42 protein-coding genes and 1 tRNA gene are annotated in these 40466 nt (G+C 64.6%); 24 read left to right on the forward strand and 19 right to left on the reverse strand.

The features are described 5' to 3' along the window. On the reverse strand, positions 1-1194 hold the full coding sequence (locus tag A1351_RS15865; RefSeq protein WP_064033432.1) for a deoxyguanosinetriphosphate triphosphohydrolase: 1194 nt from the start codon (positions 1192-1194) through the stop codon (positions 1-3). A gap of 129 nt (positions 1195-1323) precedes the next feature. Between A1351_RS15865 and erpA the strand changes: the two genes are divergently transcribed. The 4 genes from erpA to A1351_RS15885 all read left to right on the forward strand — a co-directional run bounded on the left by erpA (position 1324) and on the right by A1351_RS15885 (position 3162). Next, positions 1324-1668 (forward strand): iron-sulfur cluster insertion protein ErpA, encoded by a 345-nt coding sequence (gene erpA, locus A1351_RS15870; protein ID WP_064033433.1) that lies wholly within the window; start codon positions 1324-1326, stop codon positions 1666-1668. A 39-nt stretch (positions 1669-1707) separates the two neighbouring features. Next, a complete protein-coding gene (locus tag A1351_RS15875) occupies positions 1708-2604 on the forward strand; it encodes a sugar kinase (protein WP_024879870.1) in 897 nt (298 codons plus the stop codon). Positions 2605-2694: 90 nt separating this feature from the next. After that, positions 2695-2770 (forward strand) — tRNA-Asn (locus A1351_RS15880). 65 nt (positions 2771-2835) lie between these two features. Further along, a complete protein-coding gene (locus A1351_RS15885; protein WP_064033434.1) occupies positions 2836-3162 on the forward strand; it encodes a polyhydroxyalkanoic acid system family protein in 327 nt (108 codons plus the stop codon). Between the two features lie 4 nt (positions 3163-3166). Here A1351_RS15885 and A1351_RS15890 read toward each other — a convergent pair whose 3' ends face one another. Continuing rightward, on the reverse strand, positions 3167-3469 hold the full coding sequence (locus A1351_RS15890) for a DUF1153 domain-containing protein (RefSeq protein ID WP_064033449.1): 303 nt from the start codon (positions 3467-3469) through the stop codon (positions 3167-3169). A 214-nt stretch (positions 3470-3683) separates the two neighbouring features. Here A1351_RS15890 and A1351_RS15895 point away from each other — a divergent pair, with 214 nt between their 5' ends. Continuing rightward, positions 3684-4046 carry a hypothetical protein gene (locus A1351_RS15895; RefSeq protein ID WP_024879867.1) on the forward strand — a complete coding sequence of 121 codons (363 nt, stop codon included), beginning with the start codon at positions 3684-3686 and terminating at the stop codon, positions 4044-4046. Here A1351_RS15895 and A1351_RS15900 read toward each other — a convergent pair. Beyond that, a complete protein-coding gene (locus A1351_RS15900; protein WP_018265133.1) occupies positions 4040-4501 on the reverse strand; it encodes a response regulator in 462 nt (153 codons plus the stop codon). The two genes, A1351_RS15895 and A1351_RS15900, sit on opposite strands and share 7 nt — an antisense overlap. A 120-nt stretch (positions 4502-4621) precedes the next feature. On the opposite strand from A1351_RS15900, the gene A1351_RS15905 reads away from it, so the two are divergent. Then, positions 4622-5737, forward strand: a complete 1116-nt coding sequence (locus A1351_RS15905) for a PAS domain S-box protein (RefSeq protein WP_064033435.1) — start codon at positions 4622-4624, stop codon at positions 5735-5737. A 29-nt stretch (positions 5738-5766) separates the two neighbouring features. Beyond that, positions 5767-6474 (forward strand): glutathione binding-like protein, encoded by a 708-nt coding sequence (locus A1351_RS15910; RefSeq protein ID WP_026598556.1) that lies wholly within the window; start codon positions 5767-5769, stop codon positions 6472-6474. 6 nt (positions 6475-6480) lie between these two features. On the opposite strand, the gene A1351_RS26010 is transcribed toward A1351_RS15910, so the two are convergent. From A1351_RS26010 to A1351_RS15920, 3 genes are all read right to left on the reverse strand, one after another. After that, on the reverse strand, positions 6481-6615 hold the full coding sequence (locus tag A1351_RS26010) for a hypothetical protein (RefSeq protein ID WP_256388647.1): 135 nt from the start codon (positions 6613-6615) through the stop codon (positions 6481-6483). Between the two features lie 111 nt (positions 6616-6726). Continuing rightward, on the reverse strand, positions 6727-8829 hold the full coding sequence (recG, locus tag A1351_RS15915; RefSeq protein ID WP_024879864.1) for an ATP-dependent DNA helicase RecG: 2103 nt from the start codon (positions 8827-8829) through the stop codon (positions 6727-6729). 65 nt (positions 8830-8894) lie between these two features. Next, positions 8895-9668 (reverse strand): SDR family oxidoreductase, encoded by a 774-nt coding sequence (locus tag A1351_RS15920; protein WP_024879863.1) that lies wholly within the window; start codon positions 9666-9668, stop codon positions 8895-8897. Positions 9669-10058: 390 nt separating this feature from the next. Between A1351_RS15920 and A1351_RS15925 the strand changes: the two genes are divergently transcribed. Continuing rightward, positions 10059-10742 carry an outer membrane protein gene (locus A1351_RS15925; RefSeq protein ID WP_245267298.1) on the forward strand — a complete coding sequence of 228 codons (684 nt, stop codon included), beginning with the start codon at positions 10059-10061 and terminating at the stop codon, positions 10740-10742. Between the two features lie 59 nt (positions 10743-10801). Here the strand turns inward: A1351_RS15925 and A1351_RS25455 are convergent, their stop codons facing one another. Next, on the reverse strand, positions 10802-10945 hold the full coding sequence (locus A1351_RS25455) for a hypothetical protein (RefSeq protein ID WP_198022764.1): 144 nt from the start codon (positions 10943-10945) through the stop codon (positions 10802-10804). Positions 10946-11222: 277 nt separating this feature from the next. On the opposite strand from A1351_RS25455, the gene A1351_RS15930 reads away from it, so the two are divergent. Continuing rightward, positions 11223-11585: a hypothetical protein gene (locus tag A1351_RS15930; RefSeq protein WP_064033436.1), complete on the forward strand. Its 363-nt coding sequence runs from the start codon at positions 11223-11225 to the stop codon at positions 11583-11585. Positions 11586-11702: 117 nt separating this feature from the next. Beyond that, on the forward strand, positions 11703-12086 hold the full coding sequence (locus tag A1351_RS15935; protein ID WP_024879859.1) for a hypothetical protein: 384 nt from the start codon (positions 11703-11705) through the stop codon (positions 12084-12086). A gap of 16 nt (positions 12087-12102) precedes the next feature. Here the strand turns inward: A1351_RS15935 and A1351_RS15940 are convergent, their stop codons facing one another. The 3 genes from A1351_RS15940 to A1351_RS15950 are packed head-to-tail and all read right to left on the reverse strand — an operon-like array spanning position 12103 to position 16623. Further along, positions 12103-13917 (reverse strand): serine/threonine-protein kinase, encoded by a 1815-nt coding sequence (locus A1351_RS15940; RefSeq protein ID WP_064033437.1) that lies wholly within the window; start codon positions 13915-13917, stop codon positions 12103-12105. A 12-nt stretch (positions 13918-13929) separates the two neighbouring features. After that, positions 13930-14799, reverse strand: coding sequence for a protein phosphatase 2C domain-containing protein (locus A1351_RS15945; protein WP_024879857.1), 870 nt, complete (start codon positions 14797-14799; stop codon positions 13930-13932). Positions 14800-14814: 15 nt separating this feature from the next. Next, positions 14815-16623 carry a trypsin-like peptidase domain-containing protein gene (locus tag A1351_RS15950; protein ID WP_024879856.1) on the reverse strand — a complete coding sequence of 603 codons (1809 nt, stop codon included), beginning with the start codon at positions 16621-16623 and terminating at the stop codon, positions 14815-14817. 205 nt (positions 16624-16828) lie between these two features. Here A1351_RS15950 and A1351_RS15955 point away from each other — a divergent pair, with 205 nt between their 5' ends. After that, positions 16829-17059 carry a hypothetical protein gene (locus tag A1351_RS15955; RefSeq protein WP_024879855.1) on the forward strand — a complete coding sequence of 77 codons (231 nt, stop codon included), beginning with the start codon at positions 16829-16831 and terminating at the stop codon, positions 17057-17059. Between the two features lie 54 nt (positions 17060-17113). Continuing rightward, positions 17114-18694 (forward strand): glucan biosynthesis protein, encoded by a 1581-nt coding sequence (locus A1351_RS15960; protein WP_024879854.1) that lies wholly within the window; start codon positions 17114-17116, stop codon positions 18692-18694. 5 nt (positions 18695-18699) lie between these two features. Here A1351_RS15960 and A1351_RS15965 read toward each other — a convergent pair whose 3' ends face one another. The 3 genes from A1351_RS15965 to A1351_RS15975 form a co-directional block, all read right to left on the reverse strand. Further along, positions 18700-20082 carry a glycosyltransferase family 1 protein gene (locus A1351_RS15965; protein WP_064033438.1) on the reverse strand — a complete coding sequence of 461 codons (1383 nt, stop codon included), beginning with the start codon at positions 20080-20082 and terminating at the stop codon, positions 18700-18702. Between the two features lie 415 nt (positions 20083-20497). After that, positions 20498-21109, reverse strand: a complete 612-nt coding sequence (locus tag A1351_RS15970; RefSeq protein ID WP_064033450.1) for a copper chaperone PCu(A)C — start codon at positions 21107-21109, stop codon at positions 20498-20500. 68 nt (positions 21110-21177) lie between these two features. After that, positions 21178-21741 carry a hypothetical protein gene (locus A1351_RS15975; RefSeq protein ID WP_024879851.1) on the reverse strand — a complete coding sequence of 188 codons (564 nt, stop codon included), beginning with the start codon at positions 21739-21741 and terminating at the stop codon, positions 21178-21180. 245 nt (positions 21742-21986) lie between these two features. On the opposite strand from A1351_RS15975, the gene A1351_RS15980 reads away from it, so the two are divergent. Further along, positions 21987-22463 carry a MarR family winged helix-turn-helix transcriptional regulator gene (locus tag A1351_RS15980; RefSeq protein WP_064033439.1) on the forward strand — a complete coding sequence of 159 codons (477 nt, stop codon included), beginning with the start codon at positions 21987-21989 and terminating at the stop codon, positions 22461-22463. Positions 22464-22538: 75 nt separating this feature from the next. On the opposite strand, the gene A1351_RS15985 is transcribed toward A1351_RS15980, so the two are convergent. Next, positions 22539-23237 (reverse strand): hypothetical protein, encoded by a 699-nt coding sequence (locus A1351_RS15985; protein ID WP_064033440.1) that lies wholly within the window; start codon positions 23235-23237, stop codon positions 22539-22541. Positions 23238-23454: 217 nt separating this feature from the next. Between A1351_RS15985 and A1351_RS15995 the strand changes: the two genes are divergently transcribed. Next, entirely contained in the window at positions 23455-23901 is a 447-nt protein-coding gene (locus tag A1351_RS15995) for a hypothetical protein (protein ID WP_245267295.1), read from the forward strand. A gap of 27 nt (positions 23902-23928) precedes the next feature. On the opposite strand, the gene A1351_RS16000 is transcribed toward A1351_RS15995, so the two are convergent. Then, the gene (locus A1351_RS16000; RefSeq protein WP_026598547.1) at positions 23929-24966 is read right to left on the reverse strand and encodes a polysaccharide deacetylase family protein; all 1038 of its coding nucleotides are present in this window, start codon (positions 24964-24966) and stop codon (positions 23929-23931) included. A gap of 173 nt (positions 24967-25139) precedes the next feature. Here A1351_RS16000 and A1351_RS16005 point away from each other — a divergent pair, with 173 nt between their 5' ends. Beyond that, positions 25140-26264 (forward strand): GNAT family N-acetyltransferase, encoded by a 1125-nt coding sequence (locus A1351_RS16005; RefSeq protein WP_024879845.1) that lies wholly within the window; start codon positions 25140-25142, stop codon positions 26262-26264. Between the two features lie 2 nt (positions 26265-26266). Here the strand turns inward: A1351_RS16005 and A1351_RS16010 are convergent, their stop codons facing one another. Next, positions 26267-28474 carry an exopolysaccharide transport family protein gene (locus A1351_RS16010; RefSeq protein WP_024879844.1) on the reverse strand — a complete coding sequence of 736 codons (2208 nt, stop codon included), beginning with the start codon at positions 28472-28474 and terminating at the stop codon, positions 26267-26269. Between the two features lie 249 nt (positions 28475-28723). On the opposite strand from A1351_RS16010, the gene A1351_RS16015 reads away from it, so the two are divergent. The 8 genes from A1351_RS16015 (at position 28724) to A1351_RS16050 (ending at position 36272) form a co-directional block, all read left to right on the forward strand. Next, the gene (locus A1351_RS16015) at positions 28724-29293 is read left to right on the forward strand and encodes a polysaccharide biosynthesis/export family protein (protein WP_024879843.1); all 570 of its coding nucleotides are present in this window, start codon (positions 28724-28726) and stop codon (positions 29291-29293) included. Positions 29294-29301: 8 nt separating this feature from the next. Then, positions 29302-30531, forward strand: a complete 1230-nt coding sequence (locus A1351_RS16020; RefSeq protein ID WP_064033443.1) for a glycosyltransferase family 4 protein — start codon at positions 29302-29304, stop codon at positions 30529-30531. A gap of 16 nt (positions 30532-30547) precedes the next feature. Next, positions 30548-32065, forward strand: coding sequence for an undecaprenyl-phosphate glucose phosphotransferase (locus tag A1351_RS16025; RefSeq protein WP_064033444.1), 1518 nt, complete (start codon positions 30548-30550; stop codon positions 32063-32065). A gap of 219 nt (positions 32066-32284) precedes the next feature. After that, positions 32285-32659, forward strand: coding sequence for a DUF423 domain-containing protein (locus A1351_RS16030; RefSeq protein ID WP_024879840.1), 375 nt, complete (start codon positions 32285-32287; stop codon positions 32657-32659). Positions 32660-32727: 68 nt separating this feature from the next. After that, the gene (locus A1351_RS16035; RefSeq protein WP_064033445.1) at positions 32728-33129 is read left to right on the forward strand and encodes a response regulator; all 402 of its coding nucleotides are present in this window, start codon (positions 32728-32730) and stop codon (positions 33127-33129) included. A 171-nt stretch (positions 33130-33300) separates the two neighbouring features. Continuing rightward, on the forward strand, positions 33301-34134 hold the full coding sequence (locus A1351_RS16040; protein ID WP_245291665.1) for a DUF2865 domain-containing protein: 834 nt from the start codon (positions 33301-33303) through the stop codon (positions 34132-34134). 208 nt (positions 34135-34342) lie between these two features. Further along, positions 34343-35389 carry a GSCFA domain-containing protein gene (locus A1351_RS16045; RefSeq protein ID WP_064033447.1) on the forward strand — a complete coding sequence of 349 codons (1047 nt, stop codon included), beginning with the start codon at positions 34343-34345 and terminating at the stop codon, positions 35387-35389. Between the two features lies 1 nt (position 35390). Continuing rightward, on the forward strand, positions 35391-36272 hold the full coding sequence (locus A1351_RS16050) for a WcbI family polysaccharide biosynthesis putative acetyltransferase (protein WP_024879836.1): 882 nt from the start codon (positions 35391-35393) through the stop codon (positions 36270-36272). 1 nt (position 36273) lies between these two features. Here the strand turns inward: A1351_RS16050 and A1351_RS16055 are convergent, their stop codons facing one another. Next, the gene (locus A1351_RS16055; protein WP_371441500.1) at positions 36274-37356 is read right to left on the reverse strand and encodes a ComEC/Rec2 family competence protein; all 1083 of its coding nucleotides are present in this window, start codon (positions 37354-37356) and stop codon (positions 36274-36276) included. A gap of 104 nt (positions 37357-37460) precedes the next feature. Here A1351_RS16055 and A1351_RS16060 point away from each other — a divergent pair, with 104 nt between their 5' ends. Continuing rightward, positions 37461-39053, forward strand: a complete 1593-nt coding sequence (locus tag A1351_RS16060) for a DUF6538 domain-containing protein (protein WP_083967371.1) — start codon at positions 37461-37463, stop codon at positions 39051-39053. Positions 39054-39081: 28 nt separating this feature from the next. On the opposite strand, the gene A1351_RS24840 is transcribed toward A1351_RS16060, so the two are convergent. Together A1351_RS24840 and A1351_RS24845 are read right to left on the reverse strand one after the other, a co-directional pair. Then, positions 39082-39834, reverse strand: a complete 753-nt coding sequence (locus tag A1351_RS24840) for a hypothetical protein (RefSeq protein WP_157096334.1) — start codon at positions 39832-39834, stop codon at positions 39082-39084. 199 nt (positions 39835-40033) lie between these two features. Next, positions 40034-40240: a hypothetical protein gene (locus A1351_RS24845; RefSeq protein WP_157096335.1), complete on the reverse strand. Its 207-nt coding sequence runs from the start codon at positions 40238-40240 to the stop codon at positions 40034-40036. Positions 40241-40466: the final 226 nt, after the last annotated feature.

A 40466-nucleotide genomic window follows, 5' to 3' on the forward strand; every position in this document is an offset into this window, starting at 1 on the left:
TCAGCCCAAGGACATTTTCTCCCCGAACAGCTTGCGATATTCGCCGAGCGCGTAGCGGTCGGTCATTCCGGCGATGTAATCGGCGACATGGCGGGCGCGGGCGGCGCTCTCCTCGACGCGGGCGAGCTCGGCCCATTCCGGCGGCATTTGCGCCGGATCGTCGAAATAGACGGGGAAAAGCCGCGAGATGACCTGCTCGGCGCGGTCCCAGACGCCCACGACTTTCTCATGCCGATACATTTTGGGGAAGAGAAAGGCCTTGATCGAGCGATCGGCCTCGGCCATGGGCGGCGAGAAGGCGATCGTCGCCACGCCGGCGCGGCGCACATCCTCGACGCTTTTCGCCCCGACGAGGCGCAGGCGCTTCTCCGATTGGATGATGGCGTCCTCGACAAAGCGGGTGATGACGCGCCGGCCCAGCTCGTGAATGACCCGCGTGCGCTCCAGCGCGCCATAGACGGCGCGTATCTCGTCCAGCATCACGCCGATGAAGGGCACGGCGGCGATATCCTCGAGCGAGAACAGGCCGGCGCGCAGCCCATCGTCTATGTCATGGGCGTCATAGGCGATATCGTCGGCGAGAGCGGCCGCCTGCGCCTCTGCGCCTGCGAAACTGTCCAGCTCCAGCGGAAACAGCGCGTCGAACTCCGCCACATAAGGAGCGAGCGCGCGATTCGAGCGCGGGCCGCGCAAAGGTCCATTGTGCTTGACGAGGCCTTCCAGCGTCTCGAAGGTGAGGTCCAGCCCGTCATAGCGCGCGTAGCGGCGCTCGAGCAAAGTGACGACGCGTAGAGCCTGGGCGTTGTGATCGAAGCCGCCATAGGCCTCCATGCAGCGCTGAAGCGCATGCTCGCCGGCATGGCCGAAGGGCGTATGGCCGAGATCATGGGCCAGCGCCACCGCCTCGGCGAGGTCCTCGTCCAGCGCCAGCGCGCGGGCCAGCGCGCGGGCGATCTGCCCCACCTCGATCGTATGGGTCAGCCGCGTGCGGAAATGATCGCCATCCAGCGGCACGAAGACCTGCGTCTTATGCGCGAGGCGGCGAAAGGCCGTCGAATGGATGATACGGTCACGGTCGCGCTGGAACTCGCTGCGCGTCGGCGAGGCCGATTCGGGAAACAAGCGCCCGCGCGAGGCCGCAGGATCGCTGGCGTAGGGGGCGCGGACGCGGACGGCGGGATCTTCGATCGCCAATCGTCTGCTCCTGTCATTGCAAGGTTACGCGGGCGGCCATATTTTCGCTTCGCATATCCCGCCCGACCCAGGGAGCGCAAGCGAGCTGGCCGGCGCGGAAAAAACCAAGAAAGAGGAAGGCGCCCCAAGATGAGCGACACCGCGACGATTGCGAAGATCGAAATGAGCGAGCGTGCGGCCGAGCGCATTCACGCCATTCTCGCCGGCGAGGCCGATGCGACGGCGCTGCGGCTTTCGGTCGACGGCGGCGGCTGCTCCGGCCTTCAATACGCCTATACGGTCGAGACAGAGCCCAAGCTGGACGATATCGTCGTCGAGCGCGATGGGGCGAAGCTCGTCATCGATTCGATTTCTGCTGCCTATATAGCCGGCGCGCGCGTCGATTATGTCGAGGATCTGATGGGCCAATCCTTCCGCGTCGAGAATCCCAACGCCACCGCCTCCTGCGGCTGCGGCTCCAGCTTCTCGGTCTGACGGCGCCCCCTCCTCCGCTCCTCCTTTCGGAGTCCTCGATTGCAGTCTCTGTTCATCGGCCATTCCTATATCGACGTGACCATGCGCACGCAGGTCATGCCCAAGGGCGACGAGAAGGATGTGGCGGAGGATTACGCCGTCTCCTTCGGCGGCAACGCCGTGACCGCCGCCTTCGCCTGCTCCAAGCTGGTCGGCGACGGCGTCGATCTGCTGACGCAGCTCGCGCCCGACTGGCTCGGCCATATGTTCATGGATATGGCCGCGACCTATGGGCTGCGCGTGCATCCGCGCCGGGTGCGCCGCTCGTCCCTGTCCTTCGTGCTGCCCAAGGACGGCAAGCGCGCGATTCTGCGCGCCCGCGACAATAATTTCCTCGAGGACTTCCCGCGTCTCGATCTGACCGGAGTCCGCGCCCTGCACAGCGACGGGCATATCGCCGACGCGGCTCTCCATTACGCGCGCGCCTGCCGCGAATCGGGCGCGTTGACCTCGCTTGACGGCGGCGCGCTGCGGTCGGGAATCACCGATCTGCTGGAATTCATCGACGTCGCCATCGTCGCCGAGCGGCTCTGCGAGCAGATGACGCTCTCGGAGGCCGACATGCTGGCCTTTTTGAAGAGCAAGGGCTGCCGCATCGGCGGCGTCACCAATGGCGAGCGCGGCATGCTCTGGTACGACGAGAATGGCGAGGTGCAGCGCCTGCCCTCGCTCCCCGTGCCGGCGGAGCGCATCGTCGACACATCCGGCGCGGGCGATGTGTTCCACGGCGCCTATATGGCGTCCTATCTCCAGCGGCCGGAAGCGCCCTGGCGCGAGCACTTCCACTTCGCCCGCGCGGCCTCGGGATATAAGATTCAGCACCTGGGCAATGAGGCGGGCCTGCCGTCGCAGAATGACATAGTAGCGACACTCGCGCTTTTTCCCCCTGCCGATTGAATGGCTTGTGGGAAGCCCGAAAGAAATCGAGAAAGGCGGAGAACAGGGCTTGGCAAGAGTGCTTAGAGCTTGCTATATGCCCGGCACCGTTCCCCGATAGCTCAGCCGGTAGAGCAAGCGACTGTTAATCGCTGGGTCGCAGGTTCGAGTCCTGCTCGGGGAGCCAGTAATCATCCCGCCCCTGTGAAATCCGCCCCGCGGTGCCTAGATTGGCGGCACGGGAGCCTCGCTATGCAAAAATCCATCGTCATCAGCGTTAGCCATGATCTCGGCGTCGAGACCGCGCGGGCGCGCGTCGCCGCTGGGCTCGAGCAGCTGCGGCGGGACTATGTGGACAAGCTCGCGCATTCCGAGGTCGTCTGGACCGGGAACGCCGCCGATCTGAAGGTCGGCGCCTTCGGCCACAATATGCAGGCGCGCATAGAGGTGCTCGCCGATTCGCTGCGCATAGAGATCTGGCTGCCCTGGCTGCTGGCGGCGCTGGCGGGACCGATTCAGACCGCGCTCGCCCATCATGCCGGCGAGGCCCTGCGGATCGAGCACAAGCCGCAGGGCTGACAGGTCAACGCTTGCCGGCGGCGAGCCGCGCCGCGCGGCGGCGATAATATTGCAGACGAGTCGTGCGCAAGCTATCGACGCCATGGCGGTCGATGAAGCTCGCCCAGGCATTGAACTCGTCCGGCGTCAACGAATAGCGCCGACAGACCTCGTCGAGCGAGACGACGCCGCTACGCACCGCCGCCACCACCTCGGCCTTGCGGCGCACCACCCAACGCGTCGTCGGCGGCGGCAGACAGGCGCAGGCGATTCGATTCGCGGCGTTGTCGCCGGCGGGATCGAACGTCGTCGGATCAAGCGTCATCATGGCGCCGCTCCACAAAAGGAATTTTCGCATCACATCGCGAAAAACAAGCCGCCGCCTCGGGCGGCGAGATCTGTGACACTTCCAGCAAAGGCTGAAAAAAGCGTTGCGGCGCGCGCAAGCGAGAGAGAGGAGCTTAACCACATCCGTTTGCGCCGCCGGCCAGCGGCCGCGCCATGGTCTAGACTAGGCTTCCATTCGCAATCGGAGGCGTCCCATGTCGAAAGCCCTGCTCGTCGCATCGATCGTCTTCGCAGGCGTCGCAATCGCGACCTCGGCGCTCGCAGAGCCATTCGCGCGGGACCGCGAGGGCGGCGCGGGGCCTTCGCGCGCGCAGGCCGCCGAGCAGCGACGCGATCTATGGGAGGCGCGCGAGCGGGCGCGCGAGCAGCGCCGGCTTCAGCGCGAGCGGCAGAGATACGCCCCTCCCTCGGGCCAGAACGCCGGCGGCCCGGCGCCTTACGGCTATGGCGCGCCTTACGGCGGCGGTTATGGCGGCGGCGATTACGTCAATCCGCCGCCGCGCCAGGCGCCGCCGCCATCGCCGCGCGGGCTGCACGACGGCCTCTGGTATTACTGACGCGTCGCCGGCTCGCCGCGCCGCTCCAACGCCGAGCTCACGATCTCCAGCGCGATGGCGAGCAGCGCCTCAGCGTCATTGGGCTTGACGAACACCTTGTCGGCGCCGGCCCGCATCGCCTCCTCATGGATCGACGGCGCGGTGGAGGTTGTCAGCACGAAAACCGGCAGCTCCTTCAGCAGAAGCGAGCGGCGCAGCGACTTCAAGAACTTCACGCCATCGAGCCGCGGCATGTTGAGGTCCAGCACCAGCACATCCGGAAGCTTGTCCGTGATCTCCTCGCGCGACACGAGAAAGATCGCGTCCAGCCCATTGTCGACCTGCTCGCATTCGATGTCGCGCTCCAGCAAGGAGCGCACGGAATCGAGGGCTCGCTTGAACAGGAAGACGTCGTCCTGATCGTCCTCGATGATCAATACGCGGCAGGCCCGATTCTTCGTCTCGACAGCGGACATCACAATCCCCATCTTCTCGACTTGCGCTCGTTTCTCAGACGCTGTTTCCTATAAATAGGATGCGGTCGCCCCGCGCGCAGCAACGAGCGCTACCAAATGCGCGCGACGAGGGGTGCGAGGATGAGCTTCGACAGCATAGGCGACGATCATTTTCGCCTCGCGGTAGAGTCGGCGCCTGCCGCCATGATCGTCAGCAGCGCCGATGGACTCATCCAATTCGTCAACGCGGAGACCGAGCGTATGTTCGGTTATCGTAGCGACGAACTGGTTGGAAAGTCCATCGATATTCTCGTCCCCGCGCGCATGCGGGCGGCGCATTCCTCCTTGCGCCAGAGCTTTCTCGCGCATCCGAGCAAGCGGCCGATGGGCGCCGGCCGCGATCTGAAGGCGACGCGGCGCGACGGCAGCGAGTTTCCAGTCGAGATCGGGCTGACGCCGATCGAGAGCGAGAGCGGCGCGATCGTGCTGGCGACCGTGCTCGACATCACTGCGCGGCGCGAGGCGGAGAATGCGCTGTCGCAGCGCGCGGCGGAGCTAGAGCGCGCCAATGAGCGTCTGGCGCAATTCGCCTATGTCGCCTCCCATGATCTGCAGGAGCCGCTGCGCAAGATCGCCGCTTTCGCGGATATTCTCGAGCAGGCGATCTCCAGCGCCAATGAGAACGACATGAGCTACGCCAATAGCGTGATGCGCTCCTCGGCGCTGCGCGCGCGCGAGCTGGTCGACGATCTCCTCACCTATTCGCGCGCGATCAACGATGCGCAGAATGTGCAGGAGCTCGATCTGCGCGACGAAATAGACCTCGCTGTCGACGACCTCTCCGAGGCGATCGCGGAGAGCGGCGCACGCATGCGCATAGAGGCGCCGCATGTCGCCTTTCGCGCCGACCGCTCGCAATTCGCGCGGCTGACGCATAATATCGTCTCCAACGCGCTCAAATATCGCAAGCAAGATTGCGCGCCGGAGATCGTCATTCAGGCGACGCAGAACGAGCGCGAGATCGTCGTCGCCTTCGTCGATAATGGCATAGGCTTCGAGAGCAAATATGCGCAGCTCGTTTTCGAGCCGTTCAAGCGGCTGCATCCCAAGGGCAAATATCCCGGCACCGGCATAGGCCTCGCGATCTGCAGATCCATCGCCGATCGCCATGGCTGGCGGCTGTCGGTGACATCGCAGCCGGGACAAGGATCGACTTTCTATGTCACGATTCCGTTGGGACGAGCGAATAGCGAGTAGCCCGTCCTCGCACGACACGGAGACCTCATATGATCGACCTCCATTTTTGGCCCACGCCCAATGGCCACAAGATCACGATCTTTCTCGAGGAGGCGGGGCTCGCCTATAAAATCATCCCCGTCGACATATCGAAGGGCGAGCAATTTTCTCCCGCCTTTCTCGCCATCTCGCCGAATAATCGCATGCCGGCCATCGTCGACCATGCGCCGGCCGACGGCGGCGCCGCGGTCTCGCTGTTCGAATCCGGCGCGATCCTCGTCTATCTCGCCGAGAAGACGGGGCGCTTTCTGCCGAGCGATCTGCGCGGCCGCGCGCGCGTGCTCGAATGGCTGTTCTGGCAGGTCGGCGGGCTCGGCCCCATGGCGGGGCAGAACCATCATTTCCGCAATTACGCGCCGGAGAAGATTCCCTACGCAATCGATCGCTATGTGAACGAGACCAATCGCCTCTATGGCGTGCTGGACAAGCGCCTCGCTGGACGAGACTACATCGCCGATGATTACTCCATCGCCGATATGGCCGCTTATCCCTGGATCGTTCCTTATGAGCGGCAGGGACAGTCTCTCGACGACTTTCCCAATGTGCGGCGCTGGTTCGAGGCGATGCGCGCGCGGCCGGCGGTCGAGCGCGCCTATGCGAAAGGCGAAGCCCTCTCCCGCCCGCGCGACGGCTTCACGGAAGAGGAGCGCAAAATCCTCTTCGGCCAGACGGCGGCGAACCTGCGCGGCGCCGTCTGAGCGCGTTCACTCGCCCTGCTTCTGGCGGCGCTTCTTGTTCCGCCAGGACGCGAAGAAGATGACCGCGAGAAAGACGTTGATGGCGAGGACCCATTTGTCGCTCCACGACAATTGGCTCCAGATCGTGTGCAGATAGGACAATTCGCTCTCCCTTTACGGGCGCTCGCCGCCCGTTTTTTTCATTTTCGCCGCTTTAGCGGCGCAGGTTCGGAATTTACGCGCAATGGCGCTCCCGATAAAGGCCCGGCGCGCTCATCCCGCCCGCAGCAGCTTCACCGCCTCGTCGCGCTCGAAGAGATAGAGCAGAACCCTCAGCGCCTCGCCCCGCGGGCTGGAGAGGTCCGGGTCACGGCGCAGGGTCAGCTCGACGTCGTCGCGCGCTATGGCCAGCAGCCGCGCATGGGCTGTGAGATCGGCCAGGCGGAAGCCCGGCAGGCCGGATTGCCGCGCGCCGAGAATTTCCCCCTCCCCGCGCAGGCGCAAATCCTCCTCCGCTATGCGGAATCCGTCCTCGGTCTGGCGCAGCATCACCAGCCGCGCCTTGGCCGTCTCGCCGAGCGGGCCTTTGTAGAGCAGCAGGCAGGAGGATTTGCCCGAGCCGCGGCCGACGCGCCCGCGCAGCTGATGCAATTGCGCGAGGCCGAAACGCTCGGCGTGCTCGATCACCATGACCGTCGCCTCCGGCACATCGACGCCGACCTCTATGACCGTGGTGGCGACGAGAATGCGCGTTACGCCCTGCTTGAACGCTTCCATTGCGGCGTCGCGCTCCGGGGCTTTCATGCGGCCGTGAACGAGGCCGACGATCTCGCCGAAAATGCGCGTCAGATCCTCGTGACGATCCTGCGCAGCGGCGAGATCGAGGTCCTCATTCTCCTCCACCAGCGGGCACACCCAATAGACGCGCGCGCCGGAGGCGAGAGCGCGGCGCACGCCCTCCACCACATCGCCGATGCGTGACACCGGCAGCGCGCGCGTGTCGATGGGCGAGCGGCCGGGCGGCTTCTCGTCGAGGATGGAACTGTCCATATCGCCGAAATAGGTGAGCGCCAACGAGCGCGGAATGGGCGTCGCCGTCATCACCAGAACATCGACGCTCTCGCCCTTGGAGCCGAGCGCCAAACGCTGCTGCACGCCGAAACGATGCTGCTCGTCGACGACGGCGAGGCCGAGATCGGCGAAGGCGAGCTCGCTCTGCACCAGAGCATGAGTGCCGATGACGATATCGACGGCGCCCGCCGCTATGGTCTCGTAGATTCGTGCGCGCTCGGAGGGCTTGGCTCTGCCGGTGAGCAGGCAAAGGCGCAGGCCGGCGGCTTCGGCGAGCGGCAGCAGGCGCTCGTAATGTTGGCGCGCGAGAATTTCCGTCGGCGCCATCAGCGCCGCCTGGCGGCCACATTCGACGACGCTGGCCATTGCGAGCAGAGCGACAATGGTCTTGCCGGCGCCGACATCGCCTTGCAGCAGCCGCAGCATGCGCCGCGAGGAGGCGAGATCCTCGCGTATCTCGACGAGCGCGCGCTGCTGCGCGCCGGTGAGCGCATAGGGCAACGCCGCCTCTATGACGCGCGTGATGCGTCCGTCGCCGGCGTTCTCGCGGCCCGGCTCGCGCCGCATCTTCGAGCGGATGAGCCGCAGCGCCAATTGCTGCGACAGCAACTCGTCCAGTGCGAGACGCTGGCGCGCCTTGCCGGCGGGCTCGATATCGGCCGGCGACTTGGGGTTTTGGGCCGCGGCGAGCGCTGTCGCGAAATCGGGAAGTCCATTGGCCGCCAGCACGGAGGCGTCCTGCCACTCCGGCAGCTTGGGCAGCCGCTCGAGCGCTCCGGCGACGGCGCGCTGCACGAAACGCTCTTGCAGGCCTTCTGTGAGGCCATGCACCGCCTCCGCCGGCGGCAGCTTGGCGAGGCCGGCCTCGTCCAGCACGCGATCCGGATGCACGATCTGCCGGCGCCCGTCATAGAGCTCGATCTTGCCGGAGACCCAGCGCGTCGCGCCTATGGGCAGGCTGCGCTCGATCCATTCGGCGTTGGAGAGGAAGAAGACCAACTCCGCGTCGCCGGTGTCGTCCTCGACATGAACTTTGAACGGCGCCTTCGCGTAGCGCCCCTGTGGCTTACGATGCTCGGTGACGCGCACTTTCAGCACGACGACGCGATCCGTCGGCGCTTCGGCGATGGTGGGGCGCAGGCTGCGGTCGACGAGATTGATCGGCAGATGAAACAGCACGTCGATAAGACGCGTCTCCTTGCCCGGCCGGGCGAGCAGCCGGTCGAAATGCTTGGCCGTCTTGGGGCCTATGCCCGGAAGGGCGGCGGCGCGGCCGAACAGCGGATCGAGGATCGAGGGACGCATTCGCGCCTTTTCCCCTATCGCGAAGGCTTTGTCATGCCCGGTGACGCTAATTGCCCGGCGACGCGCTAATCTGGCAGCACGTCGGGCGTTTCCCAGGCGAGATGCTGGCCGCCGTCCACGGCGATCATCTGCCCGGTGACGCTGCGCGCCTCAGCGAGAAACACCACCGCGTCGACGACGCTGGATACATCCGCCGGACGGCGCAGCGGCACGCCGCGCGCCTCCGTCTCGAAACCTTTTTGCCCATGCACGGCGTTGGGAAACACCGGCCCCGGCCCCACGGCGTTGACGCGAATGCGCGGCGCGAAAGCCTGCGCCATGGTGCGCGTCGCCGTCCACAGAGCGGACTTCGCCAGCGTATAGGTGAAGTAGCGCGGCGTTAGCCGAAACACGCGCTGATCGACGATATTGACGATCGCCCCTTCCGCCTCCTCCGGCAATTGCGCGGCCATGTCCCGCGCCAGCAGCAGCGGTGCGCGCAGATCGACGGCGAATTGCCGATCGAACACTTCGACCGAGAAATCCTGCGCGGCGTCGAGCTCGAACACAGAGGCGTTGTTGACGAGCAGCGTCACCGGCCCGAAAGCGCGCGCGGCGAGCCCCATCAGCGCCTCTGTCTCGCGCGCGTCGGAGAGATCGGCGCCGACCACCGCCGCGCGGCCGCCCTTGGCGCGGATCGCCGTGGCGGCGAGCTCCGCCTCCTCTAAGGAGCGATGCGAGGCATGCAGCACCACCGGGCGCCCGCAATGTGCCAGCCGCGCGGCGATCGCCAAGCCGATCCGCCGCGCCGCGCCCGTCACCAGAACCGGCCCCGAACCGCCTGCGCCGCCAGCGCTCATCGCCCGAATCCCCATCTTGCCGCCGTGCAAGGCAATTCTCACGCCGCGCCGGCGCGGTCAATGCGCCGCCGAGACGTAACCGCGGACGATTTTACGAATTATTAGGCAATCTCAACGGCACTATGCGACGTGATGATCGAGAGAAAATGGATAATGGCCAGAATGGCTCGGTTAATTCTAAATATAACATGGTTTCGACACAATCAATACCTTACAGCGCGCTGTGGTTTTGCTTCGCCGCGAGCGCGGGCTCGGGCGAGGAAAGGTTCCGTTAACGTGAACGATTTTAATTCGACTGAGCTCTGGCTGGGCCTTGCCACTCGCCCGCGCCGAGTTTTGTGACCGCGAGCCGAAGGCCCTTAAAGGCGCGCGAATGTGGAGTCGAGTTCGATGAGACCTATGCTGCTTCCCGCGCTGCTGGCGCCCGCCCTGCTCTGCGCCGGCGCCTCCGCCCTCGCCGCCGATCTGCCGCGGCGCTCCGCCCCCGCCACTGATTATTACAGCCCGCCGCCCGCCTTCACCTGGCAGGGCTTCTACATCGGCATCAACGGCGGCTATGCGCTGGGCTCGTTCCAGAACGGAAGCAGCAATCTGCTCGGCCAGCCGAACGGGTGGGTCGTCGGCGGCACGGCCGGCTATAATCTCACCTTCGCGCCCAACTTCCTCGTCGGCGTCGAAGGCGACTTCGATTTCAACAGCTCGAAGGACGGGCGCTCGCCTTTCGCCGGCGTCTCCGGCAATGGCTCCGTCGACAACACGCTCACCATTCGCGCGCGCGCCGGCGTCACTGTCGATCGCGCACTGCTGTTCGTCACCGGCGGCTTCGCCGGCAGCAACACGACGGCGAGCGTGAACAACGCCTTCCAGGGCTTCTACGGCCAGCAGTCGAAATTCCTCGCCGGCTGGGCGCTCGGCGCCGGCATAGAATTCGGCCTCGCGCCCAATCTCTCCGCCAAGGCTGAATATCTCTTCACCTCGGTCGGCGGCGATCGCTATTTCGATTTCTCGGCCAATTCGCTGCAGACGAATATCGACACATCGACGATCCGCGGCGGCCTCAACTATCACTTCTAGTCGAAACGGCAGCGCCGATCCCGCCGAAGGGCGGGGTCGGCTCGCTCAGCTTTCGGCGCTCAATGCGCGTGCGGCCTGCTCAAGGCGCTAGCGCCGGCTTTGAACAGCAGATAGCCGACGATCGACACGGCGGCGACAGCGATCACCACGGCTTCCGCGAGCAAGGTGAAAACGATCGGATCATTGGCTCCGTAAATGGACATTGCCGATTCCTCCAGTCGCCTGTGCGATATTTCGAGACGCCAGGCTTGCATGAGACATTAGGCCTTCGGCGGCGCGCGACGAGCGCGCGCGTGGCCGCAGCGTCAATCGACCGCAATCACGAAAATCTCAGACAAAACGCTACGAATTTGATTTTCGTCAAAAGACTCATCGCTGCGTCGCATCGAAAGAAACGCACTCGCCGCTGCGGATCGGCGACATAGGTTCAACCGCGTTCGCGCACATTCGTTCCAAGCGCAGACGAAGGAGAACCGCATCATGAGCACAGTCGTCAGATTGTCGTTGATCTGCGCCTCGGCGCTCGTCATCGGCGCGCTCGGCGCCGACGCCGCCGTCGCCAAGGAGAAGCGCTGTCGGCAAGTTTGCGAGGACAGAACCGAGTACGAGCCGCAATATGAGCAGCCGACTTGCGAGCACAGGACGAGCTATGTGCGCCGCATCGTCGAGCGCCGGACGGTCTATGTGGCCCAGCCTGAGGTGGTGGCGACGCCGGTGATCGCTTATCCTGCCTACTCCTACGGCTATGGCTACCCGTACGGCTATAGCGGCTACGGAGGAGGCTACGGCGCCGGCTATGGCCTCATCGGCGCGAGCTTCGGCGGCTGGGGCTGGGGCTGGTAGATTTGGCTGAGCCGCGGCGCGACCCGAATTGTCGCGCCGCGAGCGAGGCAGAGCGCGTTTGACAATGTCGAGGCCGCACCTGATAGTTCAAGCGGGGAATTTTTCAGGCTGGCGAAGATGATCGACGAAAATAGTGGCGAACAGCATTACGAATCCTCATCGAAGGATTTGCCGAAACTCTCCCGCCGTGGGCTGCTGACGGGGCTCCTCGCGCTGCCCATCGCCGCGCTCGACGCCGGTTCCGCCAATGCGCAATATATCGGCTTCGGCCCCTTCCGGCTGCATCTCGGGCCGACAGGCGGCGGTTATGGCGGCGGAGGCGGAGGCAGCTATCGCCCGCGCAGACCCGCGCGCCATGTCGGGCACCATCAAAGCGGCGGCGGCGACGCGCGTCACGCCTCACGGCGCGGCCGTCATGGCGGCGGAGGCGGAGGCGGCGGCGATAATGGCGGCGGAACATCCACCAAAGGCGCGACCGGGCTCGGCAAGGCGGATTACTGATCTGCCAAGCGCAGCGTCAATATTTGCCAGATTTGCGGAGCGCCTCGAGCGCCTCCGCAGCGCCCGGAAAATCCTGGGTCTTGGCGAGGCGAAACAGATCGCCCGCCTTTTTCGCGTCTTTCTTCAGCACATTGGGCACGCCCTTCTCAAAGGCCTTGCCCAGCCAGAATTGGCCGCGCGGATTATTCTGGTCCGCCGCTTTCTTATACCAGCGCAGGGCCTCCTCGACATTCTCGCCGCCGTCGGCGTCGCCGTTCTGATACATATTGCCGAGCACCGCCTGCGCCTCGGGGAAGTCTTTGTCGGCGGCTTTCTTGATCCATTTGAAGGCTGTCGGAAGATGTTGCGGCCGCCCCTGCCCTTTCAGCGCAATCATGCCGATGATGAATTGCGCCTCGCGCTCGCCTGAAGCGGCGAGAGACTCGCCGATCGACGAAGCGCGGTCGAACTCTTTCTCCTTCACCGCTCTGCGTAGATCGGCGATCGTCGAAGACGTGCCCAGGGACGCCTGCTCGACGGCCGCGGTCTTCTGGCCGGGCACTGTCGAGGGCTGGCAATCGGCGATGCTGAAGCCTTCATTGCATTTGGGCTTGGCTGGCGGCGCATCATTCGTCGGCGCGGCCAGACGCTCGATCTCGTTTCGCACCGGCTTGATCTCGCCGGTCTGGCCGAAATCCAGAGTCTTTGCCGTCTGGCGACGCTCGCTCTCGAGCTCCGCGGTCGTGCGGCGCTCGCGCTCGGCCTTCTCGAACTCGCGCCTCCTGTTGAGGCCCTCGCCGCCGTCGCCGCTGAACAGCAGAGGCGCGACGGCCGCGAACGCAAGAACCGCCACGGACACGCCCTGCAGCGCCGGATGCAGCGATTTGAAGCGTCGCACCAGCGAGCTCGAACGGCTCTTGGCGACGGCCAGAGCGACGGACGGCAGAGAGGCGGCGGAGCCGGCGCTCGCGCTCGTCTGCGTCGCCCTATCGAGAAGATGAGCCGGGCTCTGCACAATGGATGTGGCGTCGACGCGCAAGACGGTCGCGCCAATGGCGTCGCTGAAGGCGCGGATCGACGGATAGCGCTGCTCCGGCCGTTTGGCGAGCGCCTTCATGAGCGCGGCTTCCAGCTCCGGCGTCACGCCAGGAATGCGCGGCACCAGCGGCGGCGGATCTCTGCCGATCTGCGCTTGCAGCAGCTCCACCTCGTCGAACCCGGCGAAGGGCGCTGCGCCGGAGAGAATCTCATAGAGAACGACGGCGAGCGCATAGAGATCGCTGCGCTCATCGCCCTCGCTGCCGCGACGCTGCTCGGGAGCCATATAGAGCGGCGTGCCGATCGCCGTGCCGGCGCGCGTCATGCGCACGCTGCCTTGCACGCGGGCGATGCCGAAATCCATGATCTTCACGCGGCCGTCATTGCCGATCATCAGATTGGACGGCTTTATGTCGCGATGGATCACGCCCATCTGATGCGCATAGGCGACGCCATCGGCCGCCTGCGAGATGATGGCGAGACATTCCTTCACGCCGAGCGGTCCGCCGCGCTCGCGCAGCACATCGTCGAGCGCGCGGCCGCGCACCAGCTCCATCACCATATAGAGCTCGCTGCCCTCGGGCAGCAGCGAATAGAGCGTGGTGATATTGGGATGGTTGAGGCGCGCGAGGCTCTGCGCCTCGGCCTTGAAGCGCCCGACGAATTCGGGATCCTGCGTCAGCTCGGGGCGCAGCGATTTGATCGCCACCTCGCGATCGATGAAAGTGTCGAAGGCGACATGCACCTTGCCCATCGCGCCGGTTCCGAGCAGCTCGACGATCCGGTAATGGCCGATCATTCTCTGGTCGCTCATGACGCTGTGCCTCTATCGAACGACGATGACGCGCGTCGGCGGCGCGCCGTCCGCGACGACGGGAATCTTCTGCGTCGCAGCCTGATCGCGCGCCCCCGGCGGCGGCGCGACGATCTGAAACACGCCGACGGAAATATTGTCGTGCCCGCCCGCCGCGAGGGCGGCCTCCACCAGCAAATGGCAGGAGTCCTGCGGCGCGCGATCGGGAACGACGGCGGCGAGCTCCGCCTCGGAAACGAGATTGGAGAGGCCGTCCGAGCACAGAATGATCGCGTCGCCGATCGCGAGCGGCAGACCCTCGGACCATATGGTCGGCGCGACCTCCTTGCGCGTTCCCACCGCCTGCAGAATGACATTGCCGCCGGGGCTGCGCTCGGCCTCCTCCTGCGTCATCACACCCTCGCGCACCAATTGCGCGTGGAGCGTCTGATCGTCGGAGAGCTGCGTCACCTCACGGCCGCGCAGCATATAGGCGCGGCTGTCGCCGACATGGGCGAGCCACAGTCTTCCGTCGCGAATGACGACAGCTGTGCAGGTCGTGCCCATGCCCTTGCATTCGGGCTCGCGCGCGCTCTGCTCGAAGATGGCGCGATTGGCGGCCTCGAAGGCCGCCTTCAACGCGCGCGGCGGCTCGACGTCGAGCGAGTAGAACACGCGCCGCACGACTTCCGTCGCGAGCGCGCTCGCCACCTCGCCGGCGGCGTGGCCGCCCATGCCGTCAGCGACGATGGCGAGATAGCCCTGTCTCGCCTCCGGCGCGCCCGGCGCGGGCGCGACAAAGGCGACGCTATCCTCATTGGAGGAGCGCACGCGGCCGACGTCCGTCCGCATCGCGCCGACGACGCGGAAAGCGCCCAATGGAGCCTCGCGCCCCGTCGCCATTTTCTCGACCTTCGATCAGTTGCGCTGCGCGCGCAGCAGGTCGCGCCCGAATTTGATCGGCACGGCGAGCGTCACGCGCGCGTCGCCGCGGCTGCGGCTGTAGGTGAACAGGCCGATGACCTTGCCATTGGCGTTGAACACCGGCCCGCCGCTATTGCCGGAGCCGGTGGCCAGCACGCTGAGCTGAATGCGCTCGCCGGCGCTGGTCAGCGTGACGCCGTCCTTCTCCTTATAGCCGGTGGAGAGCTTGGAGACGATGCCATCCGTCACCGTCGCCTCGGGAATGACCTCGTTCTGAACGCGCGTCAGGCCGTTCTCCACCGTCACCTGACGCTGGACATTCTCCACCGAAATGCCGGGATAGCCGAGCACGATGACCTTCTCGCCGATCGTCACCTGATCGTCGTCGGCGAGCTCGACCTTCTCGAGGAGCTGCGGCGAGTCGATCTTGATGAGCGCCGCGTCGGAATCCGCCGAAGCGCGCACCAGCGCGGCGTTGACGCCGAGGCGAGCGCCGGGGAAACGCACCTCGAGCTGCTCATTGCGGCCCTCGAAAGTGCGCTGCTCATTGCGCGTCATGTCGGGAATATTGTTGCGGCCGATCGGAATGGCGACGCTCGACGGGAAAATGACTCCGCCCGCTTCCGGCACCCACATGTTGAGATCGGCGTAATCCTCGGATTCGAGATCGATGACCCCGATAGGCTTCCGCAGCTTCGCGTTCTTGGCGCCCGGACCGCCGCCGAGATCGAACACATAGCCGAGGCGCGGCGAATCGTAGGTCACCTTCCAGCCAGCGGCGACATGCTTATTGGTGAGCAGATAGCCCTGCTCGCTGATGACGAAGCCGGAGCCCCGCCCGGCGCCGGCGATCTGCAGATTGGAGCGCTGATCGTCCTCGAGCGTCAGCCAGCGCACGACCTTGCCATTGGGCAAGCGCACATAGGCGGGCAGCGTGTCCTTTCCGAACCGGAAGGTCTGATGGAAGATCGGCTTGCCCGTCTGTGTGTCGAAGAGGCGCCAGCGCAGATCGACGCGCGCGGTGGCGTTGGAATATTTGTTGTAGATGTCGAGCGGCGTCATGCCGATGAGATTGGTCTTCACCTCGCCCTGCAGCGCGGCGCTACGCTGATCGGCGTGCTTGGCGTCGGCCTTCACATCGGCGAGATCGGCCTGATGGCGCTCGTCGTCCTTGATCTGCTTCCAATAGACGGCGCCGCCGCCGAGCGCGATGAAGGCGAGCAGTCCCGCCGCCACGGCGCCCCAGGTGCGGCTCACCGAGCGACGCTCCTCGACGATCAGCCGCTGCACCGTCTCCTGGCCGACGCCGGCCTTGTGCGGGTGCGCCTGGGTCGATGTCGAGCTTATCTGGGCGACGGCGGTGGAGGCCGCCGTCTGCGCCGTCTCGATCAGCCGGGTCGCGGCGGAATCATCTATGCCGATGACGCGCGTGCGCGCCGCGAAGCTGGCCGGCCGCGGCTGCAGATCGAAGGTGAATTTCGGCCCCTTGGCGCCGCCGAGCTCGATCTTGTCCTCGGGCAGCAGCTCCGCGTTCTGCGAGATGCGCTGGCCGTTGAGGAAAGTGCCATTGCTGGAATTGAGGTCGATCAGCTCGAACTTCAGATCGTCGCCTTCGCCCTCGATGCGGATGACGGCGTGCTGCCGGCTGACGACGCCGTCTATGGTGGGGTCGAAAGCGATTTTCGATGTCGGATCGCGGCCGATGGTGATCTCTTTCAGATCGCCGATCGGAAGCTGCTCGATCTGATTGGCCTTCGACCCCGACAAATGTCGAATGACGACGCGCTCGACGACTCCGCCCATAGTACCGCCCCTGAAATAACAGCGACTTTGCTTCAGCGCGCGAAAAAAACAAAAAAAGCGCCTGCGTCGCCCCCATTTACAGGATACCAGCGGCGCACGGCGCATCGCAAGGGGCGTTCGGCCGCCGCTCGAGCGCCGACTTGCGCCGGGCGGGCCGATCGTATAGCAGGTTCCGCTGGACGATGAGCCCGGAGTCCCTCGCCCGATGAGCAAGAAACCGTTGAACCTGGTGCATTTGTCGACGCTGGTCGCAGTCGCGATCCTGGTCGGCACGGAGCTGGTCGCGACCTCCTGGGCGGCCGGCTGGGCGCTCGGCGGCCTGTTTCAGCTCGATCCGGCCGTCAGCCGCATTTTCGAGATCGTCTTCGCGCTGGCCGGCTTGGTCGGCCTGTATTTCTTCATGCGCACCGCCGTCCGCCACGAGCCTATCCGCTGATTTTTCGACCCTAGGCCGACGACAAGCGCTTCCCCGCCCAGCGAGGTTCCCCGCATGATCGACGACACCGATCGCCGCTCCTTTCTCAAGGCTGCGGCGGCTACAGGCGCGCTCGGCGCATTGGGCGCCGACGAGGCCGAAGCCCAGCCCATTCCCGGCCGTCTCGATCTCGGGCCGGCGGAACCCTTCTCCTTCGAGCGTCTGAAGGAGACCGCGCGCCGCCGCGTAGCGGAGCCCTTCCGGCCGCCGAGCCAGCCCGATCCGGAGATCACCTCCAAGATCGACTACGAGGCCTGGGGCAAGATCAGCTACGACACGAATTACGCGCTCACCACGGGCGCCGGCCGCTTCCCGGTCGAATTCTTCCACCTCGGCATGTTCTTCAAAAAGGCCGTGCGCTTCTATGCGGTGGAAGGCGGCGAAGCGCGCGAGGTGCTCTACAACCCCAAATATTTCGACATGCCGGAGGATTCGATCGCCCGTCGTCTGCCGCCGGGCGCGGGCTTTGCGGGCTTTCGCATTCAAGAGCCCAAGGACGGCCCGCTCGACTGGCGCAAGAATGATTGGGTCGCTTTTCTCGGCGCGTCCTATTTCCGCGCCATCGGCGAATTGCGCCAATACGGGTTGTCGGCGCGCGGCGTCGCGCTCGACACTTGGGTCTCCGGCCGGCCGGAGGAGTTTCCCGATTTCACCAATGTCTATATCGGCACGGAGACAGAAGACGGGCTGCCGCTGCATCTCCTGCTCGAAGGCCCCTCCATCGTCGGCGCGTTTCGCATCCTGGCGAAGCGCGGCAAGGGCGTTACGATGGACGTCGATTGCTCGCTGCATTTGCGCGGCTCCTTCGAGCGTTTCGGCATAGCGCCGCTCACCTCCATGTATTGGTTCTCCGAGACCAAAAAGCCCACCGCCGTCGACTGGCGGCCGGAGGTGCATGATTCCGACGGCCTCGCAATGTGGACCGGCCGCGGCGAGCGTCTGTGGCGCCCGCTCAACAATCCCGATCGCGTGATGGCTTCGGCCTTCGGCGACGAAAATCCGAAAGGCTTCGGCCTGCTGCAGCGCGACCGCAATTTCGATCATTATCTCGACGGCGTTTTCTATGACCGCCGCCCGAGCGTGTGGATCGAGCCCAAAGGCGATTGGGGCAAGGGAACGATTCAGCTCGTCGAGATTCCGACCGACGACGAGATCCACGACAATATCGTCGCCATGTGGGTTCCTGCGAAGCCCGCCGTTCCCGGCTCGTCTTTCGACTTCTCATATCGCCTGCATTGGCTCGCCGACGAGCCCGATCCGACGCCGCTCGCGCGCTGCGTGGCGACGCGGCTCGGCAATGGCGGCCAGCCCGGCAAGCCGCGCCCCAAAGGCGTGCGCAAATTCATGGTGGAGTTTCTCGGCGGACCGCTCGCGCGCCTACCCTTCGGCGTGAAGCCGGAGCCGGTGCTCTGGTCCTCGCGCGGAAGCTTCTCCTACATCTACACGGAAGCTGTGTTCGACGGCGTGCCGGGACATTGGCGCGCGCAATTCGATCTCACCGTCGATGGACATGATCCCGTCGAGATGCGGCTCTTCCTCACGCATAAGAACGAAGTGCTATCGGAGAACTGGCTCTTCCAATATCACCCGTTCTGAGGGCCTCAGCGCGCCTCCACGGCGACGTTTTCCGCGAACCGCGCGGGATAGTCCCCCTCGCGCAGAATGCGCGCCAGCGCCTCCGCGGAGCGGCGCCAGGACAATATGTCGCAGGCAGGCGCAGCGGGCGGAGAGGTGAGCGCCTCCTTCAACCGGGCGAGCAGAGCGTCGCTGTCGCCCGGATCGAAATAGGACGCCCAGTCGCCGCCGACCTCGCGAAACACGGGAATATCGCTCGCTATGGCGCGCGCGCCGAAATGCGCCGCCTCGACGAGCGGCAGGCCGAAGCCTTCGGCGATGGAGGGAAACACGAGCGCATGCGTGCGCTCGTAGAGATAGCGCAGATCGGAGTCGCTCGCGCCGCGCAGCCAGAACAGGCGACGGCCGAATTCAGGATGCTCCAGAATACGCCGCTCGAGCGCGCGCACATTCCAGCCTTTCGAGCCGACGATGACATAGCGGACATCGGCGCCCTGCTCCCACCAGCGATCGAAGGCGCCGAGCGCGACCGCATGGCCTTTACGCGGCTCCAGCGTGCCGACGCTGAGAAAAAGCGGCTGTCCTCCCGCCGCCGCCTCGACGGCGTGCGGTGACGGCGTCTCGTCGCCGGGCGCGCGAAAATCCGCGCCGAGCGGCCACCAGCCGAGCCGCAAGCCGCGCTTGCATGGCAGCCCACGCTCCCGCGCATAGGCCTGGAAATCATCGATGACCGCCTTGGAGATGCCGACGATCGCGTCACTCTCGCGAATGAGGAGATCGAACCATTCCACAAAGGCCCGATGCGCGGAATTCGTCACCACGGAGGGATAGAGGATCGGAATGAGATCGTAGAGGCAGCCGATCGTCTCGCCGCCGGCCTGCGCGACAATTTCGATCATTCGCGAATATTCCGCCGTGAGATGCCAGCCGGCGTCGAGCAGCAGAAATTTATCGCCGGCGGCCGGCGTCACCTCGTCTGGAAGATTGTCATGTGTGAAATGGGAAAAGAGCCGCCCATCCTCCATGAAGACGGGAATTCCGGCGCCGCTCTCGACCATCGCGCGCGCGATCTCGCGAACGACACGCTGAATGCCGGTGCGGCCTATGGTGCGATGTGTCGCCGTCATATCGACGAGCAGCCGCGCCTGCATCGCAGGCGGCGGAATATCACCGACGAGCGCTGTGCGCCACGCGCTCGCCTTATCGTCGCTCGGCTTTCGCCATACGCCGTCATGCAGGCGGCCGAGGCCGAGCAGGCGCGTCACCGTCCAATAAAGCTCGCGGGCGCGTGCATAGACGAACTTGGTGACGTCGTCGACCTCGCTGCGCGCGAGCTCGTCGATCTCCGCCTTCATCTCATGCAGAAGAAAGGCCTCTATACGGCCATCGCCCGACGTTCTTTCGACCATATGCTCGCGACCTCGCCTGTGATGGTCGCGGACAATAGCGGCACGATCGAGCTAATCCAAATGCGCATTCGGCGCGCGTGGGCCGCCGAATGCGAGGACGCCGGCCGTGATCGCTGACGGATCGCGACCGGCGTAGCGCCAGCGAGAGTGTCCCGCTCAGCCCCCGTGGGAAATGATGGGGGCGAAATGAACCAAGGTGATGATCAGCGCGATCGCGCCGATGAACCACGCCAGAGACTTGACGATGTCCTTCCCAGAGGTCTGCAGAGCCATTTTCTTCTCCATTGGTACGCCGCCGCTCGTTGTTTCGAATTGGCTGCGTGCAGAGGCGTCAGGGGTCGCAGCTTGACCTATCGAATGGCGACATATTGCGTCGCGCGCAAGTTAATTTTTCGAGCAGCGTCGGGAAAAGGGCTCACTGCTGCGCCGGCTGCGGCTCGCCGACGCCCGGCTGCGCCTCACCCTGGCCCTTGGGCTCCTCATGGCCCGAACGATGGTCCTCGGCCGGCGCTTCGCCGGCCTGTGGCGTCTCATGCGCCTTCTCCCATCTCTCCATTGCTTCCGCATCATGCGCATGCGCGGCGTCCGGCGCGTCGATCGCCGCGTCGATGAGCAAATCACCGGCCTTCTCGAACACCAGAGTGAGCTCGAAGCCCCAGCCGACGGGGTTGATTTTCTTTATGCCCGAGAGATGGACGAAGGAGCCGCCGGGTGCGAGCGTCACCTTCGAACCATTGGGAAAGAAGATCGCATCTGCCGCGACCGCGAATTGCGGAGCGACATGCAGATCGAAGCCGCCGATCTCGGAAGATTTCACCCCGATGAGACGATCGGCGGCGTCGCCGCGATTATAGACGACCATGAACAGATTGGCGTCGCTCTCGCCGTCGCGTGGCGCGCGCAGCCAAGGATGCTCGACCTTGATGCCGCCTTTTTCATATTCATGCGCGCTCGCGCGAGAGAGGCCGCTCGCAGCCAGCGCAGCGCCTCCGGTCAAAAACAGAACGCGCCGTCGATCGATAGACATGCCCGCCTCCCTTTCGGCGCGCCGCAGGATCGCGGCGTCGCGCACAATGACGAAAGAAGCCGCCGCGATCACGCTCGCGGCGGCTTCGCCTTGAAAGAGTTTTTGTACCAGAGTCCGAATCCGACCAGTCCCAGCGCCGCAAAAAATGTCGCGATGGTGATGTTGCGGCTCTCGGTCTCGCCGACGGAGAAGGGAAAGCGCGAGACATATTCTTTCGTCCCGTCGTCGGTCTTCGCCTTCACCAGGCCGATGAACTTTCCCTTGTTCTTGAAGTCGTATTCGAAGTTGAGCGTGCCGGTGCGATATTTCTTCGCCGGCACATAGGTCTCTGTGTTCTTCTCGAGGTTCTCGTCGTCGCTCGCCTGACCGACGTCGCGCAGAATGCGGATCTCCAAATTCATGTCGCGCAGCTCATCCTGCACAGCGTCGAGCACGATGATGGTCGGGCCGACATCGGGAATGTCGTCGCAGAATTGCTCGCGCGATTTCAGCGGCTGATAGCCAGTGAAATTCATCTGATCGGGTCCGATCTTCATCTTGCATTGGCCTTCGTCGATGCTGACGCCGCCATGCGCCTGCGCCTGCGTCGCCATGCCGACGAAAATCGCGGCGGCAAAAAATCGAACGATCATGTCTCTCTCCCGATCGCGCGTCTTTAAAGGGGCGCGCTTTTCCCCGAGCGCCGCCGCCGCATCGGCTGCTCATCGTGACACGATGAATATAGATCGTATAGCGATATAAATGCAAGCGCGCGCGCCCGCTGCGCCGCCTGGCCGCGACGGTCCCGGGCGGAACGCCTTGACCCCGCGCGGGGCGAAGGCCATCATGGGCGCTTGGCCGACGATCGCGGGCAGCGAATCCGAGGAGAATGAGAAAAATGTCGACGGCGCTCGAGAGCCGCCCTCAGGAAGCCGATGACGACGGCCGCCCCTCCGAGGAGGAGCTTCGCGCGCTCGCCGATTTCCGCTATGCGCTGCGGCAATTTCTCGCCTTCAGCGAGCAGGCGGCCGCGGATGTCGGCCTCACCATGCAGCGCTACCAAGCGCTGCTCGCCATCAAGACGTTTCGCGAGGGGGCGCATATCAGCGTCGGCGAGCTCGCCGAGCAATTGCTGATCCGCGATCACAGCGCCGCGGAGCTGGTCTCGCGTCTCGAGCAAGCCAAGCTCGTCAAGCGTAAGAGCGATCCTCTCGATCGACGCCGCTCGCTCATCGTGCTGACGACGCTCGGCGACCGCCGGCTGGCGCAGCTCGCTTTCGTGCATTTGCGCAAGCTGCGCGCCGACAAGAACGCCTTTCTGCATCTCTTCGACACGCAGGCGGACAGCCTGTCGCAGGATCCACCGACGCGCTGACGCGGCGCGCTTCGTCACGCGCTCGACGACCCCCGGAGCCGTCTTCGTCACGGCTCCGAGAGACGAGCGGCCAGATCAGGACTGCGACGACGACCACGGACGCATGAAGCTCAGCACCGTCGCGCTCAGCGTGCTGCCGGTGAGCACGACCGTCGCGCCGAGCGCCAGCAGAGCCACGAGATTGAGCACGAGATCATTGGTGTTTCCCGCGACGGCGAGAACGCCCAGCACGATCGCGGCCAATCCGGCCAGCGCCTGAATGCCCGCCGAGCCAGAGGCCATCTCGCTCGCCAGAAACTCGCCGCCGACATTCTGCGACTGCACGGCTTCGCTCTTGGCCTGCGCATGGCGCAGCGTGTAGAGATGCCACACGGCGTTGCTGCTGAGCACGAGCGCCGTGCCGAAAGCGATCGTCGCGACAGGAGTCAGCACGCCGGAATTGATGCCGAGCAATGAGAGAACGCCGAGCACAATTCCCGCCGCTCCCACGAGGAAGACGGCCGAGAGGCTGCCGCCTCCGAAATGCTCGAAATTCGCAGTCTTCGCGCCCGCGGGGAAAATGATCTGCGCATATTCCGACAGCATAGCGCCGCCTTGAATGAGCAGAGCGACGCCGAACACGATCGTCGCTATGCCGGCCATGAGCGGCGGATTGACTCCGGCGAGCCCACACACGGCGAGAACTATCGTTGCGATGCCTCCCACCGCATCGACGAGACCGCCATAGACTGCGGCGTTTTCTTGCACTGTCGCCTCTCGGAAGGTCATGGACATGAGGATCTCCGTTCCTGCAGCCCGTCCTGCAACCCCGCGAAGCATCTAGTCGCGCGGTCCGAGCCGGCAAGAGCGACGATCGCGCCCGTCGACGCGAGCGTCGCCATATCGACGCCGACAGCGGAAAGCCGCAGGAACCAATCTTCGTCGAACGTGTTCAGTCGAGTCGGGGATTTGTTTTGTCGGGCGAAAGGCCCCATTGGCGACGGAGGGCGTGATGAAATACAGGACTCTCGAAGAAATAACGAAACTTGCGGGCGTCGAGCCTGTCGAGGCGAAGCGTGAGCAGGCGTCGCTGCGTCGCGCGCGCTTGGAGCGGCTCGCCACTCTCATCGAAGCGCATGTCGGACGCATCCGCCTCTTCTCGATGATGGAATATGTGCCCGTGAAGGAGCGCGTGAAGCTTCGCCAGGACGAGTCGCCCTTGTCGATCGCCTTTCGCGACGCCGCCTTTCGCGAGGACGGCTTGAAAGGCGACAAGCTCGGCGATGCGATCGACTTTTTCCAGCTCTCCATGCGCGAGGCGCATCACATTTTCTGCGATTGCAATTATTCCGGCGCGATCACGCCCGGCGCCGTCGCCGCTCGCGCACGTTCCGTCGCGGAGAAGAAGTCGCTGGGCGAGTTATGGCGCAGCTTCACGCAGCGTCTCGGCCTGGCCTGACGAGGGACAGCGTGAGGTAAGCGCAAATCAGGCCGCCGTCACGCGGCGGCCTGCGTTCATCAAAACGAATGGCGCGCCGGACAGGAGAATGTCCAGCGCGGCGAGCGACTGATGCCGTCCATTCACCGAGAGCCGCGGCAACGCCATGAGATGCTCGCGATGCTCCGGAAAAATCATGCCCGGACGCGTCGTCACAGCGCTGGCGAAGCCGAGCCGCGCCGCCAGCTCGAATTCTCGTCGCGCCGCCGAGGTCGGATCGCCGACCGGATAGCAGAAATGCGGGACCGGCCGTTGCAGCTCGGACTCTATCCGCAGCCGGCTCTCCGCCATCTCATAGATCGCGGCCGCGCAATCCACCTTGGCCAATCGCGCATGCGTCACCGAATGCGCGCCGATCGTCGCCAGCGCATGAGCGGACAGCGCGCGCAGCTCGTTCCATCCGAGGCACAGACGCCGCGTGAGCGCGTGAGGCTCGATCCGCGCCTCGGCGGAGAGAGCGGTGACGACGCGCAGCAGCTCCGCCTCGTCGCCGGCGCGCAGCTGCGCATAGACCTCGGCGAAGGCGAGGCGCTTCTGCGCCGCCGTCGCCGCCGCGCAACAGATACGCTTGCCGCCGGCGATGACGTCGAGACGATCGAGGCGTCGGATCGCCTCCTCCAGCTCAACCCACCACAGCCGCGCGGAAGCGTCGGCATAGCCCGCGGTGAGATAGAGCGTGAATGGCGCATTATGGCGCTCCAGCACCGGCAGCGCATGCTCGACAAAATCGCGATAGCCGTCGTCGAAGGTGAGAACGGCGAAGGGCGCTCCCGCCTCGCCGGCGCGCAGCCGCGCGAGCGCCGTCTCCAGCGAGACGATCTCGACGCCGCGCTGACGCAGCCGCGCGATCAGCGCGTTCAAAAATTCCGGCGTGATCTCCAGCGGCTGATTGGGCTCGAAAGCCTGCTCGAGCCGTGGCCGCACGCGATGGAACATCAATATCGCGCCCAGCCCGCGCGTGTAGGGCTCGGCGAGGCGGTGCGCGCCGCTCGCGCGGAAGAACTCCATGCCCGCCTCTATGGCCATTCGACGCCATTTCGTCACAGCCGCCGCGCCTCCCCGCGCATTTCTTTTTCTGCCGCACCATCTCGAGGTCTCGTTGACCTTTCCTTGCTAGTGTCGCGAAGAAGCGAAAACATCAGCAATGCGGCGACGATATGGTTAACGCAAGAACAGAGAATTTCAGAGAAGAAAGCCTCATGGAGCTGTCGCGACCGGAGACCTCCGTGGATGAAATCTCGCTCGACGTCTTCTCCTCCTTCGAGGCGGCGCGCGCGGATTGGGAGGTTCTGTTCGCCAATGCGCCGGCGAGCGCCTATCAATCTTTCGGCTTCGCGCGCGATTGGTACGCGACATTCGGACGCGCGCGCGGCCTCACGCCGATGATCATTGTCGCGCGTCATGGCGAGGGCGCACGCCCTCTCGCGCTGCTCGCGCTGGCGACGTCGCGTCTCGGCCCTTTGCGGATCGCGCAATTTCTCGGTGGCAAGGAGAGCAATTTCAATCTCGGCCTCTTCGCCGCGGATGCGCGTCTCGACGCCGCCGCGCTTCGCACGCTGCTGCGCCGCGCCGCGCGCGCCGGCGGCGTCGATCTCTATCGTCTCGCCAATCAGCCGCAGGCTTTCGAAGGCGTCGCCAATCCGCTCGCCCTGCCCGGCTCGAGCGCGAGCCCGAGCTTCGCCTATGGAACGAGCCTTCCCGCGACGGCGAGCGAGCTCGATGCGCGCTTCTCCGCCGACGCGCGCAAGAAGCTGCGCAAGAAGCAGGCGCGGCTCGAGAAGATGGGCGCGCTCGTCTTCGAGCATTGCGCGACGGGCGCGCGGGCGAGAGAAATTCTCGAGGCGCTGCTCGCGCAAAAGGCCGAACGCTTGCAAGATCCCTCCTTTGCGAGCGGCGCCATGCGCGATTTCGTGCTCGGCCTGTGTGGCGGCGCGCTCGAGGTCCATGCGCTGACGCTGGATGGACGCATCATCGCGACCTATGCGGGCTTCACCCATCGTGGACGCTTTTCGGCGATGCTCAACTCCTTTGTGGCGGAGGAAGAGATCGCGCGCTCCTCGCCCGGCGATCTGCTGCTGCATTCTCTTCTGCGCGATCTGCTCACGCGCGGCGTCGCGCGCTTCGATCTCGGCGTCGGCGAGGCGCGCTATAAGAACGCTGTCTGTGACGAGACGATCGCGCTCGTCGACACGCTCGTTCCGGCGACGCCGCTCGGCGCGCTCGCGGCGCCCGTGCTTTCCGCGCTCACGCGCGCCAAGCGCGCGGTGAAGCAGAACCCGCGTCTCCTCGCCACGCTCACCGAGCTGCGCCGCCTCGCGCGCTGATTTTACGCGGCGGAAGCGTCGGCGGGAGCCGTCTCATCCTCGAGCAGGAAGGCGTCACGCACGCCGGCCTGCGCCAGCTCGTCTATGACCGCCTCGGCCGCGCGCTCGGAGCCGCTCACCAGAACGATATCGAAGGATGGCGCGAGGAACATGGCGCGATCATAATCGCGCGTGGCGAAGACGATGAAATCATAGGTCTGCGCCAACGCTTCCAACACAGGCTCGGCGTCCTGATCATATTCCGCCGCGGCGCGGCCGCCCGGCATCACATGCAGACGCGAATCCGCGTCGCGATGAATGGCCTCGGCGAAGGTCGCGGCGCCGCTCGAGAGATCCGCGAGGCCGAGCGGCCGGGCGCGATCCACATCGGGGATCAGGCGATCATAGAGCTCGCCGCGCTCCTGCGCATCGGCAGCGACAATGATGGCGAGACCACGCCGCGCGAGCGCGCGCGACAATGTCACCGCGCTGTCGAAACTATGCTCGGCGTCGGCGCAGCCGACCATCAGAACCTTTACCGAGAGCGTCGCCATGCGCGCTGCATCGATCTTTCCGACAACGCTGGATCGATAGGCGCGCGTCGTCGATCTGCTCTCGAGCTTGGGCGTGCGCGCCGGCGACAGACGCGTCCGCGACTCGGCGGCGAGGCTCGCCATCGGCGGAGGCGGCGCCTCCTCCTCTTCGTCTTCAGGCTCCACGAAGATCGGCTCGCGCCGATTGGCGGCGGCGATGCGAGCCTTCGGCGGCGTCTCCAGCTCCTCTTCCTCGCGTTCCTCGAGGCGCGGAGCCGGAAGCGGCGCCGTGCCGCGCACGCGCGCGCGGCCGCTCAGCAGCTCGATCGCGATGATCGATCCAGCGGAAAGAACGAAAGCGGCGATCGTCGCAAAGGCGGTAATCGGAACCTTTTTCGGGAAGGAAGGAATCGGCGGCGCGACGGCGCGCTGAATGACGCGGGCGTCGGCTGGCGAGGCCTTCGGCCCGTCGCGCGCCAGCGCCTCCTGATATTTGGCCGAATCCGCCTCGAGCTGATCCTTGAGCACGCGCGCGGCGCGCTCGAGCTCGCGCAGCTGCACCTCATCCGCGCCCGCGGCGCCGGCGACGCGCTTCTGCTCATCCATCGCACGCGCGAGATTTTCGACGCGGGCGGAGGCGATATGCGCCTCATTCTCCAATGTGCGCGCCGTGCGCTCGGCGGCGCGGCGCCAATCGGCTTCGAGATCGGCGAGCTGCGCCTGCAGCTCCTTTATGCGCGGATGGCCGGGCAGCAGCGTGCGCGATTCGAGCGCGAGCTGGGCGCGCAGCGACACGCGCTGCTCGCCGATTCGGCGGATCATCTCATTATTGGCGACGTCGGGAATCTCGCCGACGCGATTTTGCCGCAGCATGTCGCGCACCAGCCTGGCCTTGGCCTCGGCATCGGCCTGCGCGGTGCGCGAGATGGAGAGCTGATTGGCGAGATCGCCGAGCTGCTGCGTGGCGATCGTCATATTATTCGTGCCGGCGAAGAGGCCGGAGCGCGAGCGGAACGCCTCCACCTTGGCCTCCGCCCTCGCGAGCCGCTCGCGCAGATCGGCGACCAACGGGCTCAGCGATTGCGCGGCGTCGCGGGCGTTCTCGCGCTTCGCCTCACGCTGAATGTCGATATAGAAGGAGGCGATGGCGTTGGCGGCGCGCGCCGCGAGATCGGGATCGCGCGCGGAGAATTCGATCTGCAGCACGCGCGTTTTCGTCGGCGAGAGCACGAGCAGCTTGTCGAAATAGGCGTCCAGCATGCGCTCTTCCGGCGCGAGCTTGGAGGGATCGCGCGTCAGCCCCAGCATCACGCCGATCTTCGTGCCGAGCCCGAGGCCATTGGCGATCGGATCGAATTCGGAATTGCCCTGCAGATCGAGCGATTTCAGCACGCGCCGCGCGAGATCGCGCGAGGTGAGCATTTGAATCTGGCTCTGCACGGCCTCGGCGTCGGGCGCTGCGGCGGGGTCGGCGCGCTCCTTATCGGCGCGCGTCAGATAGCTCTCTTGATTCTCGAGCAGCACGCGCGCCTCGGCCGTGTAGCGCGGCTTGACGATATTGACGAAAGCCAGAGCGCCGAGAAAAGCGGCGAGCGTCACGCCAATGACGATGCGTCGACGCCGCGACAAGGCGCCGGCGATCTGCCCGAGATCGATCTCGCCGGTCGAGACATCCCCATGCGAAATCTCGCGCGACATCTCACGTCCCATCTCGCCCCGTGGGCTCCCCGCGTCATCGTGAGGGTGGCCGAAACTCATCTCGCGAACTCCATTTGGCGCATGGACCTTGTACCGAGATTATGGTTTCCGCGGGGTTAACCGCGGCGAGACGGCGCCGTTGAAGAGGCGACGCCGCGACCCGCGACGATCAGGCTTTGTTAACCATGAGCCGTTAAAAATTTCCGCCGGGACACGTTCTTAAGCTGTTCCTCGAGCCCGAGATTCTAAATGCCGAGATATGGCTTTCTCCTGTTCTGGCTGATGATGTGCGCGACATTGTCGGGATGCGCCCTGCCGGGCGCCTATATTCCAGAGCTTTTGACCTCCTCGACCGAGGAGCCCTACACGCTCGCGGCCGGCGATCGGCTGCGCGTGATCGTCTTCGGCCAGGACGCGATCTCCAACAGCTACACGGTCGACGGCTCCGGCCATATTTCGATGCCGCTCATCGGCATCGTTCCGGCGGCCGGCCTCACGACCCAGGCGCTGCAACATGAAATCGCCGCACGTTTGCGCAACGGATTCGTCCGCGATCCTCGCGTCTCGGTGGAAGTCGAGGCGTATCGTCCCTTCTTCGTGCTCGGAGAAGTGATGAGCGCCGGACAATATCCGTTCGTCGAGGGTCTCACCGTGCAGAAGGCGATCGCCATAGCCGGCGGCTTCAGCCCGCGCGGCTATCAAGGCGAGGTCGATCTGACGCGCGACTACGGCGGCGGCGTTCCGGTCACCGGCCGCGTGCCTTTGCTGCAGGCGGTCCGGCCGGGAGACACGATCACCGTTCGCGAACGGATTTTCTAAGAAGAAAGATGCGCGAGAATCGGCAGAGCCAGACGAGCGACGACGAGAGCCCCGGACGGCTGCGCATCGTGCATGTGATGCGCGCGCCGATCGGCGGACTCTTTCGTCATGTCGTCGATCTCGCCTGCGCCCAGGCGGCGCGCGGACATGCTGTCGGCCTCATCGCCGATTCCTCCACCGGCGGCGAGCGCGCGGAGGCGACGCTGCGAATGCTGGAGCCTTCGCTGGAGCTCGGCGTCACGCGCTTGTGCATGCGCCGGCTGCCGAGCTGGAGCGATCCGATCGTCGCCTTTCGCATCGCCACGGCGCTGAAGCGGCTCTCGCCCGATGTCGTGCACGGCCATGGCGCCAAGGGCGGGCTCTATGCGCGCCTGCCGGCGCTGCTGCCGATGTTTCCGACGCTGTCGCATCCGCATGTTCGCGTCTACACGCCGCATGGCGGCAGCCTCCATTACGATCCGGACGCGCTCGTCAATCGTCTCTATCTCTCGGTGGAGAAAGCGCTGGAGCGCGTGACCGATTTCATCCCCTTCGAGAGCGCCTATGCGCAAGAGCGCTTCGCCAGAGCGATCGGCTTCTCCGGCTCTGTGACGCGCGTCGTGCCCAATGGGCTGCGGCCAGAGGAGTTCGAGCCGCTCACGCCGATCCCCGACGCCGCCGATTTTCTCTATGTCGGCGAATGGCGCCGCTTCAAAGGCGTGGACACGCTGATCGAAGCGCTGTCGCTCATTCGCGACGCGACCGGCGAAGCGCCGCGGCTCGCCCTCGTCGGCTCCGGGCCGGACGAGGCGGCGTTGCGCGCTTGCGCCGAAAGGCTCGGGATGAGCGAGCGTCTCTCTTTCGCGCCGCCCATGCCGGCGCGCGAGGCGCTGCGACTGGGGCGCATATTGGTGGTGCCGAGCCGGGCCGAGTCACTTCCGTATATCGTGCTCGAGGCCATCGCCGCGCGCATGCCGCTCATCGCCACCAATGTCGGCGGCATTCCAGAGATTTTCGGCGAGCACGCGAATCGTCTCGTCGAAAGCGACGATCCGGCGGCGCTCGCGCGCGCGATGATCGCCGCCAGCGGCATGGATGAGGAGGCGCGGCGCCGCGCCGCCGGCCAGCTCGCTGAACGAGTAGCAGAAAATTTCTCTTTGACTGCAATGGTCGAGGCCGTGCTGCGTGGATATCGCGATGCGCTGGAGGCCGCCGGACATCGCCGCGCCGCGGAGGCCGTTCTGCCGCAGCGAGCCTGATGAGTGGAGTAACGTCATGTGTGCTTTCGCCCTACGCGACATCAAAGCGGCCGCGCCGGCCAATGACGATAGTCGCGTCGCCTCGCGGCTGGCGGAAATCTCCGCCGATGCGCGGCCGATTCCCGCCTATTCGCCGGTCGTGCTGGCGGGCCTCGTCCGTATCCTCGAATTCGCGCTGATAACGGCGGCCGGCTTCGCTGTGCATCGGCTGCATGTCGCGCCCGGCTATGGCTATGGCGTCGAATATTTCATCGTCATACCAGGAATGGCGCTGCTCGCGGTCGTCGCCTGGCAGGCTCTCGATCTCTACACGCCCGCCGCCTTTCGCACGCCCATCGGCCATGGGCTCAAGCTGGCCGGCGGCTGGACTTTGGTCTTTCTCGCGGCGCTCGCGGCGATCTTCTTCCTGAAGCTGGACAACGCCCTGTCGCGCGTCTGGCTGCTCGGCTGGTACGCCGGCGGGCTCGGCGTGCTGGCGGCGGAGCGCTTCGCCGTCGCCGCGGTGGTGCGCTCGCTGACGCAGCAGGGCAAGCTCGACCGTCGCACTGTCGTCGTGGGCGGCGGCCCGGCGGCCGAGCCCGTGCTGCGCGCGCTCGCCGCCTCGCAGCAGGACAGCGATCTGCGCATATTGGGGGTGTTCGACGATCGCCGCGACGACCGCTCGCCGGATGTCGTCGCCGGCTATCCCAAGCTCGGCACGATCGACGATCTCGTCGAATTCGCGCGCCACACGCGGCTCGATCTGGCGATCTTCACCCTGCCGATCTCGGCCGAGACGCGCCTTCTGCAAATGCTGCGCAAGCTCTGGGTGCTGCCGATCGACATTCGGCTCGCCGCGCACACCAATAAGCTGCGCTTTCGCCCGCGCTCCTATTCCTACATCGGCAATGTTCCGGTTCTCGACGTCTTCGACAAGCCGATCGCCGATTGGGACGTGCTGATCAAATCCGCCTTCGACAAGATCGTCGGCGCGCTGTGCCTCCTTCTCTTCGCGCCCGTGATGGCGGCGGTGGCGCTGGCGATCAAGCTCGACTCGCGCGGCCCGGTGCTGTTCCGCCAGACCCGCTACGGCTTCAACAATGAGAAGATCGAGGTCTATAAATTCCGCTCCATGTATGCGGACAAGCTCGATCCCGCCGCGGCCAAGCTCGTCACCAAGGGCGATCCGCGCGTGACCCGCGTCGGCCGCTTCATCCGCAAAACCTCGCTGGACGAGCTGCCGCAGCTCTTCAATGTCGTGTTCCAGGGCAGTCTGTCTCTGGTCGGCCCCCGCCCCCACGCCATGCATGCGCGCGCCGCCGAGCATCTCTATGACGAGGTGGTCGATGGCTATTTCGCCCGCCATCGCGTCAAGCCCGGCCTCACCGGCTGGGCGCAGATCAATGGCTGGCGCGGCGAGACCGACACGCCGGAAAAGATCCAGAAGCGCGTCGAATGCGATCTCTATTACATAGAGAACTGGTCGATCCTGCTGGATATGTACATTCTCGCGCTCACGCCGATCGCGCTGCTGAAGACCGAGAACGCTTATTGACGGCGAGCCTCGCCGCGCGAGGCTGTCGCTCATCTCCCCGCCCCGAAATCCGAGCCTGAAGGCTCGCCCTCATCCATGAGCCGGCGCGTTGATCCGTCCCGCGCAAAGGCCTATCCTGACCTTCGCATTTGGTCGCGAGGACCAACGCAGCCACCTCATCCATCACATCAACATGAGCAGAATTATCGTTATTCTGCTTGCATTTATATCGAGAAGTTTATGCAGCGCCCGAGCCTTCTCATCGTCTTTCTCGCTGCGCTCTCGGGCGCGGCGGGCGTCGCGCTCGCGGCCGCGAGCGCGCATATTTCCAACGCCGCCAATCTCGAGACGGCGAGCCGTTTCCTGATGATCCACGCGGCGGCTGCGCTCGGCCTCGGCGCGCTGCTGGCGGCAAAGCTGCCGCTCGCGCGCTGGCTCGGCGGCGCGAGCTTCGCCCTCATCGCGGGCGTCGCGCTGTTTTCCGGCGACCTCGCCGCCCGCAGCTTCACCGGCGATCGGCTGTTTCCTTATGCGGCGCCCATCGGCGGCTCGCTGACGATCGGAAGCTGGCTGGCGCTGGCGGTCTGGGCGCTCGCCGCGCTGCGGGCGAGGTAGCAGCCCGCGCTTTCCCGCTCTGGACAGGAGGCCGGAATCGACCTCACCCTCGCGAGCGTGGGGGCGAGATGGCGAAGATGGAACAATGGAGCGCGGAGGCGGCGCTCGGTCGACGCGTGCTCGTCGTCGAGGATGAGCCGCTGATCGCGCTCGCGCTCGAGGAGACGCTCGCCGAGCATGGCTTCCGCGTCGTGGCCTCGGCCCAGACCGTCGCCGTCGCATTGCGGAACATCGCCAGCGCGCAATTCGACGTCGCTCTGCTGGACCTGTGCATCGGCGCCGAGAGCGTCGAGCCGGTCGCCGACCGCCTCGCCGCAATGGGCGTTCCTTTCGTCTTCACGACCGGCTATGGCCGCTCGGCTCTGCCCTCGGCCCACGCCACGCGCCCGATCGTCGAAAAACCCTTCCGCACCGAGGCGCTGATCGCGGCCCTGGTCGCGGCGTTGCGACGCGCCGCGCAAGACGCCTGAGGCAGAGACGGCGAGATACCGAGGACCGGACGGCTTGTCTCTTGCGATCACGCTCCATGTAAGGGGGAGTTGCCTCAAAACGGGTGCCGCGTCATGTCTTCGCGTAAAAGCGGCGATCGGGGATGCTCCCGACGTCGCCTCGCCGCTCTCGGCGGCTTGGTCTTGGGCCTGGTGATCGCGACGCTCGAGCCTTCTTCCGCATTGGCCCAGGATTTCTTCCAGCAATTGTTCGGCGGCGGAGGCGGCGGCTATTCGGATTATGGCGGCGCGGGCGGCTATCCGAGCTATCGCCGCCACGGCCACGCCCGGCGCCATGGCGTCGCCCAGCAGGAGCGCCGCGCCTATGTCCCGCGAGACCGCCGGGGCGAGCAGCCCAGAGCCTCCCGCGGCGGCGAGCCGGAGCGCTCCGTCTATACGGAGACCGCGGCCGGCGGACGCTCCTACTGCGTGCGCGAATGCGACGGCTATTTCTTCCCCGTCGGCCTCTATTCGAGCGCCAATGACACGGCGAGCCATCAGCGCGCCTGCGGGCGCCTCTGCCCCGGCGCGCGCACGACGCTCTATGTGATGCGCGGCGGCACCGACAAGATGGAGGACGCGGTGGCGGCGCGCGGCGGCGCGACCTATGCGCGGCTGATGGCCGCCCTGCAGCGCAAGAACGAGGGCAAGGCCGAGGGCGAGAAGGACAAGGAATGCTCCTGCCACGCCGGCCAGACCAATGAGAGCTCGATCGAGGCGATCTATCTCGACCCGACGCTGCGGCGCGGCGACGCCGTGATGACGACCCATGGAGTCGAAATCTTCCACGGGGCCAGCCGCTATCCTTATTCGAAGAGCGACTTCCGCCCCCTCGCCCGCTCCCCCGATCTCGACGAGCCGATCCGCCGCCGCCTCGCGGCGTTGGAGCGCGCCAGCAAGCAAGGCCGGCCGAGCCTCGAGCGCCGCGCTGCGCGGCCGGTGAGCGAGCGCCGCAGCCAGTCGGGCGGGCGCGAGCCGCGCGACTGACCCTTCCCCCGGCCGACCAGCGACAATCCGGATAAAAAAGGCGAGCCCGATTGCGGGCTTGCCATCGTCCTCCGGTGTCGATATGCCCAACGCACCGCACAAGTCGGGACGATGCGCAGCGGCGGCCCTTGCTATCATCTCTTTCGAACGTCGGCCATTGCGGCGCCGAGAGACGACCGGGTCGCCACGACTTTCATGAGGTGATCCGATGGGCAATCCATATGCGACGAAGGGGCCTTCCCAATTCTGGCGCACGGCTGTCGCCGACCTCGCTCCCGAGGATGTCAGCCCGATCCCGCACAAAAAATTCCTCATCGGCGAGGAAGACCGCATAGCGACCGCGGGCAGCTGCTTCGCGCAGCATGTGTCCCGCTACATTGAGGCGATGCCGGGCGTCCGCTTCCTGCAGACCGAGGCGAGCCCCGCCGATCAGCCGGTGTTCTCGGCGCGCTATGGCAATATCTACACGGTCGCCCAGCTGCGCCAGCTGCTGCTCGAGGCCACCGGCCAGCTGAGCCTGCCGCCGCTCGTCCTGCCGCGTCCCGACGGCCGCTTGGTCGACGCTTTTCGTCCGACGACCTATACGGAAGGCTTTGCGAGCCCCGAGGATGTCGCCGCCGCGCGGCGCGCGCATCTCGAGGCGGTGCGCCGTGTGTTCACCGATTGCACCGTGTTCGTCTTCACACTGGGACTCATCGAGGGCTGGACGACGCCGGACAGCCAGTTCGTTCTGCCAATCCACCCCGGCGTCACGACGGATGATCCGCAGGCCGCCGCCGCCCTCTTCCATCGCTATTCCTATGAGGAGGTGAAGGCCGATCTCGAAGAGTTCCTGGCCGGGCTGCGCAAGATCAATCCGGGCGCGCGCGTCATTCTGACGGTCTCGCCCGTGCCGCTCACGGCGACCTACACCGACGAGCATGTGCTGTCGGCGACCGTCTACAGCAAGTCAGTGCTGCGCGCCGTCTGCGGCAGCGTCGAGAGCTCTGTCGAAAACGCCTATTATTTCCCGTCCTACGAGATTATTTCCAGCCATTTCAACGATGGGAAATATTACGACAGCAATAAGCGCACCGTGCCCGAAATCGGCGTCTCCCACGTCATGCGCGTCTTCAAGACCGCCTATTTCGGCCAGACGTCGGAGCCCGTCGCCTCGCCCCCGAAGCCGGCCACAGAAAGCAGCGTGCTGAACCAGTCCTATGCGGGACGCATCATCTGCGACGAAGAGAAATACGGCACGAACATAGGGTTCTGAGATGAAGGTCATCGTTGTTTCGAACTGCGCGACATCCACCTATTACGAGGTGGTTCTGACGCTGTTCCCCGATTGGACAATCAAGGCCGCTGGATTCAACGAAGCGGAACGATGGATCGAGACCGGCGAGAAGCCCGAGTTCGAGAATTATCTCAAAGAGTGCGACCTCTATATCGGCTGGCCGCTCGACGGGCTCCGCTTGGCGAACGTGCTCAACCCCAGCGCCGAGCGTGTGATCATTCCGGAGCTCTATTTCCGCGGCCTGCATCCCGACGTCGCCATGCTGGACGGCTTCTGGGGTCCTTTCAGCGAGGGCGCGCCGCACACACAGACCTCTCTGATCGCGCTCGGCGCGAAGGCGATCGGCAAGACGGCGGAGGAGACACAGGTGCTCTTCCGCGAAGACGTCTATGAGAAGCTCGGCTATTTCGATCTGTACAAGACCGAGAGAAGCCGCCTCGTCGCGGACTTCGGCAAATATGGCATTCGGCTGGAGGAGGCGTTCGATTTTTGGGAGACGCAGAACGACTTCTTCTACGTCTGCCATCATCCGCGCAGCTTCGTTCTCGTCGACATCGTTCGCAACGCCCTCGCCGGGCGCTTTCTCGATGCCGACGCCTACGCGCGCTCCGAATCCATTCGCCGCACGCAGCCCGACAAGCTCAGCGCCGGAACCGAAATTTGGCCGGTTTATCCCGAGATCGCCCGGCGTTTTGGCTTCGAGGGGAGCCTCACCTGGTCGAGATTCCCCAATTGCTCGCCCCGCGAAATGTCTCTGTCCCGCGTGATCGACATCATCTTCGAATCCCTCGGCAGAATGGACGACGCCTGGAAGTCCGTGCCCTTCATCGCCGAATGCGCCAAGACGCTCGAGAGAGTCTAACTCAGTTCAGCCGCTCCTCCTCCCCGAGGAGCGGCTCGGCGCCGGGAGGCGATGCGCTCGCCGCCCTCTGCTTCGGCGCGCGCGACCAAGGCCGGTCCTCACCCGGGGAGCGGGCGGTTCGCCATTCTACTCGCTCGCCAACGAAGCGCAGGGTCGCCGCGCCGGTCTCAGCGAGCTTGCGGCGATCGAGAAGGATAGGCGCGCCGCAGCCTTCGGGCGCGTAGAAGGGCGCGATGACGATCGCCGCGCGGGCGCAATCTTCGATCAGCGCCTTGCGATCCGTCACCAGCGCGACGGCGCGGCCGTCGATCGCCTTGGCCACGCAGCCGAGATCGTCGCAGGAGACGCCGCCACGGGCGTCGGCCGGCGCTCTTGTGTCGGCGTCGGCGCGCAGCCATTGCTCGCCGACGAACGAGAGCTTTCCGCGGCCAAGCAGCGCCAGCTCGCCGGAGGGCAGGCGCAGCGCCGCGGCGTCGCCGCCGGGCGCGACGGCGAGATCGAAGCCCTCCCCGCTGGCGGCGCCGAACAGGCCGAGCATTGCGAAGGGAATGGCCATCGCCCGGAACAGCCATGTCCGCCACAGCACGAGCGACAGAACCGCGAGAGACAGGAAAATAATCGCGAAAGGCGCGAAGCTCTTCACCGGCAGGCTGGCGCCGGGCGCGGCGCCGATGAGCCGCGCTATGGCGGTGACGAGATCGATGCCAAAGCCGACATAGCGCCAGACCGGGCCGTCGAGGCCGAAAGGATAGAGAAAGGCGCCTAGCAGCGCCCCCGGCACGGCGAAGAATTCGATGATGGCGAGCGTCAGCGGATTGCCGATCAGCACATAGGGGCTCAATTCGTGAAAATCACCGGCCATGAAGGAGGCGGTCGCCGATGTGGCGCAGAGCGTCGCGAAGATCGGCGCCGCCGGCCCGCGCAACAATAATTCGCCCAGATTCTCGCGCCAGCGCGCGAAACGGGAGGGCGTTCGTCCGAAGGCGGGCGGCTCGCGCCGACGCTCGATGAGCGCGCCGCGCGCCTCATAGACGGCGACCAGCGCCGCCACTGCTGCGAAGGAGAGCTGAAAGCTCGCGCTAATATTTTTCTAACCGCTTGAATTCGTATTATATTGTTGCTTTTCAAGCTGTTCTGTCTCACTGTCTCGTTACAGCCAATGTTACAAATTGCAGCTTGGAATGAGACATGACGAGGAAGATTCCGCATTTGCTTCTGCGGGAGGGACGCTATTTCGCCCGCTTGGTCGTGCCGGCCGAGCTTCGCGCGATCGTTGGTAAGACCGAACTTCGGAAGCCGCTCGGAGCCGATCGAAGAGAAGCCATGCGGGCGCTGCCGCGCTGCGTCGCCGATCTTCAGGACGTTCTCTCGCGCGCCAGACATGCCGCAGCGTCGGACGGCCGCGCTGTGCATAGCGCCCCTGCCCGCCCCATGGCGCTCGGCGCGGTTGCGCATCTCCACTATGACGCGGCCCTAGATCGCGACGCCCGCGCTCGGGACGTCCCGAAAGAGCTTTCCGGCGTGACAGTGCCGGAAATAAACCAGTGGTCCGCGCCGGCTCGTTCCGCATCGCTTAGGCGCGTGGCGAGTGGCGCGGCGTCTAATGACGAGGTTTCCGCCGTCGTCGGGTGGGCGCTCGAACAGTTAAAGGACCGAGGAAGCTTCGCCGCTCCCCATGGCTCGCCGCAATGGCGTGAACTGGCGCGAACGCTCGCCAGCGTTGAATTAGAGGCGCTGGCGCGATCATTGGAGCGCGATCGAGGCGACTACTCGGGTAAGCCTTCCTTTCCGCCCCTGACGACGCCAGCGCCGCACGAAGCGCTAGCCGACGCTGTTCCGCTTCGTGACCTATTCGACGGCTTTTTCGCCGAGCTTCGAAGGTCGGGAAAAGGTGCGCCGGCCGAGAAGCGTTGGAAATCAGCTTTCGACAATCTGATAAAATTTCTCGGACATGACGACGCGCGAAAGGTCACACGCTCCGATCTCGTCAAGTGGCGGGAAACGCTCTTGACCACTCACGCCGCCCGGTCGGTCCGAGGCGTCTTTCTCGCATCTGTCAAAACCGTCTTTTCATGGGCCGTCGATAGCGAGCGGCTTCCGACCAATGTGTCACTCGGAATCAAGGCGCGCGTTCCTCGCCAGCAAGAGGCGCGGGAGAAGGGTTTCGTAGACGAGGAAGCCCGAGACGTTTTGAGGGCGGCAAAGAACTATGCGCCGCCGACCCGCGAGCGGGCGCATTTAACGGCCGCGAAGAAATGGGTTGCCCTGTTGTGCTGTTTCACGGGCGCCCGTGTTGCCGAGATTACGCAACTGCGAAAATCCGACGTGCGCAGGGAAGGCGACATTACATATATTCGGATCACGCCCGAGGCCGGCTCGGTTAAAACCGGAATGTTCCGAGACGTGCCGCTGCATAAACAAATCCTCGAATGGGGATTTTTGGAGTTCGTCAACGCTGCTCCCGAGGGTCCGCTGTTTTATTCGACCACGATAAAGCGAGACGAAAAATCGGTTCATCCGTCGAAACAGGTGGCGCAACAACTCGCCGCGTGGATTCGATCGCTTAAGATCGTCAATGAAGGCGTCGCGCCGAACCACGGTTGGCGGCACAGGTTCAAAACGATTTGCCGCGACGTTGGAATCGACGCCGAGACTCGCGATGCGATACAAGGTCACGCGGCGCGGACAGCCGGCGAGGCCTACGGAACCGTCAGTCTGAAGCTGAAGGCCGCAGCGATAGAGAAGTTTCCGAGGATCGGACTTGAGAAGAAATCCGGCTAGGCCTCTCAATCGTCAATTCTACAAGAATTTATCGCCTCACTCTCCTAGCCGAAATGATAATTTCAGTATCACTGCTATTCCTGTTTCCAAAGCTGCGCGCTTCCAGAAGGTCAAAAGGAATTTGCGCGGCTTTAAGCGCCTTGTCCATAACAACCGTCGCTGGCGAAGGTGTCGATGGGTGCTTATCAAGAACTGCTACCCCGAGAGGTGATATTAAGTCATGTGATGGACCTAAAACTGTTCCACCACTGACTACAGTCCAACCATGCACAGACTTAATCAAATCCACAAAGTCGCCCGCATATCCATCACAATCATAACAAGTTCCTACATACGTTATACCTACTGAATAATTACCGACAAATCCAGCAGATGCCAAAATATCCCGAACAATATTTCCTTGGATTGGATAAATACGCCTAGGACCAATTTCTTGTGCCACATAGCTAATCAATGTAACAGCAAAGACCGCAAGAAAAATCATACCGAATGTAAACCACCCAGCAACGCGCAACCACGCCTGTCGGAATACCGGCCTTTTCGGCTCATCGACAAGCACAACATAAACAACCCCAACCACCATAAGTATAATTCCAGATAGCGGGCTTGTTAGCCCACTCCCAATAGCCGCAACATTACCACCAAGATACTGCGAAGCGTCCCACCAAAAATCAATTCTACTTTTAACATCCGGGATAAGCACAAAAAGTCCATATAAGAATAGCGCCCATCCAGGCAACTTAACTTCTTTGAATAGGCCAAGACGCTTTAGAAAATCCAAGACGGGGACGGCAGCCTTGCCCGTCGGGGGCGTTGGTTGAACTGTTTGAACCGGTGCCTTACTCCCGCCGCCGCCTCTGGCTCCGCTTCCCTTCCGAACCATAAGAATCCTCTTAGAAACGAGAAACGCTTATTGTGCGCTTCTTTCCCTCTAAGCGGGATTACCCGAACAGTCCAGCTTCGCGCCTGACCATGGGGTATTAATCCACATGGCAGACCAGCTCGCCAATCAAAACGAGCAGCGCCTCTTTCGCCTCCGGGATGCTTGTATGCGTGAGGAAGGCGTCGAGTTCGAAATGAACGCCGCCCTCATTGTCGTCGAAAGCGACGTAGGCACGGCCGGAGGCATCCGCCTTCAACGTATACGTTCCATGATTCGAAGCATAGAACTGGAAATTCCGGGTCATTTGTAAGTTCTCCAACGCGTCAAAAGCAACGCTGGCAAAGACTCTCACCTCGGCCGCAAATCGTCAAGATACTGATTTAATTTATTTATTCCAGTCAGCGCTGACTTATCGCATTGGCAAGAAAAAAGGCCGGCGTTGGAGGTCGCCGGCCCTTCATTTGGAGCATTAAGGGTAACTCAACTATTATAGGCAATGCAAAATACATTGCAACACAAATATGCATTTA

It is taken from the genome of Methylosinus sp. R-45379, assembly GCF_001644125.1.
Taxonomy (GTDB): domain Bacteria; phylum Pseudomonadota; class Alphaproteobacteria; order Rhizobiales; family Beijerinckiaceae; genus Methylosinus.

Bases quoted from the DNA above. Each gene is read 5' to 3' on its own strand.
- erpA (WP_064033433.1), top strand. From the start codon at position 1,324: ATGAGCGACACCGCGACGATTGCGAAGATCGAAATGAGCGAGCGTGCG.
- A1351_RS15885 (WP_064033434.1), top strand. From the start codon at position 2,836: ATGCAAAAATCCATCGTCATCAGCGTTAGCCATGATCTCGGCGTCGAG.
- A1351_RS15890 (WP_064033449.1), bottom strand. From the start codon at position 3,469: ATGATGACGCTTGATCCGACGACGTTCGATCCCGCCGGCGACAACGCC.
- A1351_RS15895 (WP_024879867.1), top strand. From the start codon at position 3,684: ATGTCGAAAGCCCTGCTCGTCGCATCGATCGTCTTCGCAGGCGTCGCA.
- A1351_RS15900 (WP_018265133.1), bottom strand. From the start codon at position 4,501: ATGTCCGCTGTCGAGACGAAGAATCGGGCCTGCCGCGTATTGATCATC.
- A1351_RS15905 (WP_064033435.1), top strand. From the start codon at position 4,622: ATGAGCTTCGACAGCATAGGCGACGATCATTTTCGCCTCGCGGTAGAG.
- A1351_RS15910 (WP_026598556.1), top strand. From the start codon at position 5,767: ATGATCGACCTCCATTTTTGGCCCACGCCCAATGGCCACAAGATCACG.
- recG (WP_024879864.1), bottom strand. From the start codon at position 8,829: ATGCGTCCCTCGATCCTCGATCCGCTGTTCGGCCGCGCCGCCGCCCTT.
- A1351_RS15920 (WP_024879863.1), bottom strand. From the start codon at position 9,668: ATGAGCGCTGGCGGCGCAGGCGGTTCGGGGCCGGTTCTGGTGACGGGC.
- A1351_RS15925 (WP_245267298.1), top strand. From the start codon at position 10,059: ATGAGACCTATGCTGCTTCCCGCGCTGCTGGCGCCCGCCCTGCTCTGC.
- A1351_RS25455 (WP_198022764.1), bottom strand. From the start codon at position 10,945: ATGTCCATTTACGGAGCCAATGATCCGATCGTTTTCACCTTGCTCGCG.
- A1351_RS15930 (WP_064033436.1), top strand. From the start codon at position 11,223: ATGAGCACAGTCGTCAGATTGTCGTTGATCTGCGCCTCGGCGCTCGTC.
- A1351_RS15935 (WP_024879859.1), top strand. From the start codon at position 11,703: ATGATCGACGAAAATAGTGGCGAACAGCATTACGAATCCTCATCGAAG.
- A1351_RS15940 (WP_064033437.1), bottom strand. From the start codon at position 13,917: ATGAGCGACCAGAGAATGATCGGCCATTACCGGATCGTCGAGCTGCTC.
- A1351_RS15945 (WP_024879857.1), bottom strand. From the start codon at position 14,799: ATGGCGACGGGGCGCGAGGCTCCATTGGGCGCTTTCCGCGTCGTCGGC.
- A1351_RS15950 (WP_024879856.1), bottom strand. From the start codon at position 16,623: ATGGGCGGAGTCGTCGAGCGCGTCGTCATTCGACATTTGTCGGGGTCG.
- A1351_RS15955 (WP_024879855.1), top strand. From the start codon at position 16,829: ATGAGCAAGAAACCGTTGAACCTGGTGCATTTGTCGACGCTGGTCGCA.
- A1351_RS15960 (WP_024879854.1), top strand. From the start codon at position 17,114: ATGATCGACGACACCGATCGCCGCTCCTTTCTCAAGGCTGCGGCGGCT.
- A1351_RS15965 (WP_064033438.1), bottom strand. From the start codon at position 20,082: ATGGTCGAAAGAACGTCGGGCGATGGCCGTATAGAGGCCTTTCTTCTG.
- A1351_RS15970 (WP_064033450.1), bottom strand. From the start codon at position 21,109: ATGTCTATCGATCGACGGCGCGTTCTGTTTTTGACCGGAGGCGCTGCG.
- A1351_RS15975 (WP_024879851.1), bottom strand. From the start codon at position 21,741: ATGATCGTTCGATTTTTTGCCGCCGCGATTTTCGTCGGCATGGCGACG.
- A1351_RS15980 (WP_064033439.1), top strand. From the start codon at position 21,987: ATGTCGACGGCGCTCGAGAGCCGCCCTCAGGAAGCCGATGACGACGGC.
- A1351_RS15985 (WP_064033440.1), bottom strand. From the start codon at position 23,237: ATGTCCATGACCTTCCGAGAGGCGACAGTGCAAGAAAACGCCGCAGTC.
- A1351_RS15995 (WP_245267295.1), top strand. From the start codon at position 23,455: ATGAAATACAGGACTCTCGAAGAAATAACGAAACTTGCGGGCGTCGAG.
- A1351_RS16000 (WP_026598547.1), bottom strand. From the start codon at position 24,966: ATGGCCATAGAGGCGGGCATGGAGTTCTTCCGCGCGAGCGGCGCGCAC.
- A1351_RS16005 (WP_024879845.1), top strand. From the start codon at position 25,140: ATGGAGCTGTCGCGACCGGAGACCTCCGTGGATGAAATCTCGCTCGAC.
- A1351_RS16010 (WP_024879844.1), bottom strand. From the start codon at position 28,474: ATGTCGCGCGAGATTTCGCATGGGGATGTCTCGACCGGCGAGATCGAT.
- A1351_RS16015 (WP_024879843.1), top strand. From the start codon at position 28,724: ATGCCGAGATATGGCTTTCTCCTGTTCTGGCTGATGATGTGCGCGACA.
- A1351_RS16020 (WP_064033443.1), top strand. From the start codon at position 29,302: ATGCGCGAGAATCGGCAGAGCCAGACGAGCGACGACGAGAGCCCCGGA.
- A1351_RS16025 (WP_064033444.1), top strand. From the start codon at position 30,548: ATGTGTGCTTTCGCCCTACGCGACATCAAAGCGGCCGCGCCGGCCAAT.
- A1351_RS16030 (WP_024879840.1), top strand. From the start codon at position 32,285: ATGCAGCGCCCGAGCCTTCTCATCGTCTTTCTCGCTGCGCTCTCGGGC.
- A1351_RS16035 (WP_064033445.1), top strand. From the start codon at position 32,728: ATGGCGAAGATGGAACAATGGAGCGCGGAGGCGGCGCTCGGTCGACGC.
- A1351_RS16045 (WP_064033447.1), top strand. From the start codon at position 34,343: ATGGGCAATCCATATGCGACGAAGGGGCCTTCCCAATTCTGGCGCACG.
- A1351_RS16050 (WP_024879836.1), top strand. From the start codon at position 35,391: ATGAAGGTCATCGTTGTTTCGAACTGCGCGACATCCACCTATTACGAG.
- A1351_RS16060 (WP_083967371.1), top strand. From the start codon at position 37,461: ATGACGAGGAAGATTCCGCATTTGCTTCTGCGGGAGGGACGCTATTTC.
- A1351_RS24845 (WP_157096335.1), bottom strand. From the start codon at position 40,240: ATGACCCGGAATTTCCAGTTCTATGCTTCGAATCATGGAACGTATACG.